Below are 41,613 nucleotides of genomic sequence, written 5' to 3'. Positions count from 1 at the left end.
CTGGCGTCCCAACCAGAACGCGTCGATGATGGCCAGTGCGAAGAAGGCCCAGAGCACCATGATCGAGATGACTTGGGCTTCCATCGAGGGCAAGAACGTGGCGATGATCACCGCGAACATCATCGGGATGAGAAATTCGCCAAAGTTCCAGCGCGAGTCGACAAAATCCCGAACCCACTTGCGTTGCGGGCCTTTATCGCGCAGCGGCAGGTAGCGCTCATCACCGCGGGCCATGCCGTCCCTGGCTTTGTCACGCTGCTCGCGCTGGCGAGACTTCCGCTCTTTACGGTTATTCGACACGAGAGGTCTCCGGGCGGCGGCCTCTCGATCTTTCCGCCTGGGGGTGGGTCGGCCTTTACCGACGACCTGGTCGTCGGTGTGGGTGCTGTCGGTTTCGCTCACGGCTGCCACTCTCCTGTTACGTCTACGCATTAGATTACCGGCATGAGCGTGAATAGTGACCGGCAGGACACTCTGGACTCCCTGAGAGGCAGCGTCTCGGCGCTGCAGAACGATGTGCACACCGTGCTCGAGCGGCTCATCGCGATCCCTTCGCTGTCGAAACCTGGCAGTGACCCCGCGGTGTTGGAGCAATCGGTGAACGCGGTGCGCGACATTTTTGCGCCCCTCCTCGCGTGGAACAGCATCGATATTGTTCGCGCGCCAGGGGGAGCACCGGCACTGTTGGCGAGGAAAGACCCGGCACCTGGTTTCCCCACCGTGTTGCTCTACGCCCACCACGATGTGCAGCCCACGGGTGATGAAGGGCTGTGGACTAGCCCTCCCTTTGTCGCTACCGAGCGCCAGGGCCGCCTCTACGGTCGAGGCAGCGCCGATGATGGCGCCGGGATTGTCACCCACTATGCCGCCATTCGAGCACTGAGCGACCGAGCGGGTGGGGCACCGGGCCTTGGAGTGGTGGTTTTTATTGAGGGGGAAGAAGAAAGTGGCTCGCCCACTTTCGCCACGCTTCTTCAGACGTATGCTTACCAGCTAGCTGCCGACGTCATCGTGGTGGCCGACTCGGATAATCCGGCACCGGATCGACCGGCGTTGACGACGAGTCTGCGGGGTGTTCTCGGCGTCACTCTCACCGTGAGAACCCTTGAGAGCGCCCGTCATTCGGGCCTTTTCGGCGGACCTACCCCCGATGCTGTGGGTGTGCTGGTCCGCGTGCTGAACTCCTGTTGGGCCGAAGATGGCTCCGTCGCGATAGCCGGAGTGCAGGGTGTGGCGGCGAGAGAATCCGGCGCGATAGCGGAGGACACGCTGCGCGCTGAGGCGGGAATTTTGCCCGGTATTGAACTGTGGGGCCAGGGTGACATTTCGAGGCGCCTGTGGCGAGAGCCAGCGCTCACCGTCACAGGAATGGATGTGCCTCGGGTGGCAGAGGCGTCGAACACGTTGATCCCCCAGGCGTCTGCGCGACTGAGCCTTCGTATTCCCCCCGGTGTGCCGGCCGCCACCGCCCAGTCGGCACTCGAATCGCACCTGCGCGAGCACGCGCCGCCGGGCGTGCTCCTGGAATTGTCGAATTGGGAGGCGGGTGAGGGCGTCGATCAGTCACCAGAACACGTGCTTCTTGGTGAATTGGCCGACTGTTTGAGCGATGCGTATGGCAACCCGGTCGACTATCAGGGCGTGGGCGGAACGATTCCGTTCGTTGCCCACTTGGCAGAGCGTTTTCCGGATGTTCCGATCGCCATTACGGGGGTGGAAGATCGACAGTCAGCCGCCCACGGCATTGATGAGTCGGTTGACCTTTCGATGCTGGAGCGGGCGGGACTTGCGGAAGGACTGTTTTTGACCCGATTGGAGGAGAGTCGCATCCAGGATGCCTCCACCAACCCGCGCTAAACTAACGAACCGAGACGAAAGGTGTGCCAGATGACGCAGTCGACTGAAGAAAAAACCCACACTCACGGTGTCACACTCACTGACACGGCGACGGAGAAGGTCCGTTCGCTGATCAACCAGGAAGGTCGAGATGACCTACGCCTTCGCGTCGCCGTTCAACCGGGCGGCTGCTCAGGCCTGATTTACCAACTCTTTTTCGATGAGCGCCTGATGGAAGATGACGTCGTCGCGGACTTCGAGGGTGTGGAAGTCATTGTCGACAAAATGTCGACCGCGTACCTCGAGGGTGCAGTTGTCGACTTTGAAGACACCATCCAAAAGCAGGGTTTCACCATCGACAACCCGAATGCCGGCGGTAGCTGCGCCTGCGGGGATAGTTTCAGCTAAGTTCCAGGAAAAACCCGGCCTGCGCGGAGCGTTGTCGTGAACGCTGTGTCGTACACTAAAACAGTCACATAGGTAGAGGAGAGCCGTGAGCAAGCTTCGCTCGAGGTCCACCAGGGCCGCAGCTATTTTGGTGGGCTTGTCGCTTGTGTTGGCCGGCTGCACCTCACAGTCTGCTGTCGGTTGGTTACCGACAGAGCGGGGTCTGACTAACCAAACTGACCGCGTCATCGACCTGTGGGTCGTCTCGTGGATTGTTCTTCTGGTGGTCGGCATCATCACGTGGGTGCTGATTATTTGGGCTGCGGTGGTCTACCGTCGTCGAAAAGGCCAGTCGGGCACTCCGGCGCAGTTGCGCTACAACATGCCCATCGAGACGTTCTACACCGTCGTACCGCTCATTCTTGTCCTCGGCTTCTTCGCCTTCACCGCCCGCGATCAGGCGATCATCGAAGAACCGTTGCCGGATCCGGACGTTCGCGTGGAGGTCTTTGGAAAGCGTTGGGCGTGGGACTTTAACTACCTCAACGAAGAGGTGTATTTCTCCGGTATTCAAGCTCAGGAGCTGCCCGAGGGTCCCATTGACGCGGAGAGCTTGCCGACGCTCTACCTTCCGGTTGACCAAAAGGTTGAGATCACCATCGAGTCGCGCGATGTCATCCACTCGTTCTGGATCGTCGACTTCCTCTACAAGAAGGACATGATTCCGGCGCGCACGAACTACTGGTACTTCATTCCCCAGCAGGAGGGTGTCTACCGGGGTAAATGCGCCGAGTTGTGCGGGGAATATCACTCGTTGATGCTCTTCGAGGTTCACGTGGTCAGCCAAGACGAGTACGACCGTCAGATGCAGGCACTGCGCCAGCAAGGAAACACGGGACGCTTAGGACCCGAGAACAACGTCTTACAGAACCTGCCCGGTACGACAGCCACCGCAGAGGAGCGCTAAGTCATGACCCAGACGGCCCCACGTCCAGACGTTACCGACATCCCAGAGGGGTTCAGTAACGCCCGCGTTGCCAAGCGCGGAAACCTCTTTGTCGAGTGGCTCACCACCACCGACCACAAGAAGGTCGGCTACCTCTATCTGATCACCTCCTTCATCTATTTCCTCCTCGGTGGCGTGATGGCACTGGTCATCCGCGCCCAGCTCTTTGCGCCGGGTCTCGAAGTCGTCGCCACGAAAGAGCAGTACAACCAGCTGTTCACCATGCACGGCACCATCATGCTGTTGATGTTCGCCACACCGCTGTTCGCGGGCTTCGCGAACGTCTTGATGCCACTCCAAATTGGTTCACCGGATGTGGCATTCCCGCGGTTGAATGCTTTTGCCTACTGGCTCTTTAGCTTCGGTTCGCTCATTGCCGTCGCCGGGTTCCTCACCCCCCAGGGTGCGGCGTCGTTTGGCTGGTTTGCCTATACGCCTCTCTCCAGTCAAACCTTCACGCCCGGATTGGGCGGTAATTTATGGGTCTTTGGGCTGGGGCTTAGTGGTTTTGGCACCATTTTGGGTGCGGTGAACTTCATCACCACCATCATCACGATGCGGGTGCCCGGTATGACGATGTGGCGGATGCCGATCTTCACCTGGAATACCCTGGTGACGTCGATTTTGGTCTTGCTGGCTTTCCCCGTCCTCGCCGCGGCCATGCTGGCGCTGGGGAGCGACCGCGTGTTTGGCTCCCACGTCTACGACGCCGCCAACGGGGGAGCGATCTTGTGGCAGCACCTGTTCTGGTTCTTCGGCCACCCCGAGGTGTACATCATTGCCCTGCCGTTTTTTGGAATAGTGTCGGAGATTTTCCCGGTCTTCAGCAGAAAACCCATTTTCGGCTACAAGACGCTCGTGTACGCGACCATTGCGATCGCTGCGCTGTCGATGACGGTGTGGGCCCACCACATGTACGTGACGGGCTCGGTGCTACTGCCCTTCTTCGCACTGATGACGATGTTGATCGCGGTCCCCACCGGGGTCAAGATATTTAACTGGATCGGCACGATGTGGCGGGGATCCGTGACGTTTGAAACTCCGATTGTCTACGCGCTGGGCTTCTTGGTGTCGTTTGTCTTCGGTGGGCTGACGGGTGTCATCCTCGCGTCACCACCGCTGACTTTCCACACCTCGGATTCCTACTTCGTGGTCGCCCACTTCCACTACGTGGTCTTTGGTACCGTCGTGTTTGCGATGTTCGCGGGCTTCTTCTTCTGGTGGCCAAAGTTCACCGGGAAGATGTTGAACGAATCCCTCGGACACATCCAATTCTGGTTACTCTTCATCGGCTTCCAGATGACCTTCCTCATCCAGCACTGGTTGGGTGTCATGGGAATGCCCCGCCGCTACGCGACCTACATGGAAGAAGACGGCTTCACCTGGATGAACCAGCTCTCCACTATCGGTTCAGTGGTGCTGGCACTCTCGATGATTCCGTTCTTCCTAAACGTTTACCTCACGGCGCGTAAGGGCGAGAAGGTGACCGTGAATGACCCGTGGGGTTACGGCCGGTCTTTGGAGTGGGCGACGAGTTGCCCGCCACCCCGGCACAACTTCACCTCGATTCCTCGGATTCGCTCCGAGTCGCCCGCCTTCGATCTCAACCACCCCGAGCTCGATCTGCCCTTGGCGGTGGGGACGTCGAGAAAAGCCGATAGCGCAAAGGCGGAGAGCTAACCCGTGAAGACCAACATCATCCTGCTCTGGGTGCTTACCGCGTACTTTGCGGTGCTCGCTGCGGTCTACACAGTCTGGGCCCTGATCGACACGGGTGAAGTGGAATGGGTGGGAACCCTGGCGATTGCTCTCAGTGGCGCGCTGACCGTATTTATCGCCTTCTTCTTGCAGGTGGTGAAGAAAAACCAGGGCGGTGAGCTCCCCGAAGACCGACTGGATGCCGAGATTGATGACGGCGAAGCGGAGCTAGGGTTTTTTAGTCCCTGGAGTTGGTGGCCAATTTTCCTCGCCGCCGGCGCGGGGATGGCAATTCTCGGTCTCGCGGTCGGGGTGTGGGTCGCACTCTATGCGGTACCCCTCGTACTGATTGGGCTCGTGGGGTGGACCTACGAGTACTACCGGGGATATTTTGCCCGCTAATCAGGTCACCGTCCGTCAGGCGACGCCTGACGATCACGACCGGCTGTTGGAGCTGGTGGCTACGCTGGACCACGTCTTTGACGTCGTGCCTGCAAAGTTCAGCGACACGTTTCATTTTGTCCTCGCCGATCACGACCGAACCCTCGTCCACGTGGCCGAGGGAGACGACGGAGTCGTCGGCTACTGCCTGACCACCATTTCCCCACTTCTCTACTCCAACGGACCCTCGGCCCAGTTGCAAGAAATTGTGGTCGACGAAGACTCGCGCGTCTCCGGTGTCGGAACAGCCCTGGTTCAAGCCGTTGAGGCCGAATGCGAAGCCCGCGGTGTGACCCAGCTGACTGTTGCCGCCAGGCGGGCGGGGGGCTTTTACGATCGTCTCGGCTACAGCCAGCAGGCCGAATACATGCGCCGGTTGTTCTAAGCGTCATGAGCTCTCCGGCCGGGACGAGCATCACGTTTTTGGGTGCTGCGGGCACCGTCACCGGCAGTCGATTCCTCGTCGAATACGGCTCCCATCAGCTGTTGTTGGAAGCGGGCCTATTTCAGGGGCCCAAGCAGTGGCGCAGGCGCAACTGGGACGACCTGCCTCTCCCGGCCCAGCAACTAGACGCCGTCGTCATCTCTCACGCCCACCTCGATCACTGTGGGTATCTACCCCGCCTGTGGCGCCAGGGCTACCGGGGCCCCGTGTACCTCACGCCCGATACGGCTAACCTCGCCGCAATCGTGTTGCGAGACTCCGCGCACATCCAAGAGGAGGACTCTCGCTACGCGAAGAAAAAGGGCTTTTCCCAGCACAACGATCCTCAGCCGCTTTACGATTCAACGGACGCCGAGGGGGCCATCTCCCTTTTTGCCCCCATCAGTTATGGCCACTGGCAAGAGCTTGCGGGGGAGGGGAAGGTCAGGTTGCTTCCCGCGGGTCACATTCTGGGCTCAGCCATCGTGGAGCTGGATCTGCCGGGCGCCCATGTTCTACACTCCGGAGACCTCGGGCAGGGAGACCATCCCCTTCTTGTGGGCCCACACGTTATTCCCGACGCCCCCTACGACGCGGTCCTGGTGGAGTCGACTTACGGAGCACGCCTCCACCCGGAGGCAGAGAGCTCACTGGACGACATCATCCGGACGACCATCGCTCGCGATGGGACGGTGTTGATCCCCGCCTTCGCCGTCGATCGGACCGAAATCATTTTGGCGGAAATCAACGAGTCGATGGACGCCGGCCTCATTCCCCGGGTTCCTGTCTATGTCGATTCGCCGATGGCGATTAGGGCTCTCCAGGTCTACCGGCACGCGATCGATAGTGACCATCAGGAGATCCGGCCCGACATTCGGGACCACCTGAGCGCATCAGATGTGTTCAATCCGGGCACGCTCGAGACCCTAGCCACGCCGGAGGAATCCAAATCTATTAATGGGGCACCACCGTGCATCATCATTTCGGCGTCTGGAATGGCGACCGGCGGTCGAGTACTCCACCACCTCAAGAGGCTCCTGCCAAACCCCCACAACACGGTCGTCTTAACCGGCTACCAAGCCCACGGCACCCGCGGAGCGTCGTTGCGAGACGGCGCCCGCACTGTCCGTATTCACGGCCAGGACGTTCCTGTGAACGCCGAGGTGGTCGCACTCGAGCACTTTTCTGTCCATGCGGACCGGGACGATGTGCGGGCGTGGCTTTCGTCAGCAGCCACCTCGCCGAAGCGAGTGGTCCTCATTCATGGTGAAGATGACGCCAGAGCCGAGCTGAAGCCCCTGTTGGAAAAAGAATTTGGCGTCGACGTCGTTGCCCCGGAATACGAAGAGACCCTGCCACTGTAAGTACGCAGAACCGTCAGTGACAGGGCCTCTTCACGAGGTGTGTTGATCTAGTGGGGCTGCTTTTCCAGCTCTTTCTGGGACACCGGGCTGACCCGGTCTTCAAAGAACCAGTTTGAGGCGGCCGAGCGAAGACGGCGACCCACGGTGATTTTGCCCTTCTCGTTGGGCCGAACGGGAAGCGGTGTGTACTCCTCGTAGTCGAGCAGCTTCCAGCGTTCGTGCTCATCGAGCTGTTCGTGAACCTCGATGTATTCACCGCCGGGCAAGCGCACGATCCGTCCGCTCTCGTATCCGTGCAGCGCGATTTCGCGGTCCTTGCGCTGCAAGGCCAGACAGGTGCGCTTGGCGATGATGTGGGCAAGAATCGGTCCCGCGATCAGCAGAACCTGCAAGAAGGTGATTACGCCTTCAATGCTCATCCTGAAGTGGGTGGCGATGAGGTCCGAGCTCGCAGCCGCCCAGAGCACCCCGTAGAAGGTGACACCGGCGGCACCGATCCCGGTGCGGGTGGGGGCGTTTCGCGGACGCTGTGCGATGTGGTGCTCGCGCTTGTCCCCGGTCACCCACGCCTCGAAGAAGGGGTAGAGGAACACGGCAGCGAGGAACACGATCAGCAGCAGGGTCGGAACAAGTACCCCCCAGGCCCAGGTGTAGCCAAACCAGACCGTCTCCCAGCCTGGCGGAATCAGCCTCAAGGCACCATCGGCGAAACCGATGTACCAGTCGGGCTGGGTTCCCGCTCCGACAGGGGAGGGGTCGTAGGGGCCGTAATTCCAGATCGGATTAATGGTGAATGTTGAGGCCATCAGCATGATGACGCCAAAGACGATGAAGAAGAAGCCTCCGGCTTTGGCGGCGAATGTCGGCATCACCGGTGAGCCCACAACGTTGTCGTTGGTGCGTCCCGGACCGGCGAACTGGGTGTGCTTGTTGACCACCAAGAGCACCATGTGCAGCGCCAGGGTGGCGATCAAGATCGCGGGCAGGAGCATGATGTGCAGGATATAGAGCCGCGGAATGACTTGATCACCCGGGAATTCGTCCCCGAAGAGGAGATAGGAAATCCACACCCCAATCACCGGGAATGCTTTGACCATTCCATCGATAATCCGCAGACCGTTTCCGGAGAGCAGGTCGTCCGGCAGTGAGTATCCGGTGAAGCCCTCGGCCATCGCGAGGACGAACAGTACGAAACCGATGACCCAGTTCAACTCACGCGGCTTGCGGAATGCTCCCGTGAAGAACACCCGCAGCATGTGCAGTCCGATCGCGGCGATGAATAACAGCGCGGCCCAGTGGTGGGCTTGGCGCATCAGCAATCCGCCTCGGATGTCGAAGGACAGGTCGAGGGCGGTGTGGTACGCGATGGCCATTTCAACGCCCTTGAGCGGCAGATAGGAGCCCTCGTACTCGACCTTCGTCATGGACGGGTCATAGAAGAAGGTGAGGAAGGTACCGGTGATGAGAATCACCACAAAGCTGTAGAGGGCGACCTCTCCTAGCATGAATGACCAGTGGTCGGGGAAGATCTTCCGGCCGAGGGTTTTCACCGCGACCGAAGCGCTGGTCCGGTCGTCGATGTAACTCGCTGCCGCACCCGTAAACTTCATGCCCTTGCCGGGCTCTTGTTTCTGCTGTTCAGTGTTCGTTGCGACGCTCACAGTTCACGCTCCCAGAAGCTTGGTCCAACCGGCTCAGTGAAATCACTTTGTGCTACTAAATATCCTGCCTCATCAACGGTGATAGGAAGCTGAGGAAGGGGCCTGGCGGCGGGTCCGAAGATGACCTCGCATTCGTTCGACACATCGAACTGTGACTGGTGACAGGGGCACAGCAAGTGGTGGGTGTGCTGCTCATAGAGCGCCACAGGACAGCCCACGTGGGTGCAAATCTTCGAATAGGCGACAATGCCCTGATACGACCAGTCTCTGCGCTCTTCCGAAGCGTTCAGGTCTTCGATGGGCAAGCGCATGAGCAATACGGCCGCTTTGGCTTTTTCTTCCAGCTTGCCCGACTTGGTCTCTTTCAGCCCTTCGGGGATGACGTGGAACGCGGAGCCAATGGTGACATCGGCCGCTCGAATGGGCTCACCGGAGGGGTCTCTGGTGAGCCGCACGCCCTGATCCCACATGGTCTGTTTCATCTTTTCTGTGGGGCTTGCCGCCGGAGCAAGGTCCCTAAACAACACGACAGCGGGAATGGGGGTAGCCAGGAGGGCGCCGATCAGCGAATTGCGCACCAGAGAGCGACGGGTGAATCCGCTTTCCTTATTAGCGTCGGTGAAAATTTGGGACGCTTTCTCCCGAGTGTCGTCGTCACCCCTAGTGGGGTGGCGCTCTTCGATCATCTCCTCATCGGACATGAGGTTCTTGGCCCAATAGACGGCACCGAATCCGATCCCGAGTAGACCGAGCGTGATTCCCAGACCAATGAGACCGTTATTGAGCCGCACAGAGGTCATATCGCCGGGAATGATGGGGAAAATGACGTAGGCGACCGTGGCGAAAATACTGCCGACAACGGATAGGCCAAAGAACATGGCGATTCGCCGCTCCGCGGTGCGGGCCGCTTTCGGGTCTTTGTCCGTAATACGGTGCTCTTCGTCAGGCAAGCCGGGATTCTGCGGCGCGTCGGAGCGCTCGAGTGCAGAGCCGGGTTCTGGCTCGTAGCTCTCGTACGCATCGCTCTCGTATGCGTCGCCGTGTTCCTCAGGCTCTTTCGCCATCCGAGTCTCCTTCGTGAGTTAAATCGAGGGGGTCAATGGGCTTTGGCGGTAAGCCAGATCGTGATGGCGATCAGCACACCGAGTCCAATGATCCAGACGAACAGACCTTCGGCCACCGGGCCGATACTTCCGAGGCTGAAGCCTCCGACTGAGGGGTTGTTTTCCACGTACTGCAGATAGGTGATGATGTCGTTTTTGTCTTCGGGGGAGAGGTTCATGTCGCTAAAGACCGGCATGTTCTGTGGACCCGTGACCATTGCCGCGTACACGTGGATGGGCTCCACATCGACCACCGCGGGGGCCCATTTACCCTCGGTGAGTGCGCCTCCGGCTCCGGCTACGTTGTGACACATCGCACAGTTAATTCGGAAGAGTTCTGCTCCCACCGCGGCGTCGCCGTCACCGGCGTAGTAGCGAGGATCGGGGAGAGTGGGCCCGGGGGCCAGCGCCTGGACATAGGCACCCATGGCGTCAATTTGCGGTTGAGTGAACTGCACCGGCTTTTTCTCCGCCTGGGGGCCAGAAGCGGCCATGGGCATACGGCCTGTGCCCACTTGGAACTCCACCGACAGTGCCCCGACACCGATCAGGCTTGGACCGGCTTCGGTTCCTTCCGAGTTGGTGCCGTGACAGCTCGCACAGTTTGCGAGAAAGAGTCGCTCGCCGTCTTCGACCAGGCTCGCACTGGGGACCGGCGCTTCTTGTGCGCTCGCGATTCCCGCGGTGGTCGCCGAATACGCGCCGCCGGTCACAAACAACCCGAGAACCAACAGGGCAATACCCGCGAGCGGGTGTCGGCGGCCTCGGCGCTGGTGCTTAGGAGAAGTCATCGTGTCCTTTGAGTCTCGTGGGGTTATTGCAGTACGTAGATGACGAGGAATAGACCAATCCACACCACGTCAACAAAGTGCCAGTAATAGGACACCACAATCGCGCTGGTCGCCTCGCGGTGTGTGAACACTTTCACGGCATATGCCCGGCCAATTACCAGCAAAAAGGCAATCAAACCGCCGGTGACGTGCAGACCGTGGAAGCCGGTGGTCAAGTAAAAGGCTGAGCCGTAGGCATCAGAATTCAAAGCCAGGCCTTCACTCACGAGCACGGCATATTCGTAGACCTGTCCGGCAATAAAGATTGCGCCCATGAGGTAGGTCAGGAAGAACCACTCGATCATTCCCCATTTCGTGGGGGAGGCTCCCGTTGCGCGGGGCTGAAGCCGCTCCGCGGCAAACACCCCAAACTGCGCCGTCACGCTCGAGAGCACCAGGATGGTGGTGTTCACCGCGGCGAAGGGAACATCGAGAAACTCAATGCGCGACTCCCACAACTCCGGGGAAGTACTGCGCAGGGTGAAGTAAATCGCAAACAGCCCGGCGAAGAACATCACTTCGCTACCCAGCCAGACGATCGTTCCTACGGCGACAGTGTTGGGCCGGTTGATCGTGGGCTGCATGTTTGCACTAGTCACTGTAGTCACCCCCATATTATGCCCGATGTCTCTGGGAATCGTGGACCAGAAACCCCGCGACAGTGGCACAAAGTAGGCTGTGAATATGTCGACTGCGTCACGAACATGGCCGGAAATACTCCAGCACATTCTCTCGCCAGCCGATCTGTCGGTCGCCGAGGCGAGCGAGGCGATGGCTCAGGTCATGGCGGGTGGAGTCAGTGACGCCCAACTCGCCGCTTTTCTCGTGTCTTTGCGCGCCAAGGGCGAGACGGTTGACGAAGTGGTGGGCTTTCGCTCCGCCATTTTGGACAACGCGGTGGCGTTGGATGTGCCCCCCATGGTGCTCGATATCGTCGGCACTGGGGGAGACCCTTACGGTGCGGTAATCAACGTGTCATCTATCGCGTCGATCGTGGCGGCAGCGGCAGGTGCGCCCGTCGTAAAGCACGGCAACCGCGCCGCAAGTTCTGCCTCAGGTGCCAGCGATGTCCTGGGCCAGCTGGGCGTCAATGTGGATCTCACGCCCGAGCAGGTCGCCCAGGTATTCCACGAAGTGGGGTTGACCTTTGTTTTTGCCGCAAAGTTTCACCCCGGTTTTCGACACGCAGCCACCGCGCGGAAAGAAATTGGCATTCCCACCGTGTTCAATATCCTGGGTCCGCTGTGTAACCCGGCGAGACCGGAAGCGAGTGCGGTGGGTGTGGCCACTCTTGAGCGGGTCCCGCAGATGGCGGGCGTTTTTCGCACAAGAGGGGCGACTGCGTTGCTCTACCGTGGCGACGACGGCATCGACAAAATGACGACTACCGGACACAGCCGCGTGTGGGAGGTGACCCGCGGCCAGGTCATTGAGCACGTGATCGATGTGGAAGAACTCGGTTTGCCAAAAGCCCGCATCGAGGACCTTTTGGGGGAGAGTCCCGAACACAACGCCACTCTGGCACGCTCAGTGCTCTCCGGGGATCGAAGCCCAGCGCGGGACATCGTGGTACTCAATGCCGCTGCAGGATTGACATCTTTTGCGCTTGCGAAGAATCCCGCTGAACACGACCGGCCACTCCGGGAACGCCTCAGGGAAAACATTGAACGCGCCGAAGGCGCAATTGACCAGGGTCTGGCGCAGTCGACTTTCGATTCGTGGGTATCGGCCACCCAGTCGTTCGCCAGCTGACGTGCGTGGGCCCCAGCAGCCGCGGGGAGAGGCTCCCGCGGGCACCGAGGCCCCGCCATCGCTAAACTGACATAATAAGTATTATCGGTTAATACTAGTCCCGTTGAGTAACGTGTGTCCCTACAGGTGGGCGCCCGCGGCGATGACTTCTTCGGCGCTCGGCATTGCTATGGCGCCCCCGCGACGCGACGTGCAAATTCCGGCCACCACCAATGCCTTAGACACAAAGTCCTGCCAGCCCTGGTGATCAGCGGGCACGCCGTGTGCGGCAAGTTGGTGGATTATGGCGGCCATGGTGGCGTCGCCTGCCCCCGTAGTGTCGATCACCGGCAGTACTCCGTGGAGCGGGATGTCGGTCTGTTGTTCGTGACTGTAGAGGGTGACGGGCTCGCCCCCTCGAGTGACCAGCACCGCCTGGGTGGGTCCATCCAGTGTGGCCCAGGCGATCGAGTCGGCAGATTGCGCGGGATAGGCGGCTTCAATGTCTTCAATGCTGTACTTCACAAAGTCCGACTGGTGGATGAGAAAGCCCAAGCGCCTGCGATATTCGTCCCAGTCGGAGACCATTTTGGGTCGCACATTCGGGTCAAAAGTCTTAATTCCCTCGGCGACGCTGAAGCACTCTGACACCGCTTCAAAAGTCATATCTTCCAGCACGACTAAAGAACCCGTGTGGACGACGGCAGCCGAGGCAACCTGTCGACGATTGGCCGTCGCCGGCGGTAGTAAACCGTAGGAGGCGGGAGCGGCATAAAACGCATACTGTGGCTCGGCGTTGACAAAAGACGTCATCGCGATCGTCGTATTGATCTCCCCCACGTCCACGCTGAGGTCAACACCCACGCCCTGCTCGCTCAGGAAAGCCTTGAGCTTTGCCCCCAGGGCATCGGCGGCGAAAGAGCCCGCAAATTCCACCGGAGAGCCAAGCCGCGCGGCTCCCACGGCGACGTTCATGGGACTGCCACCCCACGCGGCCATGTAGTGGGGTTGGGCCGCTTGGCTGTGGGTCCCTTCGCTCGCCGAATCACCAGTGGTCTCGATCATGTCGACCAGTGCCTCGCCGATACTGACAATGTGTCCGCTCATCGGATCTCCCCCACTATCGTGTTCGCTTCTTCGCTCGCCCTCTGGCCCACACCCTCGCCCATCAGATCCGGTAGCTGACGGGGTTCAAAAGGCTCCTTGGTGGCCAAGAGCTCCTCGCGAGTCCACCACCGCCACGCGGTGACGTCAACCTGTTCGGTGTCAGACCACCCCGAACTGTCGGGCACAAATTCGTGATCGGTGTAGGCGACAAAATATTCCTGGTGGGCACCCGGGTAGATCGCTTCGTCGTAGGGAAGCGAGACGTCTTCAACCCAGACCCGGGGTCCTACATGGTCGAGGACAAGACCGGTTTCTTCCTGGACCTCACGACGGGCGGCCTCCTCGTGGGTCTCACCGGGGTCCACTCCCCCTCCGGGTAACACCCAGCGCGACCAGTTACTCGAATCAGGTGCACGAGTAAAGAGCAGCAGAGTCTTATGTTCCGGGGTGAGCAAAAGCACTCGACTGGTGGGTCGAAGCGCGGCAAACACTGCTAGTTGCTGGGGCTAAACGAGCTGGTGTCGCCCACCAGTCGGGTGTGGTCGTCGGGAATGTCGTCGACGATGGCGCGGGTCACTTCCGCGGCAAACTCCTCGACGTTGTAAATCTTGCCCGCCACTTCTTTCCGCTCGTCGAGAGCGCCGGGGTGCATCCGATTGAGCAGCGTCGCCGTGACGGTGCCCTCGATCATGTCGCCGGAGACGACCACAAATCCGACCTCTTTAGCCTCCAATTCGTCCTTCATCGCCCGCAGTGCATCCTCACCGGCGCGTTTTGACAGCGCGACCGGGCGATATTCGGGCATCGTGTCGACATCGCGGATGAAGTGAGCCTGGTGGCTGGTGATGAAGACAACTCTGCCTCCGGGCGCCAGCAGTGGCAGGGCGGCGTTTAACAGGCCGACCTGGGCATCGCGGTTGAGTTTCATGGCGTAATCCTCAGCGACGTCTGGCTCCATGCCACCTGAGGCATTCAACACGAGAATGTCTAAGCCGTTGAATGTATCGCGCAGGGTGCCCATCATTCCCAATACGGCAACCGGGTCGGTCAGATCAGCGCCGATGACAATGGCCTCTCCCCCGGCGTCGGTAATCTCTTGGGCAATTTTTCCCGCCCGAGCTTCCTTGTTGCGGTAGTTGATGGCCACTTTCGCGCCAGCCGCAGCGACGTACTGGATGACTTGAGCACCAATACCCCGGGACGAACCGGTCACGAGGACCCGTTTGCCAACTAGTTCATGATTTTCTAACGGAGCAGACATGAAAAGAACCCTAGCAACCCCCGCGGACTACCCTGGACTGTGGCATACCCCGCGCACACAAATGAGGAGGGACGACAGGGTGTCATTTTTTCCCGACTCAGCTCAGATCGTCGTTGCCCACCGTGGCCTCGCGTTGGACTCCCCCGAAAACACAATCCCGGCTTTCGCCGAGGCGCTTCGTGTCGGCGCGGACGTGTTGGAAACCGATGTGCACGCCTCGGCCGACGGGGTGGCCATGGTGTCCCACGACCCCGATTTGATGCGAGCGGCCGGCAGGCCCGACCGGGTGTCGTCTCTTCGTCATCGAGAGCTGTCACGAATCGACCTCGGTGGAGCCACGATGCCCACTTTGGCCGAATTATTGGAGGAGTTTCCGGAGGCGAAATGGAGCGTGGACATTAAACACCCCTCCGCGCTGGAGCCCGTGGTGTCCACGCTGTTGCGCGCCCGCGCCACGTCGCGTGTGATGATCGCGACGTTTTCGTCGACAACCAGAGCCCAAGCACTCAAAGCCCTCTCCCCCATCATCAACTGCGCAACGAGTCAACAGGTCCTTCCCGCCTACATCGCCTCTCGCGTGGGGTTGCCCGGGGTTGCTCACCGTTCACTCGCGGGAGCACAGGCGGTGTTTATTCCGCCGCGCTGGCGAGGGCTAAACCTCATCACGCCGCGGTTTGTCACCGCGCTGTCACGCCAACAGGTCACCCTCGGAGTCTGGACGATTAATGACCCAGACCTGATGAAGGACTACTGGGCTCTAGGGGTGCGCGCGATGGTCACCGACCGGGCCGATGTCGCCGTGGAGATGCGCCGCACACTCAGTTGAGCCATTGTCGTCTCGCGAAGCCGGCAATCGCGAGAGCGCTCAGGCCGAGAGCCATGAGCCACCACTCCAGCTGTTTTCCCCACAGCGCCGCGGGGGTGCTGTGGGTGGCGATCGGCACACTCTCGATCATGTAGCCCTCGGTGTAGGTCGGCAGTTGATCGAGGGTGTCACCGTCTGGAGTGATGACTGCGCTGGTTCCCACCGTGGAGATGTTCACCACGCTTCGACCCAATTCGACCGCGCGGAGCCTCGCGATGGCCAGTTGCTGGACGCTCTGGTCGGTTCGGCCAAAGTCGGCATTGTTGGTAGGGGCGAAAATGATGTCGGCACCCTCATCCATCATCTGGGCGAAAATGGCGTCATCGACAATGTCGTAGCAGATGGCAATGCCGGCGGTGTGCTCGTCGATGGAGAACACGGTGTCGCGGCTACCAAAACTGTAATCCCTGGGCACCAGGTCGAAAAGGTCGGGCGCGAGGGGGTAAATCAGGTCACGCCAGGGCAAGTATTCGGCGAAGGGCACCGGGTGGATCTTGTCGTATTGATCGGTTGCCCCTGATCCGCCACGGCCATCTTCTTCCCACAACAAGACACTGTTGAATGTTTCGTCACCGGATCGGGTGATCGCCCCCACGACCAACGGTGCAGCCATTTCGCGCACCACTTCGTCGGCCACTGCGGCCGCCATGTCATCGCGCAGGGGGTCGATATCGGAGGCGTTTTCTGGCCACACCACCACGTCCACGTCCTCACCGTAGAGGCGTTGGGTCACCCGGTGATGGTCGCGCAGGTTATCGCCGCGCTCGTACTGGGCAAAAAGGCCCGCATCGGCGTTTCCCTGGATGGCGGCAACACGCAGATGGTCGCTAATCGGAGTCGGAAAAGCAGGCCACACCACGAGGGTGGTCACAATGCCGAGGGCCAACACCGCACGGGAGGCTCGAGCGAGTCGATACTCCAACCACAGAGCCACTGCACCGGCGGCCAGCCAGGCGAGTATGAAGCTGAAGACTCCAGGGCCCACCCACGCCACCAGATGCGTCAGTGGCGTCTCAGACTGACTGTGGGCGAGACGGGCCCAATTAAAGCCCCCCGAGGGCCACACGGCAGAAATCGATTCGCGCAGCAGCCAGATGCTCGCCAAGACCGTCGGCACCATCCCCACGCGTCCCACGGGAGTCGGCCACAGCGCCGGCACCCAACGCCAGGCGAGGGTGAGAAGGACAAAACCGAGTGCAAAAAAAGCGGTCTGGGCGATGGTCAGCGCAATCCACGGCACAGGACCCAGATACACGGTGAGCCACCAAATGTGGATGCCGTAGTAGGAAAAGCCGCCGAGCGCTCCCACCAGGAGAGAAAACGGGACGCTTAACCCTCGGGCGGCAAAGATCATCAGCGATGCCCCCACCAGTGTGAGCGGCCACAGGTTCACATCCGGGTGCCCCAGGTCCATCACCCAACCGGCGACTCCGGCGAGAAGTAGCGACACGAGGGGCGGCAACGCCTCGCTCCCCCGGTGACGGGTGCTCGCTCGTGCCCCTGTTTGATCCACCACGCTCACAACCGAAAGCTTAGACAAGGCTGCTCAGGGCGACGATTCCCCGAAAGACTTGGGCTTTGGCCTCCATCGCACGCTTGCCGACCGGCCCGGTATCGACCTGCTCGATGTGGTCCAAGACGTCGACAACCTGTTTACACAGGCGCACAAAATCTCCCACCGCGACGTCGTCTTCGCCGATGACGGCGGCGAGATCGGCACCCGAGGCCCACTCCCACATCGCCGCGGCGCGATGGGCAGAGAGCGGATCGGGTCCCGTCAACTGATGACGGCGCTCGAGGTGATCCAGCCGCTCCCACAACTCCTCGGTGTGGCTCAGTGCACCACGAAACGGCCCCGGAGGAAGCTCTGAGGGTTTGGGGGGCATCTCATCGGCTCGCCCCTCGTGAACCAGCACCGAGACCATGGCGGCCAGGCTGGCGGGGTCCAACTCGGTCCACAACTGTCGACGAAGCGCTTCGGCGGTGAGCAGGTCGCGCTCGCCGTAGATGCGTCGCAGGCGCTCCCCGTGGACACTCAGCGTGTAGTCGTCCTCGCCGGGTCGAAGGTAGTCGAGCTCCTCCAACACGGCGACGACGCGGTCAAATACGACGCTGATTGCCCCGGTGCGCAGGTCGATTTGTCGACGCATTTTGTCCGTTTCGCGCTGTAAGCGCCACCAGCGCTCCGCCCAGCGCGCGTGCGATTCCCGGTCTGGACAGTGGTGGCAGGGGTGTTTTTTGAGCTCCACGCGCAACGCGTCGATTTCGCTGCGCTCAGAATCATCGGAGGTGCGCCGCAGCGCTTTTTCTCGATCAGACAGCGCGCGTCGAAGCGTGGCGTAGTCGGGAAAATGGCCCCGATCGCACTGGATGGCCTCCTCGTAACCGGCCAAGGATTCTTCGTTCCGGCGCACATTTTTCGCCATCTCCACCACGTGGCGATCGGCTTGAAACTGCGCGAAAGAACTCTCCAGGATGGTGCGGGTAGGTTCGTGACCGAATTGGGCGATGAGGTTCACCGCCATGTTGTAGGTGGGGCGGAAACTCGAGCGCAACGGGTAGGAGCGTTTTGAGGCGAGTTGAGCGACCTGTTCGGGGTTCATCCCGGGCCGCCAGGTAATCACCGAGTGGCCTTGGGTGTCGATGCGCCGCCTCCCGGCGCGCCCCGTCAGTTGGGTGTACTCCCCCGCCGTAATGGGCTTTTTCGATTCGCCGTCAAATTTTTCCAACTTCTCCAACACCACGGTACGCGCGGGCATGTTGATGCCCAGCGCGAGTGTCTCGGTGGCAAACACAACCCGCAATAGCTTGCGCCGGAAGGCCTCCTCAACGACCTCTTTGAACACCGGTAATAGACCCGCGTGGTGCGCGGCGACGCCCCGCAGTAGTCCGTCCACCCAGGCGTGGTAGCCCAAGACGCCGAGGTCCTCCTCATCGAGTCGTTCGCATTTTTCTTCGACCAGATCGAGAATCGCCGCTTTCTCTTCGGGACTGGTGAGATCCACCCCGCGATCGAGTGCGGCTTGGACGGATTTATTGCAGCCGACTCGGGAAAATACGAAGAAGATGGCGGGAAGGAGGTCTTCGCGCTCCAGCATCCCAATGACCTTCGCACTGGAGACCCGCGGTGTCGTTGACTGGTCATATCCGCGCCCTCGGCCCCGGCGCGCCCCACGACCGTAGTGCTGGCGGGTGCCCTGGTTTCGCTGCAGCGTGTGGACCAGCTGGACGATTTCGGGGTTGACCTTGGGGGTGACCCCCAGAGTGTCGCTGCGAAACAGTGGCACCATGCGCTCACCCACGAGCATGTGTTGGTAGAGCGGGACGGGTCGCTCTTCGCTGACAATGATGTCGGTATCTCCGCGCACGGTGTGCAGCCATTCGCCAAATTCCTCCGCGTTGGACACGGTGGCGCTGAGTGAGATCAGTTGCACCGAATCGGGCAGGTGGATGATGACTTCCTCCCAGACGGCCCCTCGGAAACGATCGGCGAGGTAGTGCACCTCGTCCATCACCACGTACGCCAAATCCTCCAAGAGCTCACTGTGGGCATAGAGCATGTTGCGCAGCACTTCGGTGGTCATGATGACCACGCGGGCGTGTGGGTTAATGCTGGTATCCCCGGTCAGCAGGCCAATCTGTGACGCGCCATACTCCTCGACCAGTTCGGTGTATTTCTGGTTCGACAGCGCCTTCATCGGCGTGGTGTAAAACACTTTGGCCGTCCGCGTCTGCAAAGCCAAGAAGATGGCAAATTCCGCCACAGCGGTCTTTCCGGCACCCGTGGGGGCCGCGACGAGCACGCCCCGGCCGGCCTCGACCGACTCACACGAGGCGATCTGGAACGGGTCCAAATCGAAGGCGAGGCTCTCGCGGTAGGTGGAAAGCCCCGGCGAATGGCTGCGTTTGGTGGCCGCCCGATAGCGCTCCGCGGGAGAGAGTTTCGCGGAAGAGGGGTCAGCCACCGGATCTGCCCTCCCGGGTTGCCGCGTCACCTAGGAGCAGTGCCGTCTTTTTCGCAGCCCGACGGTCGTGAAGCCAGGCGATCAAGGCCGCCAGGTAGTAGAGGGCAATAATCGGAATGGCGAGTAACACCATTGACACGACGTCGGCCGCTGGGGTGGCAATCGCGGTAAAGAGCGCGATGAGCACGATGGCGATACGCCAGCCCTTGATGATGGCGCGCGCGCTCAGCACACCGAGAACGTTCAGCACCACCAGAAATACCGGTAAGACAAACCCGACGCCGATGGCGACCACGAGCTTCAGCGCGAAGTCCAGGTACACCCGAGCGGTGAGCAGCGTCGCCGATTCTGCGGGGGCAAACCCGGTGAGCAGGATGACGATGTTGGGAAGGACAGTCCACCCGGTGAAGACTCCGGCGAAAAACAGCGGCACAGCGGCGGCGAGGAAGCCCAACACCACCCTCTTCTCCTGGGACATCAGGGCGGGGACAAAATAGGCCCAGATTTGATACAGCCAGACTGGTGCGGACAAGACGATGCCGAGTGTCAGTGCGATAGCGATTCGAGTATCGAAGGCCTCGCTCACGCTGGTGTAGTTAATCTCCGCGTTCCGGTCGCGCTCCTGGGCGATTTCTAGCACCGGATCTGACAGCGCGGCCCAGACAAAGTCGGCTAAAAACCAGCCTCCCACCCCGGCGAGGACAACGGCGACGGCACTGATGAGGAGGCGCTTGCGAAGCTCAACGAGGTGTTCCGCGAGGGACATCCTGGCCCCATCGGATCTGGCCACGGCTAGTTCTTCGGAAGTTCCTGCTCGTCGGAAGGTGCCGCCTTGTCCTCGTCGTCAGGCTGCGCCTTGACTTCGGATTTGAAGATTTTCATGGACTGACCCAGGCTCCTGGCGAGTGCGGGCAATTTGGGCGCACCAAAGAGCAAAATGATGAGCACTAACACGATGAGGCCGGTCCAGCCCCCCAAATTGCCACCCATTATCTGCTCCTCTTTCGTCCGACTGTTGCGGTCTGCCTGGAGTGTAACACCGGGGCCTTAAGCTCCTTCGGAGCCTGCCGTGGCCCCCAGCGCGCGCGAGGCAAAGTCCACTACCGCCGCTCTGGCTGATTCCGGGCCGCGCACGCGAACCATGCCCGGGTGGGAGCAGACAAAGCGCACCAGAGCGTTTTCGTGGGCGAAGGGAATGGTGGCCACGAATACGTCACCCTCCTGCTCGGGCGGGTTGTGTCGATCGAGATATTCGGCGATCAGGGGCAGTGCGTGGCGATCGCATTCGATGACCACCTGGAGATCAGCCGACGACGGGTCAAAAATCTGCCACGACTCGGGTTGATCCACATCCGGATGGCTCCACACCGCAGACTCCAGAGTGTCCACGGCGTTCATACGATCGAGCCGAAACACGCGCAGAGCCTCTCGAGTGTGACACCATCCCCGCAGGTACCAGGTGTTATCCCTCGCCTCGAGCGCGATGGGGTCCACACTGCGCCTGGTCGACTCACCCGAGGTGGTGACGTAGTCAAAACTCACCTGAGTGCCCGCGGCAATCGCCGCGTCGAGGACGTCTCTGGTGGCATCGACCGGCGCAGATTTCACCACCAGGGTGTCACCACCCACGTTGCCCGAAAGCGCCCGAAGTTTGCCGAGGAGTCGCTGAACGTCACTGCGCTCGCCGTATCGAGGGTGGGCGGCGAGGTACTGCAGCCCGGCGATGAGTGCGGCGAGTTCGCGCGGCGACAACCGGGGTTGCTGGTCGATGAGGATGGTGTTTTCAAAGCGAATAACGCCCTCACCTTCCAACGCATCCCAATCAATATCGAACAGATCGGCGTGCAGGTAGGCAGACGAGTCGCCCGGGATTCCCGCGCAGGCGATGAGCTCGACGGCCTTTCTGATGTCTTTTTCGCTGCGGCCAAATTGTGTGGCGGCCTGCTCGATCGTCACCTCGCCTCGATCCATTACAAACGGAACGAGGGCGAGAAACAGCACGAGGTTTTCCCCGGCCGCGTGTGAGGTGTTACCGGCCATGCTGGGCCACCACCGTATTCAGGGCCTCACGGTGTGCCATCTGGACCGCCTCGGGAGCGATAGAGCGAATGTCGGGTCCGTAGCCGGCCAATTCGACCCCCAGCGACACCGCATCGGTGAAATGCACGAGCACACTCTCACCCTCTGTGGAACTTCCGGGGCGATGGGCGAGCTCCAGCGCGGCGATACTTCCGGGTGTGACCTCGATGCGGGCCTGCTGTGACCAAAACAACTCGTCCAGCTCGGCCGTCATCGACTCGATTTGACCGGCGGCCGCGCTCCGTGCGGGCACCTCCAAGGCGGTCACCGGGCTCACAATGCGTCGAAGCAGAAAAGTTCGCTCCGAACCGCCTGGCTCTTCCACGCTCAGGAGGTGCCAACGGTTTTCGTGGAGCACCATGGACAGTGCGGAGACTGTTCGAGTCTTGGGCTGGCTCTGTCCGGGAGTGAGATAGTCAAAGCGCACCTGGTAGCCCTCGGCTACCGCGCGACGCAGAGTATCCAACGCGGGGTCTCGCGCGGTGATCATGGGAAGAAAACCGACCAGTGGTTCGTCCACCAACACGCCATAACCGGCGAGCTTTGTGTGAGTCAGCCGAGCTTCGACCGAGAGACTGCCCTCGCGCCACACCGCGGCCGCAGTGTTGAGCAGGCGAATGTCTTGTGCGTCTAACTGCCACCCCCGAGGCGGGTCGTACTCGGTTTTGGGGATGCGATAGAGCGTGGCCTTGTTGTTGCCCTGATCTTCTGCGGGGACGTAGGTCTCGAGGGGAATTCCCAATTCCCGCACGATGTCCTTATCGCGCTCGAAGCGCCGTTCGATGGTGGCCCGCTGTGCTCCCGCGTCAATGTCTTCCCGGTATCCGCGTACCGTCTGGAGAATGTGTTCTTTGGAGAGACCCTGCGTGGTCGCCATTAACGCCAGAATCAGGTGAAAGAGTCGATCCTCTGGTCGTATCGTCTGGGCAGCCACGGGCACATCCTACGCAACGCTCCGGTGTTCAGGCACTCGCGCTCACCGTTGGGGATACGCAGAGTGGTTAGCGGATGCCGAGGACGTCGAAGACGTAGACCAGGGTGGTCCCTTCGGGCACTCCCGCCGGACCGGCACCTTCTGGGTAGCCGGCGCTCGGGGGAACCACGATGGAGACCTGAGAGCCCACGGTCTGGCCGACGAGTCCGTCGTAGATACCGCCGATCACCCCTTCGGGTGCGTCGCCACTCGAGCCATCGACGAGGAGCACATCGAGGGGCGTTTGCTGTTCAAAACTCGAGGTAAACATCTGCCGGGTTTCCCACACCACTCCGGTGAAGTGGACGACCGCGGCGTCTCCGCTCGCTAGAGGTGGGCCGTCACCCTTCTTCACGGTGTAGACCTGGAGGTCTTCTGGCGGTGCACCCATCGGAAGGGTGACGCCGTGAAAGCCTTCGGGATGGGTGACCACCATGGGTGAACCGGATTGGGAGGCGAGCGGCCTGCCGTTTGCTTGGCTGAGGTAGGAGCTGACCACATCGACCACGATGACCGCAGTGGAGTCGTTTTGGACGAGGTCATCTTCGGGCACTGGGCCAAACACGCTTTCCACCGTGTCGGTCACCACAATGCGGTCACCAGCCTGTGCACACTGCAATGAGCGGGAAAAGAAGTCTTCACTCTCGGGGTCGACCACTCGGCGCACGGACTCTTCGTCGGTGAAGCTACTGGCGGTCAAGAGTTGCCCATTAGCGCCGAGGAAGGCCGCGATGTGAAAGTCGACGGCCGCGCCGGCGCGAGCGATTTCGCCCTCGCCTTCAACGGTTGTGGATATTTCTTTGCCGTCGGTTATGAGCGGTGTGGGGAAATCCACGACGGGTGGCCTGCCCGGACCCTCGGGATCTTCCACGCTCACCAGACTTGAGGCTTTACCGGCCGTCGCCACCGGTTCACAGCCGGGGTCACCGGCGGTGATCACGGCCACTCCCCCGGCCACGACACCCACACCGATCAGACCCGTAATGGCAATAGACAGCCCAGAAATTCTTGTCATGAGGCCTCTATTCTATGCCCGCTGGAGAGTCGCCGAGGTCGCCAGAACCGCGACCCGAGCGGGTGTCCTCGACAGGGTGTGTGGGCTCTGCCCGGCGGGCTTTGTCGGCTCGTGCGGTGCTCTCTCGTTGGAGCTGTCGAATCTTTTTGGCCGTTTCGGTGCGCTGGCCGACCGCGCCGGGTGTCCAGGCTTCGATGTCCTCAGCCAAATAGTCGGGCTTGACTTTTTTTCCCGGCCGCACCGGCAGTGTGGCGCCGGGGGCGAGTGTGCGCGCCCAGCACAGAAAAGCGGTGTGTCCGATCATTCGATGCTCTGGGCGCACCGCGAGACCTTCGACGTGCCAGGGTCGGTTCAGCGTTTCCGAGGCTTCGGGCTCGGTGGTGCGCTCGGTGTCGCGAAGCGCTTCGATCACACGAGAGAGCTGAGTCACGGTCGCCACGTAGCAGAGGATGACCCCTCCGGGGACGAGGGTGCGCAGGCTCTGCTCCAGGCATTCCCAGGGTGCGAGCATGTCGAGAATGATGCGATCGACAGAATGATCGGGCTGATCGGCGAGGACATCGTTGAGCTCACCTGTTCGAATATCCCACTGTGCAGGCGGTGACCCGCGGTAAAAGGTCTCGACGTTGCCGCGGGCAATCTCGACAAAGTCTTCTCGCCGATCGACTGACACCAGGGTGCCTTCGGGGCCCAAGACGCGATGCAGCCACAGGCTGAGCGCACCAGAGCCTAAGCCGGCCTCCAGCACCGTCTGGCCTGGATGGATATCGGCGCGCTGGAGAATCTGAGTGGCGTCTTTGGGGTAGATAATCGCTGCCCCTCGGGGCATCGACAGCACGTAATCTTCTAAGAGAGGGCGCATCACCAGGTACTCCACCGCCTGTTCAGTGCTCAGCACGCTGCCCTCGGGCAGGCCAATCAGGGCGTCGTGCGAGAGTGAGCCCCGGTGTGAGTGAAATCGCCCACCGGCCTCCAGGACGAAAGTGTGGTGTCGACCTTTCGGGTCGGTCAGGCGCACCACTTCACCTGCTTCGAGCAGGGTGCTGGGACTCACCCCGCGTCCTCGCGGCGTTGCCATTCACGCTCAATATCGTCCAAGGTTTTGTGCTCCATCGAGTCCCACCGGCTGTGCACGTAGGTGTCAGGAATGTCGATGTGCAGGGGGATTCCAATAGTGAGGGCTCCCGAAGAGTAGGCGGCTGCCGCACCGAAGACCGAATCTTCGAACGCGACCGACTGGTTGACATCCACACCGAGTGCTTCGGCTGCCCTCAGGTACGCCTCGGGGTTGGGTTTTGGCTGCTCGACATCGTCACCGGCGATCACAAAACCGAAGGCCTCACGACCCAGTTCAGCGCTCATCGCGCGAGCAACGGTCAGGGCATTCTTGCGATAGGACATGGTGACCAGTGCGGTGGGCAGACCGTGCTCGAGCATCTGGCTGATCATTTCTCGTGCCCCCGGCCGCCAGGGGATCTGTTGCTCGAGGCGGCTCCTCACAGTCGCGCTGAGTCGGTCGATAATCTCTGCCTGGTCGAGGTCCACACCGGCGTGTTGGAGTGCCGTGGCGCTATCCCACAGGCCACTGCCCACCAGCGTGAGGCCTTGCTCGTGGGTCCACTCGCCCCCGAAGGATGCGACGAGAGCCATTTCTGCTTCCAGCCAGAAAGGCTCGCTGTCGATCAGGGTGCCGTCCATGTCAAAAAGCCCAGCGTTGATGCGTGTTGTCACAGTGAGCGAGTCTACTGGGCTGGTGAGACCACGAGGTGTCCGTGGTGTCGCGGGTAATCAGCGGCGTCTGCGCTTTCAGGGGTAGGTTGGAGGGGTATGACAGAGCGACCCATTTTCGAACCTCCGCACACTCTCTTGGTCGCGACCGAGGGCTGGAGTGATGCGGGAGAAGCCGCCACTTCTGCGCTGCGCATGGTGGTCGAACATTTCGGCCTGGTGCCCTATGAGGTCATTAGCGACGAAGCCTATTTTGACTACCAAGTCACCAGGCCTTTCGTGCAAATCGAATCCGATGGGTCTCGGGTGATTTCGTGGCCGGACATCACCCTCTTTGGGCCCGATCGCCACGAGGGTGACGGTGAGGGCCCTTTCGTGATTCTCGGGGCGGAACCTTCTCGCATGTGGCGTCAGTTGGCCGACCAGTTGGTCCTCCAAGCGCTCTCCCAGGATGTGGATCAGATGGTCCTCTGCGGGGCGATGCTGGCCGATGTGCCCCACTCCCGGCCCGTGCGAATGCTCTCGTCCAGCGAAGATTCTGACATCAGAGAGGCGATCGATGTCGAGCGCTCCAGCTATGAGGGCCCGGTAGGAATCTTGAGTGTGTTGGGCTTGCAAGCACAGGAGTCGGGTATCGCGGTGATGAACCTGTGGGCCCAGGTCCCCCACTACGTCCACACCTCGCCGTCGCCGAAGGCCACACTGGCGATTTTGGACCGACTACACGAATTGACCGGCGTCGATATTCCCCGCGAGTCTTTGGTGGAGCAGGCGGAAGTGTGGGAAGAAAACATCGATTCCTTGGCCGCTGAAGACGATGACATGCTCGCGTACATTCACCAGTTAGAAAAACAGCGCGACACGGTGGAATCGCCGGAAGCGAGCGGCGACGCGATTGCCAAAGAATTCGAGCGCTACCTCAACAAACGCCCCGACTGGCCGGGTGGTATCGCCGGCGGCGAAGGCTAAACGTCCGGAACTACCCGTCGAGGACTCCTGTGCCCAGCAGGATCAGCAGACCGCTGCCCAACACCACGCGGTAGAGGACAAAGGGCAGAAAGCTGTGTGTGCTGAGGTAGCGCATCAACCAGGCGATGACCGCAAACCCCACAACCCCGGCCGTGAGGGTGGCAATCAGTGTGGCCACCGGGTCAATGGGGCCGGCCGCGACCGGATCAAATAACGCGGTGCGCAGCTCATAAAATCCACTACCGAATACCGCCGGGATGGCCAGCAAAAATGCGTAGCGGGTGGCCTCCACGCGGGAGTAACCCAACGCACGTCCCATCGAGATGGTGGCCCCCGAGCGCGAGACACCGGGGATGAGGGCGAGTGTTTGAGCAAGTCCGTAGGCGAGGCCGTGGCTGGTGGTGAGGTCGTCGAGGGTGCGCGTTCGACGGCCCAGGTAGTCCGCTGCCCACAGAACCAACCCGAAGACGATGAGGACGGTGGCGACAAGCCAGAGTGAACGAAAGACGTCCCGAATGGCTGCCTGTGCGGTGTAGCCGACAATGACGATGGGGAGTGTTCCCACGATGATGAGCCAGCCCATTCGCACCGCCTGGCGCTCGGTGGCGTCCATCGCGGCGAGGGTGGTCTGTGGGCGCCAGAGGTGTCGAAACCAGGCGGCAAGAATTGCCCGAATGTCGCGCCAGAAATAGATCAACACCGCAATTTCGGTACCAATCTGGGTGATGGCGGTGAATGTGGCTCCCGGGTCGCTGGCTCCGGGGAGAAATTCTCCGGCGATACGCAGGTGTGCGCTGGAAGAAATGGGCAGGAATTCGGTGAGGCCTTGGAGGATGCCCAAAATAATGGCTTCGAGAATAGTCACCGGGCGCCCTCCATTGATTGACCCCTCCACGCTACTGCTTAGGGGTGGCCTGGCCGGTGATCTGCACCCCGGTATGCCCTGCGGGTTTAGTGGTAGTGTCTTCTCGGTCATCGGATTCGGTGTGCTTTGCGCGGGTGGCGGAATTGGCAGACGCGCTAGCTTGAGGTGCTAGTGCCCGATTAAGGGCGTGGGGGTTCAAGTCCCCCCTCGCGCACCAGAATTCACGGGGTCTCACACGCGGTGTGAGACCCCTGACTGTTTCTGGGGATAACTCCACGCAGTGGGTTGTCAGTGGACATTGACATAATCGAACAAATGTTCGAACATGGCTCTGTGTCTCCCCTCACTGTGTATCCGACTGCGCGTATCCGCCGCGAGCAGGTCGACGCCCTGCGCCAGCACATTCGCCACCTGGAATCGCCCCAATTAGACCAGCCCGCCTTTCCCAGCACAGCGGGTGTGGACAGGCTCTTTCCCGACGGTGGCCTACGTCGCGGTGCGGTCTATGAAATCTCTGAAGGCCGCTCACTGCTGTGGAATCTTTTGGCGGGCCCCAGTCAGGCAGGCCACTGGATCGCCATTGTGGGAATGGCCCATTTAGGCCTCCAGGCCGCCGCTGATGCAGGAGTGGATCTCGAGCGGCTCGTTCTCGTTCCCCACCCCGGTAGCAGTGGGTTTTCTGTCACCAGCACGCTGGCCGACGCCCTGCCGCTTGTCGTGTTGAGCCCCTCGACTGCGCTTCCACCACAAAGCCAGCGTGATCGTTTCCAGGCAAGACTCCGAGAGCGTGGGGCAACCCTTCTCATCCGCGCGACCTGGCCCGGTAGCGAAGGGCGACTCGCCATCACCCAGCGCAGCTGGGACGGCCTAGGAGACGGTTTTGGCCTACTCTCCCAACAACACATCACACTCAGTCACCAGCACCGCCGAGAAGCCAGGCCGCGCTACGTCGACTTATGTATTTCCGGTCGCGGTATCGACGTTCAGCACCGTGCGACAATCCGGCAGATTGGCGCAGGTGTAGAGCCTCACCGCGCCGCCGCTGTGGAGCACGAGCCTCTGATGGAGCACGCGGTGAGTGTGGTGGAGAAAGCCGCAGGGTAGCCAGGTGAGTCCCGCACGCGTCACGGTGCTCTATGTCCCGGACTGGCCGATTGTGGCGGCCCGAGCCGATGAGAGCTGGCAATTAGACGACAATCACCCCGTCGCCATTAGCGCACACGGGGTCATCGCCCACTGCTCCCCGGAGGCCCGCGCACAGGGCGTCTTTGTGGGTCAACGTGTGCGTGACGCCCAAGTTGGCTGCCCCCAACTTGCTGTACTGGCATCGCAACCAGAGCGAGAGTGGCGACTGTGGAATCAGGTGCTCTCTGGGCTTCACGACACGGTTGCTCAAGTCTTTGTCATTGAACCCGGCGTGATCGCGATGAAGTCCTCGGGGCTTGCTCGCTATTACGGATCAGAACAGCGCGCGGGGACCCAACTGCTCCGCGGACTGGAGGCAGAAACCAGTCGAGTGTCTGCGCGCGTCGCCACTGCCGACACTCTTTTTGCCGCCACCGTGGCGACACGCTACGCCGCCACCGACAGCGCACCGGTCTGTGCCGTTGACCCGGGTGGTGATGCCGATTTTCTTGGCCCACTACCGCTGTCTGTTCTCGATAGTCCTCGACTTGTGAGCACACTCACACAACTGGGCTTCACGCAGTTGGCTGATTTTGCTGCGCTAGATCCCCTCCACGTTCAGGAGCGTTTTGGTCTGGAGGCAGCACTGCTGCACTCTTGCGCCCGGGGAGTTGACCCCCGCACCACCTCCCCCAGCGACATTCCCGCCAGTACCGATCGCCGCTGGAGAGGTGACACCCCGCTGGCACGCTCGGACGCCCTGAGTTTTGCGCTGCGAAGCACCGTGGAGGACTTCCTCCGCGGATTGGTGGCCTCTCACGTGGTGTGTACCAACGTCTCGATCACCCTGGTCGACGACCGGGGTGCAACCCACTCCCAGGTGTGGTCACACCCACGGTTTTTTGATGCGGCTGATCTGGTCAACCGGGTGCGCTGGCAGTGGGAATCCATCGCGCGGGAAAGTCCTGAGGAGTATCAGGAAGGCGGTATCCAGGAAGTCACTTTTCAGGCACGCTCCCCAGAGCGTCTCTTTGGCCACGAACCAGGGTTGTGGGGCGGCGGTGACACGGATGCCCGCGTCGAACACGCCATCGCGCAGGTTCAATCACGGCTCGGACACCAGTCGGTCGGCCACGCCGTCCTCCACCCCGGCCACAGTTTCGAAGAACGCGAACAGATCATCGCCTGGGGAACGACCGATTCTGGCGATTACTACACCACCGAGAGCGGCCAGGAGCGCCCCGAAGCCTTTGTGGCAGAACTGCCCAAACCCCTACCGGCCACAGTGTTTCAACCGCCGCAGCCCGTGGCCCTGCACAACCAGTGGGGTGACCCACTCAGCCTTGACGCTGAAGGCTCAACACTCGGTGGACTGCCCAGCCAAATGCTCTCGGGGGGCAATATGCGCCAGGTGGTGGCTTGGGCGGGCCCGTGGCCTGTACTGGAGCGCTGGTGGGACCCTGCCCACTCACGCTGTCGCTACCGACTGCAACTGCTCGATCAGCAGGGTGTGGGCTGGCTGGTCAGCCAGGAACAACCCGGTGGTCACTGGCAGATCGAGGCGAGGTACGACTGATGCAGTGGAATAATCCCCCGCTGCCCTGGTCGGAGTACGAGCAGTTACTGCGGGAAGCCACCCGACCGGGCAGTTCACCTCCACTGGGTGCGGGACCCGGTGATTCGCCGGCCTGGTCGAATCACCGGGCGGCTTACCAGCCACCCGAACAAGAAAACCCACCGGATGAAGAGTGGGTGGACTACGCCGAGCTCCACGTGCACAGCAGTTTCAGTTTTCTTGACGGGGTCTCCTCCCCCGAAAATCTGGTCGCTGAAGCGGCCAGGCTGCGCCTGTCTGCAGTGGGCATTACCGACCACGATGGCTTATACGGCATCGTGCGCTTTGCCGAGGCCGCCCAGGCACACCAGATACCCACGGTGTTTGGTGCTGAGCTGTCTCTTGCCCCGCGCGCGCAGCGCACCGACTGGGCCGACCCGCCAGGACCCCACCTTTTGGTGCTCGCTCGTGGCCCCGAGGGCTACCACCGGCTGGCCTCTGCGTTGACCCACTCCCATTTGGCCTCCGGGGAAAAAGGGGAAGCAGATTATGACCTCGATCAACTCGCCGATCAGGCAGCAGACGATTGGGTGATCCTCACCGGCTGCCGAAAAGGTCTCGTGCGCAGCCCACTGCAGGGCTCTAGCGCCCCCTCGACCGGTCAAATCGACGCGGCGGCGGCGGCATTGGATGAGTTGGTGGAGCGGTTTGGTTCAGATTCTGTCGTCGTTGAGTTATTTGACTTTCAACAACCCCTCGATTCGCTACACAACGACATCCTCTACGAGCTGGCACGACAGCGAGGGTTGCGCACTATTGCCAGCGGGGTGGTTCACTACGCCACCATCCGCGAACACCGCCTCGCCCAGGCGATGGCCGCGGTGCGCTCGAGACGCTCACTCGATCAGATGCGCGCCCACTTACCCCCCGCCCCCACCGGCTATCTGCGCTCCGGGGCCCAACAACTGGCCCGATTTAACCGCTACCCCGGAGTTGTGGAAGCAGCGGGCCAACTGGGTCGTGAACTGGCTTTTTCACTGAAAAAAGTGGCCCCCAAACTCCCCCTCTCGATGGTCCCCGATGAACACAGCTCGGATAGTTACCTTCGCCAGCTCGTCACCGAAGCCATCCCGAGACGCTACCCGGACGCCGACGATGCGGTCATTGGCCGAGTGCACCGAGAGCTCGACGTAATTGAATCCAAAGGTTTCGCCGGTTACTTCCTCATCGTCCACGACATCGTCCAATGGGCAAGAGCCCGCGGCATCCTCTGTCAGGGGCGCGGCTCGGCCGCAAATTCGGCCGTGTGTTACCTGCTGGATATCACCGCGGTCGATGCCATCCACTACCGCTTACCCTTTGAGCGCTTCCTGTCCAGCCTGCGCGACGAAGAGCCCGATATCGACGTGGACTTTGAATCTCACCGCCGCGAGGAAGTCATCCAATACGTCTACCAGCGCTACGGTCGCCACAACGCGGCACTCGTGGCCACAGTGATCGAATACCGACCCAAAGGTGCCGTGCGCGACATGGCGCGAGCACTGGGCTACAGCCCCGGCCAGCAAGACGCCTTTGCCAAAGAAATCGAGCGTCGAGGCGCGCTCAATGAATCAGACAGCGCCCGATTACCCGAACCCGTGGTGGCGTTAGCCAAAGAGGCCCTCACACTGCCTCGCCATTTGGGAATTCACCCCGGAGGGATGGTGCTCACCGACCGCCCCATCGGTGAAGTCGTCCCCATCGAGCACGCCCGGATGGACCAGCGCACCGTGCTGCAGTGGGATAAGGATGACTGTGAGTGGATGGGGTTGGTCAAGTTTGACCTGCTGGGGTTGGGAATCTTAGAAGCCATCCAACACACCCTCAGCCTGGCCCGAGACGTCGTGGGTGAACAGTGGGAGCTCGCCACCCTGCCTCGGGATGAACCCGCCGTCTACGACATGCTCTGTCGGGCCGATTCGATTGGAATATTCCAAGTCGAATCCCGCGCGCAAATGGCTCTGCTTCCTAGGCTTCAACCGCGGCGGTTTTACGACCTCGCCATTCAAATCGCCATGATTCGACCGGGTCCGATCCAGGGTGGCGCTGTGCACCCTTTTGTGAGCCGTAAAGCGGGATTAGAGGACATAAGCTACCTCCACCCCAAACTGGAAGAGCCACTCGAGCGCACCCTGGGTGTGCCGGTGTTTCAGGAACAAATCATGCAAATGGCGATGGCTATTGGGGGGTGCACGGCAGAAGACGCCGACGTCCTGCGCCGTGCCATGGGGTCAAAACGCGGTCTCGAAAAAATTGAATCAGTGCGCGAGACCCTCTTTGCGGGAATGGCCGAGAACGGTATCTCGGCAGAGAATGCCGAGCGCATCTATCGCATGATCCAAGCATTTGCCGGATTTGGCTTCGCCGAGAGCCACTCGTTGAGCTTTGCCCTGCTGGTGTATTCCAGTTCGTGGTTAAAGCTGCACTACCCCGCCTGTTACCTCACCGGAATGCTGAAGGCGTGGCCGATGGGGTTCTACTCCCCCGCCACCCTGGTCTCCGACGCGGAACGACACGGTGTCGTGGTGCGAAGGCCCTGCGTGCAGCGCTCGGCCGCTACCGCCGAGCTCGAAGCACTCAGTACCGACTCTGCTCCAGGGCCGACCGGCCTAGAGCACTGTCTGGTGTTCGACCAAGAGCCCCCGGGTGAGTTCGACCCACAGGCGAGTGACCAGTCCGGCGCGCATCGACGAGACGGACACTGGGCGGTGCGCACCGGACTGGCCACAATCGACGGCATCGGACACGACACCGCCGAAGCCATTGTGCGCGAGCGGGAAAACCGCGGCCCTTTCGGCGATATCTATGACCTTTCGCGCCGAGTAGGCCTTCGAGAAAAACAGCTTGAAGCACTCTCCGGGGCGGGCGCACTCGATGATTTGGGGATTAACCGGCGGCAAGCACTGTGGCTGTCTGGATCGGCTGCCACGGCACGGCCCGACTATTTAGAGGGCACCCACAGCCACATCGACACCCCCCTGTTTGCCCCAATGAGCGATAGGGAAATCATGAGCGCCGATCGACTCTCCACCGGTATCTCACCCGGCGATCACCCCTTGGCCCACCTGCGCGGCTGGTTACACGATCAGGGGGTGTGTTCCAGTGTGGATTTGCGCAGCCACGACACCACTCGCCGGGTGTGGCTGGCGGGTCTGGTGACCCACCGCCAGCGCCCCGCGACGGCCGGCGGGGTGACCTTTCTCAATCTGGAAGATGAGTGGGGCCTGGTCAACGTGGTGTGTTCACAGGGGCTGTGGAAGCGCTACCGGCTGATTTTGCGACACAGCGGTGCACTAATTGTTCGCGGCACCCTGCAGCGAAGCAGCGAAGGAGTGATGTCCGTCGTGGCCGACGGGGTCTCCCAACTGGCAGTGGGCGCAGCGGTGCGAGCGAGAAACTTTCAGTAGAACAGACCGTGTAGGTCCCACCTCACCGGTCCCACTCACCGGCTTTGCTCAATGCTGTGACTTTGCGCGCCTGAGGGCGTGTAACGCCACGGCTCCCGCTGCTGCCACGTTGAGCGAATCAACACCGTGCGACATCGGGATTCGCGCCACCACGTCACAATCGGCCAGTGCGCGGGAGCTGAGCCCCGGCCCCTCACTCCCCAGAGCCAGGGCCACCTTCTCTGGTGGGTGCACGACATAATCGTCAAAGTCGACGGCTTCTGCGCTCAGGCCCAACCCCAGTACGGTCCAGTCCTGATCGCGACAGGCGGCGATGATCTCTGACCAGTCCGCCCTGGTCCAGGGAACCTGCAACACCGTTCCCATACTCACCCGAACGCTTCGCCGATAGAGCGGGTCTGCGCAGCGCTCTGTGACAATCACCGCGTCTGCACCCATTGCCGCCACGGAGCGAAATAACGCTCCCACATTGGTGTGGTCGACGATGTCTTCGAGAATGACGAGTGTGCGGGCGGTGCTCATAAGCTCTGCGGCGCTCGGCGTGACCGGTCGATTCATGCTCGCCAAGGTCCCGCGGTGCACGTGGAAGCCGGTTAACGACTCCAACCATTCGTCAGAGGCACGCAACACGGGGAGGTCTGTGGGGGCGTCGTGGGCGATGAGCAGCTCTTCTAACTGCGGCAACCATTTGTCACTGGTCAACACCGAGCGCGGCTGATGGCCCGCATCGAGAGCCCGCGCGAGAATCGTCAGCGACTCCGCGATATACAGCCCCATGCGCGGTTCCTGTACACGCCGAAGAGCTGAATCGGTCAGATCGCGGTAGTCGGCGATGAGTGTGGAATCCGCATCGGGTGCGTCGATAACAAACAGCGGACGAGCTCCTCTCAGACAGGCGAAACATGTTTGTAAGATTCACCCGGTAGCTTCCAGGATAAGAACCTAACGCCTGCACTGACGAGTCGACGGAGTATTGATGTCTCTACTCGCCCCGCTTTCACCAGCGGTGGCCCCCACCGGTCACACAATTGACGACGCGGCGGGGGTGTTGGAGGGTCGGAAGTTTTGCATCCTCACCGGAGCGGGAATCAGCACAGATTCCGGCATACCCGACTACCGCGGTGAGGGGGCACCCAAAAACCACCCGATGACATTCACCGAGTTCATGGGCTCAGACGCTCGCCGGCGCCGCTATTGGATGGGCGCCCACTTGGGCTGGATGCGCTTCCACCACGCGCGCCCCAACGAGGGTCACCTCGCTGTGGCCGACCTCGAACAGCGAGGCATTGCATCGGGCGTGGTGACCCAAAACGTCGATGGGCTCCACCACGACGCGGGCTCCCAGCGGGTGGTCGACCTGCACGGTCGTTTGGACAGGGTGCGCTGTATGGACTGTGGCCAGTCGTACGCCCGCAGCGCGATTGAGACTCAGATTTCAACACAGAACCCGGGCTTTAGCGACCTGGTGGACGAGGACATGGTGCGCCCAGACGGCGACGTGGAAGTGGCCGAAGGGATCGATTTTGTCGTGCCCTCCTGCGACCTCTGCCGGGGAATTCTCAAACCCGAGGTGGTCTTCTTCGGCGAATTCGTGCCCGGTTCGGTTTTTCAGCACGCCCAGGCTCTGCTTTCCCAGTCAGACGCCCTCGTCGTTGCAGGATCCTCCCTGGTGGTGAACACGGGGATGAGGCTGGTGACCCAGGCGAACAAGCGCCGTCTGCCGATTGTCGTGATCAATCGTGGCCCAACACGCGCCGACCAGGTCGCGACCATTAGGATAGAGGGCGGAACCTCAGAGTCGCTCAGTGCACTTCGTCATGCCGTGCGCGACTCGCTTGCATAGTCAGACGTTGCGTCTGCTCACAGCTTAGGAGTGTGATGAGCCGTTTTTTCATGGTGCGCCACGGTGAAACCGAGTGGAATCGTATCCACCGCATCCAAGGCTCCAGCGACATCCCGCTCAATGACACCGGGCGCGCCCAAGCGCTGAAAGTAGGCGGGGTCCTCTCCCGGCACCGCTTCGACCTCATTGTGGCCAGCCCGCTCTCCCGCGCGCTCGAAACGGCCACCATTATCGCTCGACGCCTCCAGATGCCCCTGCCGCTGCCACTGCCCGCCCTAGTCGAGCGCCATTACGGTGAGGCGGAAGGGGCCACACGGGCGGACCTCGACGCCCGGTTTCCCGGTGACACGCCGGTGCCTGGCCGCGAAGAGCGTGACGCCGTTCAAAAACGGGTGACCCGCGCACTGGGTGACCTCGCCATCCGGCACCCCCACGCCGACATCATCGTGGTGACCCACGGAGGGGTGATCCGAAGCGTGGTCGATTACGCGGCCCCTGGGCAATACAACGAACCAATCCGCAACTGTTCGGTCCACAGCTTCGCCCATTCCAGCCAAGGGGTGAACCTGATCCAATTCGATGACCCCATGGAGGTCATCGCCCGGACACTCGCCTCCGAAGATTTCGTGGAGCAAAACCCCAGTGAGGCAAGGGATCGGGCGAGTTAATGGCGAAACCAAGTGGACTGGAGCGTTTCCACGCAGCCACCGCGCACCTCGACTTAGAGGTCTCGCACATGGACCAATCCACCCACACGGCGGCCGAAGCGGCCGCAGCGGTGGGCGCACCGGTGGAAGCTATCGTGAAATCCTTGCTCTTCATGGCCGAGGGGGAGCCTGTTCTCGTGTTGGCGTCCGGGCCCAATCGGGTCAATCCAGACCGCCTCGGTGAACAGTTGGGGCGCGTCCTCGAACAGGCCGATGCCCGCGCGGTGAAAGCCCACACCGGCTGGTCGATTGGTGGGGTTCCACCGTTTGGGCACCCTCAGGCGTTAGAGACGCTGATGGACGAAGATTTTTTCCCCCTCGATACGCTCTGGGCGGCCGCCGGCTCCGCACAATCGGTCTTTCCGATCACCCCGCAGCGACTGCAGGAGCTCACGGCGGCGGCGATCGTCCGTGTTGTGTGACCCCCTAGGCTTTTAGGGGCATCGACATCAGCCGCAATCACAACCGTCACGGGAGGAATGGGTGAGTTTTACTGTGCCGTTTGGCCAACCGGGTCTTCAGCACGACCCGCAGTGGTATCGCCGTGCCATCTTCTATGAGGTGATGGTGCGGTCCTTTTCGGATTCCGATGGCGACGGTGTCGGCGACTTTCAGGGGCTCATCCAAAAACTCGACTACCTGGAATGGTTGGGCGTCGACGCCCTGTGGTTACCCCCGTTTTACGCCTCCCCGCTGCTCGATGGTGGCTACGACGTGGCCGACTATCGCGCGGTCTTGCCCGAATACGGCACGCTGGATGATTTTCGTGAACTGGTGACTCAAGCACACCAGCGCAATATGCGAATCGTCACGGACCTGGTCGTCAACCACACGTCCGACCAGCACGAATGGTTCCACAAGTCTCGGACTGAACCCCACGGCCCCTACGGTGACTATTACGTCTGGTCCGATACAGACGACCTGTGGCCGGATATTCGAATCATTTTTAGCGACACCGAAGAATCAAACTGGGCGTTTGATGCCGAACGCCGTCAGTTTTATTTCCACCGGTTCTTCTCCCACCAACCCGACCTGAACTACGGCAACCCCGCGGTCCAAGCCGAAATGTTCGACATTGCCCGCTACTGGCTCGATATGGGAGTCGACGGCTTTCGGCTCGACGCCGTGGCCTACCTTTACGAGTCAGACGACGGTCTGGGTGAATCAGAGCCCGAAACCCATCAGTTTGTTCGCGCGCTTCGCGAAATGCTCGATAACGAGTATCCGGGCAAAGTGCTCATCGCGGAGGCAAACCAGAGGCCACACGAAGTCGCCGAATATTTCGGCACCGCGGAGGCACCAGAGTGCCACATGGCCTTTGATTTCCCGGTCATGCCCCGGGTGTTCTACGCTCTTCGCTCCCAACAGGTCTCTGCGTTGGTCGAAGTCCTCTCCGAAGCCACCGAGATTCCTGACACGGCGGCCTGGGGGGTGTTTTTGCGAAACCACGATGAGTTGAGCCTGGAGATGGTGACCGACGAAGAGCGCCAGGCGCTTTATGGCTGGTACGCCTATGACCCCAGGATGCGGATCAACGTGGGTATTCGGCGCCGGTTAGCGACGCTGCTGGATAACTCCCGCCACGAACTCGAACTCGCCCACGCCCTGCTGCTGTCCCTGCCAGGCTCTCCGTTCTTGTACTACGGCGATGAGATTGCCATGGGAGACAACATTTGGTTGCAGGACCGCGATAGCTCCCGCACGCCCATGCAGTGGACCCCGGATCGAAACGCCGGGTTCTCCACGTCCGATCCGGGCAAGCTGTGCCTACCGGTCATCCAGTCTTTGGGCTACCACTACAGCTCGGTGAACGTGGAAACTGCGCTGGCCCAGTCGCGGTCTTTTCTCCACTTTGTGCGCCAAATTATCCACGTGCGCCGGGCCCACCCGGTCTTGGGCATCGGTGCACTGGAGATGGCCTCGACTCCCAACGAATCGGTGTTGGCTTTCGTGCGCACAATGTCCGAGGACCAATGCCAGCCAGGAGAGCGGCCCCAGGTAATCCTCTGCGTGTTCTCCTTCGCCCACCACCCCACCACGGCGACCATCACTTTAGATCCACGGCACGCGGGGGCCAGGCTTCGAGACGTCTTTGGGGGCACCACGTTCCCCGGTGTCGGAGAAAATGCCCAGGTGACCCTCACGCTCGGCAGTCAGGGTTTTTACTGGCTGCAGGTCGAGTAATTCCCACCCACCTGGACCACACTGACTAGTCTGTAATGATGTCGCACTGGTCGGATCGCCTCGCCGTATTCGACACGGAAACGACGGGGCTTTCCACCCGCGACGACCGCATCGTCACCGCTTTTGTCGGATTGATGGGCCCGGAGGGCAGCCTCAGCGAATCGCACAGTTGGTTGGCCGACCCGGGCATCGTCATCCCCCCAGCGGCCACCGCTGTTCACGGTGTCTCCACCGAACGCGCCCAGCGAGAGGGCGCCCCCGCAGTCGAGGTCGTCACCGAAGTCGTCACACTGCTGCGCGATCTGCAGCAACAAGGCGTTCCCCTGGTCGTGTACAACGCCAGTTACGACCTCTCCCTGTGCTACCGAGAAGCGCTTCGCTACGGCATCGAGCCTCTTTCACAGCCAAAACCCGTCATCGACCCGCTAGTGATTGACCGCGCGCTGGATCCCTATCGCAAAGGCAAACGCACCCTCGACGCCGTCGCCACCCATTACGGGGTGGTGAACCCTGCAGCCCATAACGCCGAGGGGGATGCGCTCACGACGGGTCTGGTCACCCGGGCGTTGGTCGCGCGTTTTCCAGAGCCCATGGCAGATTTGGCCGCCCTGCACGACCATCAGGTCGACTGGGCGCATTCGTGGGCAGAAAACTTTCGCCGGTACCTAGAAAACCAGGGGCGCCCGGCACGCGGCTTGAGCGGCGCCTGGCCGCTGGACGACGGCCTTCACTAGCTCGCACCGCCGACTACCGATGGAGCGTCACACACAGCGGCGCAGAGGCGCGCCACGGTGATGCTCAGCGGTTAGTTGCAGAGAGGGCAGGCAGCCGGGCTTAGGCGCCAAAGCCCTTAAAGCGCTGGTTGAACTTCTCGACGCGACCCGCGGAGTCGAGGATTCGCTGCTTTCCTGTGTAGAACGGGTGCGAGGCGGAGGAAATTTCGACGTCGATCACGGGGTAAGAATTTCCGTCTTCCCACTCGACCGTCTTGTCACTGACTGCCGTCGAGCGAGTCAAGAAGGATTCGCCCGAGGTGAGGTCCCGAAAGACCACCGGGTGATAGTCGGGGTGGATGTCAGCCTTCATTACACATTCCTCACTCGTGGATACCAACCGCCGAGTCTATCAGCTCTTGAGGGCTGCGCGTGCGCTGAATCGACCCTGATGAGACTCGACCACGAGTTGACGCTCGAAGAGCTCGGAGAGGTTCTCGCTGGTGAGGGTTTCATCCAGAGGGCCGCGGTCGAAAAGCTCACCGTCTTTGAGTAATAGCGCGTGGGTAAATGCCGCGGGAATCTCCTCGACGTGGTGAGTGACCATCACCATAGCCGGCGCCTGTTCCCAGGCCGCAAAGCGATCGAGTAACTCGATGACGTCTTCACGTCCGCCCAAATCGAGGCTGCCCGCTGGTTCGTCTAAGAGCAGTAGCTCAGGATCTGTCATCACCGAACGCGCGATCTGGACGCGCTTTTTTTCCCCATCGGAAAGGGTGCCGACGGTCCGTGTCTGCAGGTGGTCCAGGTTCCACTCCCCCAACACCCGCTTGGCCCGGCGGACATCGATGTCGTCGTAGCTTTCGTGCCACCGGCCCGTTACCGCGTGAGCGGCGGTGAGTACGGCATCCAACACCGATTCGTTGGCGGGTATTCTCGCGGCCATCGCACTGGAGGCAAACCCCACTCGAGGGCGTAGTTCAAACACATCCGTCTTGCCGACCACTTCCCCCAATACGGTCAGCTCACCGCTCGTCGGGTGCATCAGCGACGCCAAGAGGGTCAACAGAGTCGTTTTGCCGGCCCCGTTTGGCCCCAGGACTACCCACCGCTCAGAAGAGTCGATGTCCCAATCCACATCGGCGAGCAACGCTTTGTCGTCTCGCACGACACCGAGTGAGCGCATGCTGGCAAGAATGGTCATTACCCCCAGCGTAGTCGACGCGTTTCTCACACCGCGTGCGCACCTGCTCTACGCTTGGGGGTATGGCCGCCCCGAAGGTTTTCGGAATCGTTCTCGCCGGAGGCGAGGGCAAACGCTTGATGCCCCTGACAAAGGACCGCGCAAAACCGTCGGTGCCGTTCGCGGGTCACTACCGCCTCATCGACTTCGCGATTTCCAATTTGATCAACTCCGGGTTACGCCAAATTGTCTGTCTCACCCAGTACAAATCGCACTCCTTGGACCGACACATTTCTCAGACGTGGCGACTCTCGGGCATGTTGAACGCTTACGTGGCCTCTGCACCCGCTCAACAGCGTCTGGGAAAACGCTGGTTTGCCGGTTCAGCCGACGCGATCTACCAGAGCCTGAACCTCATCCGGGACGAAAAACCCGACATCGTGGTCGTTGTCGGCGCTGACCACGTGTATCGAATGGACTTCCAACAGATGATTGACGCCCACCTGGACAACGGTGCCGGTGTCACGGTGGCCGGGATTCGACAACCGCGTGAGCTCGCCAACCAATTTGGTGTGATTCAGACAGACCCGTCGACCAACGGTCAGATCACCCGTTTCTTGGAAAAGCCCGATGATGTCCAGGGATTGGCCGATTCTCCCGACGAGATTCTGGCCTCGATGGGCAACTACGTCTTCGATGCCGCCGTATTGATGCAGGCGGTCATCGAAGATGCCGAATCTGATGATTCCGATCACGACATGGGCGGAGATGTGATCCCCGCCTTCGTTGAACGCGGTGAGGCATACGTCTACGACATGGATCACAACCTCGTTCCCGGCGCCACCGAGCGCGATCGGACCTACTGGCGCGATGTCGGAACAATCGATTCCTTCTACGACTCTCACATCGATCTCATCGCGACCGATCCGGCGTTTAACCTGTTTAACGCCGATTGGCCGATTTACACCCAGCAGTGGAACCTGCCGCCGGCGAAGTTCACCACCGATTCCGAGGGCCGCACGGGTGATATGACCGGTTCGCTGGTGTCCTTGGGTTCGCTGGTCGAAGGCGCCAGAATTCGCGGGAGCGTATTGGGCCAGTCCGTGCGTGTCCACCCCGGGGCGGAAATATCCGACTCGGTTCTCTTCGAGAAAGTCACCATCGGTGAGGATGCGAAAGTACACCGCGCCATCCTCGATAAGGGCGTCACGGTCGCCCCGGGCGCTGACGTGGGCTTTGATCCGGAGCGTGACCGAGCCCGAGGATTCACCGTGACGGCATCGGGAATTACGGTGGTCGCTAAGGGCTTGGTGGTCGCGTGAGTCTCGCCCACACGCCGCTGTTAGTGGTGATGGACGTCGACTCAACACTCTCGAACGAAGAAGGAATCGACGAACTCGCCTGGGCCGCAGGCCCCGATATCGCCGCACAGGTCGCTGCCATCACCACACGGGCAATGGCCGGCGAAATGGACTTTGCCTCCAGTCTGGAGCAGCGCATTGCGACGCTGAAGGGACTACCGGCTAGCGTCATCGAGCACGCCAAAGCG

General features: G+C 61.2%; 41 protein-coding genes, 1 tRNA gene and 1 pseudogene. 22 read left to right on the top strand and 21 right to left on the bottom strand.

The window, feature by feature from the left end:
• Positions 1 to 402, bottom strand: a 402-nt coding sequence (locus RI518_RS04165; protein WP_310689443.1) for a DUF3043 domain-containing protein, incomplete at its 3' end; no start/stop codon positions are given.
• 42 nt (positions 403 to 444) lie between these two features.
• Between RI518_RS04165 and RI518_RS04160 the strand changes: the two genes are divergently transcribed.
• From RI518_RS04160 to RI518_RS04130, 7 genes are all read left to right on the top strand, one after another.
• Positions 445 to 1,857 (top strand): M20/M25/M40 family metallo-hydrolase, encoded by a 1,413-nt coding sequence (locus RI518_RS04160; RefSeq protein ID WP_310689441.1) that lies wholly within the window; start codon positions 445 to 447, stop codon positions 1,855 to 1,857.
• 30 nt (positions 1,858 to 1,887) lie between these two features.
• Positions 1,888 to 2,244, top strand: a complete 357-nt coding sequence (gene erpA, locus RI518_RS04155; RefSeq protein ID WP_310670982.1) for an iron-sulfur cluster insertion protein ErpA — start codon at positions 1,888 to 1,890, stop codon at positions 2,242 to 2,244.
• An 85-nt stretch (positions 2,245 to 2,329) separates the two neighbouring features.
• Positions 2,330 to 3,190, top strand: a complete 861-nt coding sequence (coxB, locus tag RI518_RS04150) for a cytochrome c oxidase subunit II (RefSeq protein ID WP_310689440.1) — start codon at positions 2,330 to 2,332, stop codon at positions 3,188 to 3,190.
• 3 nt (positions 3,191 to 3,193) lie between these two features.
• Positions 3,194 to 4,909, top strand: a complete 1,716-nt coding sequence (gene ctaD, locus RI518_RS04145) for a cytochrome c oxidase subunit I (RefSeq protein ID WP_310670984.1) — start codon at positions 3,194 to 3,196, stop codon at positions 4,907 to 4,909.
• 3 nt (positions 4,910 to 4,912) lie between these two features.
• Complete coding sequence (locus tag RI518_RS04140; protein ID WP_310670985.1) at positions 4,913 to 5,329, top strand: cytochrome c oxidase subunit 4; 417 nt, start codon at positions 4,913 to 4,915, stop codon at positions 5,327 to 5,329.
• Positions 5,319 to 5,753: a GNAT family N-acetyltransferase gene (locus RI518_RS04135; RefSeq protein WP_310689438.1), complete on the top strand. Its 435-nt coding sequence runs from the start codon at positions 5,319 to 5,321 to the stop codon at positions 5,751 to 5,753. Before RI518_RS04140 ends, RI518_RS04135 begins: the two co-directional genes overlap by 11 nt.
• A gap of 5 nt (positions 5,754 to 5,758) precedes the next feature.
• Positions 5,759 to 7,156, top strand: coding sequence for an MBL fold metallo-hydrolase (locus RI518_RS04130; RefSeq protein ID WP_310689436.1), 1,398 nt, complete (start codon positions 5,759 to 5,761; stop codon positions 7,154 to 7,156).
• 47 nt (positions 7,157 to 7,203) lie between these two features.
• Here RI518_RS04130 and RI518_RS04125 read toward each other — a convergent pair whose 3' ends face one another.
• The 4 genes from RI518_RS04125 to RI518_RS04110 are packed head-to-tail and all read right to left on the bottom strand — an operon-like array spanning position 7,204 to position 11,364.
• A complete protein-coding gene (locus tag RI518_RS04125) occupies positions 7,204 to 8,766 on the bottom strand; it encodes a cytochrome bc complex cytochrome b subunit (protein ID WP_310671129.1) in 1,563 nt (520 codons plus the stop codon).
• Between the two features lie 47 nt (positions 8,767 to 8,813).
• The gene (locus RI518_RS04120; RefSeq protein ID WP_310670988.1) at positions 8,814 to 9,881 is read right to left on the bottom strand and encodes a Rieske 2Fe-2S domain-containing protein; all 1,068 of its coding nucleotides are present in this window, start codon (positions 9,879 to 9,881) and stop codon (positions 8,814 to 8,816) included.
• Between the two features lie 32 nt (positions 9,882 to 9,913).
• Positions 9,914 to 10,711: a cytochrome c gene (locus tag RI518_RS04115; RefSeq protein WP_310670989.1), complete on the bottom strand. Its 798-nt coding sequence runs from the start codon at positions 10,709 to 10,711 to the stop codon at positions 9,914 to 9,916.
• Between the two features lie 23 nt (positions 10,712 to 10,734).
• A complete protein-coding gene (locus RI518_RS04110; RefSeq protein WP_310689430.1) occupies positions 10,735 to 11,364 on the bottom strand; it encodes a heme-copper oxidase subunit III in 630 nt (209 codons plus the stop codon).
• Between the two features lie 70 nt (positions 11,365 to 11,434).
• Between RI518_RS04110 and trpD the strand changes: the two genes are divergently transcribed.
• Positions 11,435 to 12,502 (top strand): anthranilate phosphoribosyltransferase, encoded by a 1,068-nt coding sequence (gene trpD, locus RI518_RS04105; RefSeq protein ID WP_310689429.1) that lies wholly within the window; start codon positions 11,435 to 11,437, stop codon positions 12,500 to 12,502.
• Between the two features lie 120 nt (positions 12,503 to 12,622).
• On the opposite strand, the gene RI518_RS04100 is transcribed toward trpD, so the two are convergent.
• The 3 genes from RI518_RS04100 to RI518_RS04090 are packed head-to-tail and all read right to left on the bottom strand — an operon-like array spanning position 12,623 to position 14,849.
• Positions 12,623 to 13,588 carry a PfkB family carbohydrate kinase gene (locus RI518_RS04100; protein WP_310689428.1) on the bottom strand — a complete coding sequence of 322 codons (966 nt, stop codon included), beginning with the start codon at positions 13,586 to 13,588 and terminating at the stop codon, positions 12,623 to 12,625.
• Positions 13,585 to 14,079: an NUDIX domain-containing protein gene (locus RI518_RS04095; RefSeq protein ID WP_310670994.1), complete on the bottom strand. Its 495-nt coding sequence runs from the start codon at positions 14,077 to 14,079 to the stop codon at positions 13,585 to 13,587. The genes RI518_RS04100 and RI518_RS04095 overlap by 4 nt, the downstream gene beginning before the upstream one ends.
• Positions 14,080 to 14,081: 2 nt before the next feature.
• Positions 14,082 to 14,849, bottom strand: coding sequence for an SDR family oxidoreductase (locus RI518_RS04090; protein WP_310670995.1), 768 nt, complete (start codon positions 14,847 to 14,849; stop codon positions 14,082 to 14,084).
• A gap of 79 nt (positions 14,850 to 14,928) precedes the next feature.
• Here RI518_RS04090 and RI518_RS04085 point away from each other — a divergent pair, with 79 nt between their 5' ends.
• Complete coding sequence (locus RI518_RS04085; protein ID WP_310670996.1) at positions 14,929 to 15,675, top strand: glycerophosphodiester phosphodiesterase family protein; 747 nt, start codon at positions 14,929 to 14,931, stop codon at positions 15,673 to 15,675.
• Here the strand turns inward: RI518_RS04085 and lnt are convergent.
• From lnt to RI518_RS04040, 9 genes are all read right to left on the bottom strand, one after another.
• Positions 15,668 to 17,236 (bottom strand): apolipoprotein N-acyltransferase, encoded by a 1,569-nt coding sequence (gene lnt, locus RI518_RS04080; protein WP_310689427.1) that lies wholly within the window; start codon positions 17,234 to 17,236, stop codon positions 15,668 to 15,670. The genes RI518_RS04085 and lnt overlap by 8 nt on opposite strands.
• Positions 17,237 to 17,246: 10 nt before the next feature.
• On the bottom strand, positions 17,247 to 19,679 hold the full coding sequence (locus tag RI518_RS04075) for a DEAD/DEAH box helicase (protein WP_310670998.1): 2,433 nt from the start codon (positions 19,677 to 19,679) through the stop codon (positions 17,247 to 17,249).
• Positions 19,672 to 20,469 carry a twin-arginine translocase subunit TatC gene (gene tatC, locus RI518_RS04070; protein ID WP_310670999.1) on the bottom strand — a complete coding sequence of 266 codons (798 nt, stop codon included), beginning with the start codon at positions 20,467 to 20,469 and terminating at the stop codon, positions 19,672 to 19,674. The genes RI518_RS04075 and tatC overlap by 8 nt, the downstream gene beginning before the upstream one ends.
• A 2-nt stretch (positions 20,470 to 20,471) precedes the next feature.
• Complete coding sequence (tatA, locus tag RI518_RS04065) at positions 20,472 to 20,669, bottom strand: twin-arginine translocase TatA/TatE family subunit (protein WP_310671000.1); 198 nt, start codon at positions 20,667 to 20,669, stop codon at positions 20,472 to 20,474.
• A 57-nt stretch (positions 20,670 to 20,726) separates the two neighbouring features.
• Positions 20,727 to 21,719, bottom strand: a complete 993-nt coding sequence (locus tag RI518_RS04060) for a WYL domain-containing protein (protein ID WP_310689425.1) — start codon at positions 21,717 to 21,719, stop codon at positions 20,727 to 20,729.
• The gene (locus RI518_RS04055) at positions 21,709 to 22,692 is read right to left on the bottom strand and encodes a WYL domain-containing protein (RefSeq protein ID WP_310689424.1); all 984 of its coding nucleotides are present in this window, start codon (positions 22,690 to 22,692) and stop codon (positions 21,709 to 21,711) included. The genes RI518_RS04060 and RI518_RS04055 overlap by 11 nt, the downstream gene beginning before the upstream one ends.
• Positions 22,693 to 22,759: 67 nt before the next feature.
• A complete protein-coding gene (locus RI518_RS04050; RefSeq protein ID WP_310689423.1) occupies positions 22,760 to 23,746 on the bottom strand; it encodes an FKBP-type peptidyl-prolyl cis-trans isomerase in 987 nt (328 codons plus the stop codon).
• Between the two features lie 7 nt (positions 23,747 to 23,753).
• Positions 23,754 to 24,824: a tRNA (adenine-N1)-methyltransferase gene (locus tag RI518_RS04045; protein ID WP_397428158.1), complete on the bottom strand. Its 1,071-nt coding sequence runs from the start codon at positions 24,822 to 24,824 to the stop codon at positions 23,754 to 23,756.
• Positions 24,797 to 25,477 carry an HAD family phosphatase gene (locus RI518_RS04040; RefSeq protein WP_310689420.1) on the bottom strand — a complete coding sequence of 227 codons (681 nt, stop codon included), beginning with the start codon at positions 25,475 to 25,477 and terminating at the stop codon, positions 24,797 to 24,799. The genes RI518_RS04045 and RI518_RS04040 overlap by 28 nt, the downstream gene beginning before the upstream one ends.
• A 96-nt stretch (positions 25,478 to 25,573) precedes the next feature.
• Between RI518_RS04040 and RI518_RS04035 the strand changes: the two genes are divergently transcribed.
• Positions 25,574 to 26,443 carry a PAC2 family protein gene (locus RI518_RS04035; RefSeq protein ID WP_310671007.1) on the top strand — a complete coding sequence of 290 codons (870 nt, stop codon included), beginning with the start codon at positions 25,574 to 25,576 and terminating at the stop codon, positions 26,441 to 26,443.
• A gap of 10 nt (positions 26,444 to 26,453) precedes the next feature.
• On the opposite strand, the gene RI518_RS04030 is transcribed toward RI518_RS04035, so the two are convergent.
• Positions 26,454 to 27,308 carry an undecaprenyl-diphosphate phosphatase gene (locus RI518_RS04030; protein WP_310671008.1) on the bottom strand — a complete coding sequence of 285 codons (855 nt, stop codon included), beginning with the start codon at positions 27,306 to 27,308 and terminating at the stop codon, positions 26,454 to 26,456.
• Positions 27,309 to 27,436: 128 nt separating this feature from the next.
• Here RI518_RS04030 and RI518_RS04025 point away from each other — a divergent pair.
• The 4 genes from RI518_RS04025 to RI518_RS04010 all read left to right on the top strand — a co-directional run bounded on the left by RI518_RS04025 (position 27,437) and on the right by RI518_RS04010 (position 33,434).
• Positions 27,437 to 27,525: transfer RNA gene (locus RI518_RS04025), tRNA-Leu, on the top strand.
• Between the two features lie 116 nt (positions 27,526 to 27,641).
• Positions 27,642 to 28,412 (top strand): hypothetical protein, encoded by a 771-nt coding sequence (locus tag RI518_RS04020; protein ID WP_310689419.1) that lies wholly within the window; start codon positions 27,642 to 27,644, stop codon positions 28,410 to 28,412.
• A gap of 4 nt (positions 28,413 to 28,416) precedes the next feature.
• Complete coding sequence (locus tag RI518_RS04015) at positions 28,417 to 30,009, top strand: DNA polymerase Y family protein (RefSeq protein WP_310689418.1); 1,593 nt, start codon at positions 28,417 to 28,419, stop codon at positions 30,007 to 30,009.
• Positions 30,009 to 33,434, top strand: coding sequence for an error-prone DNA polymerase (locus RI518_RS04010; RefSeq protein ID WP_310689416.1), 3,426 nt, complete (start codon positions 30,009 to 30,011; stop codon positions 33,432 to 33,434). The genes RI518_RS04015 and RI518_RS04010 overlap by 1 nt, the downstream gene beginning before the upstream one ends.
• Before the next feature lie 48 nt (positions 33,435 to 33,482).
• Here the strand turns inward: RI518_RS04010 and RI518_RS04005 are convergent, their stop codons facing one another.
• Complete coding sequence (locus RI518_RS04005) at positions 33,483 to 34,211, bottom strand: RNA methyltransferase (protein WP_310671012.1); 729 nt, start codon at positions 34,209 to 34,211, stop codon at positions 33,483 to 33,485.
• A 199-nt stretch (positions 34,212 to 34,410) separates the two neighbouring features.
• On the opposite strand from RI518_RS04005, the gene RI518_RS04000 reads away from it, so the two are divergent.
• The 5 genes from RI518_RS04000 (at position 34,411) to RI518_RS03980 (ending at position 38,902) form a co-directional block, all read left to right on the top strand.
• Entirely contained in the window at positions 34,411 to 35,277 is an 867-nt protein-coding gene (locus RI518_RS04000) for a Sir2 family NAD-dependent protein deacetylase (protein ID WP_310671013.1), read from the top strand.
• Positions 35,278 to 35,312: 35 nt separating this feature from the next.
• Positions 35,313 to 35,945, top strand: a complete 633-nt coding sequence (locus tag RI518_RS03995) for a histidine phosphatase family protein (protein WP_310671130.1) — start codon at positions 35,313 to 35,315, stop codon at positions 35,943 to 35,945.
• Entirely contained in the window at positions 35,945 to 36,406 is a 462-nt protein-coding gene (locus RI518_RS03990; RefSeq protein WP_310671014.1) for a YbaK/EbsC family protein, read from the top strand. Before RI518_RS03995 ends, RI518_RS03990 begins: the two co-directional genes overlap by 1 nt.
• 61 nt (positions 36,407 to 36,467) lie before the next feature.
• Positions 36,468 to 38,168 carry a maltose alpha-D-glucosyltransferase gene (gene treS / locus RI518_RS03985; protein ID WP_310689415.1) on the top strand — a complete coding sequence of 567 codons (1,701 nt, stop codon included), beginning with the start codon at positions 36,468 to 36,470 and terminating at the stop codon, positions 38,166 to 38,168.
• A gap of 35 nt (positions 38,169 to 38,203) precedes the next feature.
• Positions 38,204 to 38,902, top strand: coding sequence for an exonuclease domain-containing protein (locus RI518_RS03980; protein ID WP_310689414.1), 699 nt, complete (start codon positions 38,204 to 38,206; stop codon positions 38,900 to 38,902).
• 100 nt (positions 38,903 to 39,002) lie between these two features.
• On the opposite strand, the gene RI518_RS03975 is transcribed toward RI518_RS03980, so the two are convergent.
• Positions 39,003 to 39,254 (bottom strand): type B 50S ribosomal protein L31, encoded by a 252-nt coding sequence (locus RI518_RS03975; RefSeq protein WP_310671017.1) that lies wholly within the window; start codon positions 39,252 to 39,254, stop codon positions 39,003 to 39,005.
• On the opposite strand from RI518_RS03975, the gene RI518_RS08050 reads away from it, so the two are divergent.
• The gene (locus RI518_RS08050; protein ID WP_397428116.1) at positions 39,241 to 39,333 is read left to right on the top strand and encodes a hypothetical protein; all 93 of its coding nucleotides are present in this window, start codon (positions 39,241 to 39,243) and stop codon (positions 39,331 to 39,333) included. The genes RI518_RS03975 and RI518_RS08050 overlap by 14 nt on opposite strands.
• Here the strand turns inward: RI518_RS08050 and RI518_RS03970 are convergent.
• Positions 39,294 to 40,085: an ATP-binding cassette domain-containing protein gene (locus RI518_RS03970; protein ID WP_310671018.1), complete on the bottom strand. Its 792-nt coding sequence runs from the start codon at positions 40,083 to 40,085 to the stop codon at positions 39,294 to 39,296. The two genes, RI518_RS08050 and RI518_RS03970, sit on opposite strands and share 40 nt — an antisense overlap.
• Before the next feature lie 62 nt (positions 40,086 to 40,147).
• Between RI518_RS03970 and glgC the strand changes: the two genes are divergently transcribed.
• Together glgC and RI518_RS03960 are read left to right on the top strand one after the other, a co-directional pair.
• Positions 40,148 to 41,386 (top strand): glucose-1-phosphate adenylyltransferase, encoded by a 1,239-nt coding sequence (gene glgC, locus RI518_RS03965; protein ID WP_310671019.1) that lies wholly within the window; start codon positions 40,148 to 40,150, stop codon positions 41,384 to 41,386.
• Positions 41,383 to 41,613 (top strand): annotated as a pseudogene (locus RI518_RS03960) (hypothetical protein); the annotation flags it as partial. The gene glgC and the pseudogene RI518_RS03960, both read left to right, overlap by 4 nt.

Origin of the sequence: Pontimonas sp., from assembly GCF_031581085.1 — a bacterium.
GTDB lineage: Bacteria > Actinomycetota > Actinomycetes > Actinomycetales > Microbacteriaceae > Pontimonas.
The sequence above is the reverse complement of the archived record's forward strand: the minus strand, read 5'-3'. Positions and strand labels throughout refer to the sequence as shown.

Excerpts from the sequence above, each read along its gene's own strand:
- RI518_RS04160 (WP_310689441.1), top strand. The coding sequence starts at position 445 with ATGAGCGTGAATAGTGACCGGCAGGACACTCTGGACTCCCTGAGAGGC.
- erpA (WP_310670982.1), top strand. The coding sequence starts at position 1,888 with ATGACGCAGTCGACTGAAGAAAAAACCCACACTCACGGTGTCACACTC.
- ctaD (WP_310670984.1), top strand. The coding sequence starts at position 3,194 with ATGACCCAGACGGCCCCACGTCCAGACGTTACCGACATCCCAGAGGGG.
- RI518_RS04130 (WP_310689436.1), top strand. The coding sequence starts at position 5,759 with ATGAGCTCTCCGGCCGGGACGAGCATCACGTTTTTGGGTGCTGCGGGC.
- RI518_RS04125 (WP_310671129.1), bottom strand. The coding sequence starts at position 8,766 with ATGAAGTTTACGGGTGCGGCAGCGAGTTACATCGACGACCGGACCAGC.
- RI518_RS04120 (WP_310670988.1), bottom strand. The coding sequence starts at position 9,881 with ATGGCGAAAGAGCCTGAGGAACACGGCGACGCATACGAGAGCGATGCG.
- RI518_RS04115 (WP_310670989.1), bottom strand. The coding sequence starts at position 10,711 with ATGACTTCTCCTAAGCACCAGCGCCGAGGCCGCCGACACCCGCTCGCG.
- RI518_RS04110 (WP_310689430.1), bottom strand. The coding sequence starts at position 11,364 with ATGGGGGTGACTACAGTGACTAGTGCAAACATGCAGCCCACGATCAAC.
- trpD (WP_310689429.1), top strand. The coding sequence starts at position 11,435 with ATGTCGACTGCGTCACGAACATGGCCGGAAATACTCCAGCACATTCTC.
- RI518_RS04100 (WP_310689428.1), bottom strand. The coding sequence starts at position 13,588 with ATGAGCGGACACATTGTCAGTATCGGCGAGGCACTGGTCGACATGATC.
- RI518_RS04090 (WP_310670995.1), bottom strand. The coding sequence starts at position 14,849 with ATGTCTGCTCCGTTAGAAAATCATGAACTAGTTGGCAAACGGGTCCTC.
- tatA (WP_310671000.1), bottom strand. The coding sequence starts at position 20,669 with ATGGGTGGCAATTTGGGGGGCTGGACCGGCCTCATCGTGTTAGTGCTC.
- RI518_RS04060 (WP_310689425.1), bottom strand. The coding sequence starts at position 21,719 with ATGGCCGGTAACACCTCACACGCGGCCGGGGAAAACCTCGTGCTGTTT.
- RI518_RS04050 (WP_310689423.1), bottom strand. The coding sequence starts at position 23,746 with ATGACAAGAATTTCTGGGCTGTCTATTGCCATTACGGGTCTGATCGGT.
- RI518_RS04045 (WP_397428158.1), bottom strand. The coding sequence starts at position 24,824 with ATGGCAACGCCGCGAGGACGCGGGGTGAGTCCCAGCACCCTGCTCGAA.
- RI518_RS04035 (WP_310671007.1), top strand. The coding sequence starts at position 25,574 with ATGACAGAGCGACCCATTTTCGAACCTCCGCACACTCTCTTGGTCGCG.
- RI518_RS04010 (WP_310689416.1), top strand. The coding sequence starts at position 30,009 with ATGCAGTGGAATAATCCCCCGCTGCCCTGGTCGGAGTACGAGCAGTTA.
- RI518_RS04005 (WP_310671012.1), bottom strand. The coding sequence starts at position 34,211 with ATGGGGCTGTATATCGCGGAGTCGCTGACGATTCTCGCGCGGGCTCTC.
- RI518_RS04000 (WP_310671013.1), top strand. The coding sequence starts at position 34,411 with ATGTCTCTACTCGCCCCGCTTTCACCAGCGGTGGCCCCCACCGGTCAC.
- RI518_RS03995 (WP_310671130.1), top strand. The coding sequence starts at position 35,313 with ATGAGCCGTTTTTTCATGGTGCGCCACGGTGAAACCGAGTGGAATCGT.
- RI518_RS03990 (WP_310671014.1), top strand. The coding sequence starts at position 35,945 with ATGGCGAAACCAAGTGGACTGGAGCGTTTCCACGCAGCCACCGCGCAC.
- RI518_RS03980 (WP_310689414.1), top strand. The coding sequence starts at position 38,204 with ATGATGTCGCACTGGTCGGATCGCCTCGCCGTATTCGACACGGAAACG.
- RI518_RS08050 (WP_397428116.1), top strand. The coding sequence starts at position 39,241 with ATGTCAGCCTTCATTACACATTCCTCACTCGTGGATACCAACCGCCGA.
- RI518_RS03975 (WP_310671017.1), bottom strand. The coding sequence starts at position 39,254 with ATGAAGGCTGACATCCACCCCGACTATCACCCGGTGGTCTTTCGGGAC.
- RI518_RS03970 (WP_310671018.1), bottom strand. The coding sequence starts at position 40,085 with ATGACCATTCTTGCCAGCATGCGCTCACTCGGTGTCGTGCGAGACGAC.
- glgC (WP_310671019.1), top strand. The coding sequence starts at position 40,148 with ATGGCCGCCCCGAAGGTTTTCGGAATCGTTCTCGCCGGAGGCGAGGGC.